Source organism: Paenibacillus sp. WC2504, from assembly GCF_052682475.1.
Genome location: NZ_JBQZFH010000001.1, coordinates 2,518,600 through 2,576,270 on the forward strand (window position 1 = coordinate 2,518,600; position 57,671 = coordinate 2,576,270).

55 protein-coding genes (2 of these 55 only partly in view) are annotated in these 57,671 nt (G+C 47.4%); 44 read left to right on the forward strand and 11 right to left on the reverse strand.

Translation table 11 applies throughout. The features are described 5' to 3' along the window. The 9 genes from ACUN27_RS11015 to ACUN27_RS11055 form a co-directional block, all read left to right on the forward strand. Nucleotides 1-494, forward strand: partial view of a branched-chain amino acid ABC transporter substrate-binding protein gene (locus ACUN27_RS11015; RefSeq protein WP_315955388.1) — the 3' portion only. It extends 721 nt beyond the left edge of the window; the window shows 494 of its 1,215 coding nt (coding positions 722-1,215); its start codon lies beyond the left edge, outside the window; it ends in the stop codon at nt 492-494. A gap of 75 nt (nt 495-569) precedes the next feature. After that, nucleotides 570-1,556 (forward strand): branched-chain amino acid ABC transporter permease, encoded by a 987-nt coding sequence (locus tag ACUN27_RS11020; RefSeq protein ID WP_315955387.1) that lies wholly within the window; start codon nt 570-572, stop codon nt 1,554-1,556. Nucleotides 1,557-1,613: 57 nt separating this feature from the next. Then, on the forward strand, nt 1,614-2,876 hold the full coding sequence (locus ACUN27_RS11025; RefSeq protein ID WP_379174942.1) for a branched-chain amino acid ABC transporter permease: 1,263 nt from the start codon (nt 1,614-1,616) through the stop codon (nt 2,874-2,876). After that, a complete protein-coding gene (locus tag ACUN27_RS11030) occupies nt 2,873-3,658 on the forward strand; it encodes an ABC transporter ATP-binding protein (protein WP_445558889.1) in 786 nt (261 codons plus the stop codon). The genes ACUN27_RS11025 and ACUN27_RS11030 overlap by 4 nt, the downstream gene beginning before the upstream one ends. Next, entirely contained in the window at nt 3,655-4,362 is a 708-nt protein-coding gene (locus ACUN27_RS11035) for an ABC transporter ATP-binding protein (RefSeq protein WP_315955385.1), read from the forward strand. Before ACUN27_RS11030 ends, ACUN27_RS11035 begins: the two co-directional genes overlap by 4 nt. Before the next feature lie 86 nt (nt 4,363-4,448). Then, a complete protein-coding gene (locus ACUN27_RS11040; protein WP_315955384.1) occupies nt 4,449-4,607 on the forward strand; it encodes a DUF3934 domain-containing protein in 159 nt (52 codons plus the stop codon). A gap of 122 nt (nt 4,608-4,729) precedes the next feature. Next, the gene (locus ACUN27_RS11045) at nt 4,730-5,266 is read left to right on the forward strand and encodes an RsfA family transcriptional regulator (protein ID WP_315955383.1); all 537 of its coding nucleotides are present in this window, start codon (nt 4,730-4,732) and stop codon (nt 5,264-5,266) included. Between the two features lie 55 nt (nt 5,267-5,321). Then, nucleotides 5,322-5,531, forward strand: coding sequence for an alpha/beta-type small acid-soluble spore protein (locus ACUN27_RS11050; RefSeq protein ID WP_161411024.1), 210 nt, complete (start codon nt 5,322-5,324; stop codon nt 5,529-5,531). A 185-nt stretch (nt 5,532-5,716) separates the two neighbouring features. Beyond that, nucleotides 5,717-6,016 (forward strand): iron-sulfur cluster assembly accessory protein, encoded by a 300-nt coding sequence (locus ACUN27_RS11055; RefSeq protein ID WP_315955382.1) that lies wholly within the window; start codon nt 5,717-5,719, stop codon nt 6,014-6,016. Between the two features lie 58 nt (nt 6,017-6,074). Here ACUN27_RS11055 and ACUN27_RS11060 read toward each other — a convergent pair whose 3' ends face one another. Next, nucleotides 6,075-6,788 (reverse strand): GntR family transcriptional regulator, encoded by a 714-nt coding sequence (locus ACUN27_RS11060; RefSeq protein WP_445558890.1) that lies wholly within the window; start codon nt 6,786-6,788, stop codon nt 6,075-6,077. Nucleotides 6,789-7,104: 316 nt separating this feature from the next. Here ACUN27_RS11060 and ACUN27_RS11065 point away from each other — a divergent pair, with 316 nt between their 5' ends. The 8 genes from ACUN27_RS11065 to ACUN27_RS11100 all read left to right on the forward strand — a co-directional run bounded on the left by ACUN27_RS11065 (nt 7,105) and on the right by ACUN27_RS11100 (nt 15,603). Then, the gene (locus tag ACUN27_RS11065; protein WP_445558891.1) at nt 7,105-8,439 is read left to right on the forward strand and encodes a hypothetical protein; all 1,335 of its coding nucleotides are present in this window, start codon (nt 7,105-7,107) and stop codon (nt 8,437-8,439) included. 74 nt (nt 8,440-8,513) lie between these two features. Further along, entirely contained in the window at nt 8,514-9,626 is a 1,113-nt protein-coding gene (locus ACUN27_RS11070; protein WP_445558892.1) for an ABC transporter substrate-binding protein, read from the forward strand. Between the two features lie 76 nt (nt 9,627-9,702). Continuing rightward, complete coding sequence (locus ACUN27_RS11075) at nt 9,703-11,361, forward strand: ABC transporter permease (RefSeq protein WP_445558893.1); 1,659 nt, start codon at nt 9,703-9,705, stop codon at nt 11,359-11,361. 12 nt (nt 11,362-11,373) lie between these two features. Then, a complete protein-coding gene (locus ACUN27_RS11080; protein ID WP_315955377.1) occupies nt 11,374-12,471 on the forward strand; it encodes an ABC transporter ATP-binding protein in 1,098 nt (365 codons plus the stop codon). 19 nt (nt 12,472-12,490) lie between these two features. Next, nucleotides 12,491-13,432, forward strand: a complete 942-nt coding sequence (locus ACUN27_RS11085) for a ComEC/Rec2 family competence protein (RefSeq protein WP_445558894.1) — start codon at nt 12,491-12,493, stop codon at nt 13,430-13,432. Between the two features lie 18 nt (nt 13,433-13,450). Continuing rightward, nucleotides 13,451-13,894: a DMT family transporter gene (locus ACUN27_RS11090; protein WP_445558895.1), complete on the forward strand. Its 444-nt coding sequence runs from the start codon at nt 13,451-13,453 to the stop codon at nt 13,892-13,894. 35 nt (nt 13,895-13,929) lie between these two features. Next, on the forward strand, nt 13,930-14,748 hold the full coding sequence (locus ACUN27_RS11095; RefSeq protein WP_315955374.1) for an inositol monophosphatase family protein: 819 nt from the start codon (nt 13,930-13,932) through the stop codon (nt 14,746-14,748). Between the two features lie 93 nt (nt 14,749-14,841). Beyond that, on the forward strand, nt 14,842-15,603 hold the full coding sequence (locus tag ACUN27_RS11100) for an arylamine N-acetyltransferase family protein (RefSeq protein WP_445558896.1): 762 nt from the start codon (nt 14,842-14,844) through the stop codon (nt 15,601-15,603). Nucleotides 15,604-15,657: 54 nt separating this feature from the next. On the opposite strand, the gene ACUN27_RS11105 is transcribed toward ACUN27_RS11100, so the two are convergent. The 3 genes from ACUN27_RS11105 to ACUN27_RS11115 all read right to left on the reverse strand — a co-directional run bounded on the left by ACUN27_RS11105 (nt 15,658) and on the right by ACUN27_RS11115 (nt 18,690). Then, on the reverse strand, nt 15,658-16,773 hold the full coding sequence (locus ACUN27_RS11105) for an NADH:flavin oxidoreductase (RefSeq protein WP_315955372.1): 1,116 nt from the start codon (nt 16,771-16,773) through the stop codon (nt 15,658-15,660). Between the two features lie 103 nt (nt 16,774-16,876). Further along, nucleotides 16,877-17,194, reverse strand: coding sequence for an ArsR/SmtB family transcription factor (locus ACUN27_RS11110; RefSeq protein WP_315955498.1), 318 nt, complete (start codon nt 17,192-17,194; stop codon nt 16,877-16,879). Between the two features lie 431 nt (nt 17,195-17,625). Beyond that, on the reverse strand, nt 17,626-18,690 hold the full coding sequence (locus ACUN27_RS11115) for an LLM class flavin-dependent oxidoreductase (RefSeq protein WP_445558897.1): 1,065 nt from the start codon (nt 18,688-18,690) through the stop codon (nt 17,626-17,628). Nucleotides 18,691-18,862: 172 nt separating this feature from the next. Here ACUN27_RS11115 and ACUN27_RS11120 point away from each other — a divergent pair, with 172 nt between their 5' ends. Next, nucleotides 18,863-19,036 carry a hypothetical protein gene (locus ACUN27_RS11120; protein ID WP_315955370.1) on the forward strand — a complete coding sequence of 58 codons (174 nt, stop codon included), beginning with the start codon at nt 18,863-18,865 and terminating at the stop codon, nt 19,034-19,036. Between the two features lie 164 nt (nt 19,037-19,200). Here ACUN27_RS11120 and ACUN27_RS11125 read toward each other — a convergent pair whose 3' ends face one another. Both ACUN27_RS11125 and ACUN27_RS11130 read right to left on the reverse strand, forming a co-directional pair. Continuing rightward, nucleotides 19,201-19,821 (reverse strand): isochorismatase family cysteine hydrolase, encoded by a 621-nt coding sequence (locus ACUN27_RS11125; protein WP_315955369.1) that lies wholly within the window; start codon nt 19,819-19,821, stop codon nt 19,201-19,203. 183 nt (nt 19,822-20,004) lie between these two features. After that, a complete protein-coding gene (locus ACUN27_RS11130) occupies nt 20,005-20,790 on the reverse strand; it encodes a class I SAM-dependent methyltransferase (protein ID WP_315955368.1) in 786 nt (261 codons plus the stop codon). Nucleotides 20,791-20,892: 102 nt separating this feature from the next. On the opposite strand from ACUN27_RS11130, the gene ACUN27_RS11135 reads away from it, so the two are divergent. The 4 genes from ACUN27_RS11135 (at nt 20,893) to ACUN27_RS11150 (ending at nt 23,583) form a co-directional block, all read left to right on the forward strand. Then, the gene (locus ACUN27_RS11135) at nt 20,893-21,462 is read left to right on the forward strand and encodes a DJ-1/PfpI family protein (RefSeq protein WP_445558898.1); all 570 of its coding nucleotides are present in this window, start codon (nt 20,893-20,895) and stop codon (nt 21,460-21,462) included. A 305-nt stretch (nt 21,463-21,767) separates the two neighbouring features. After that, entirely contained in the window at nt 21,768-22,571 is an 804-nt protein-coding gene (locus tag ACUN27_RS11140) for a uroporphyrinogen-III synthase (protein ID WP_445558899.1), read from the forward strand. Between the two features lie 121 nt (nt 22,572-22,692). Further along, nucleotides 22,693-23,019, forward strand: a complete 327-nt coding sequence (locus ACUN27_RS11145; protein WP_315955497.1) for an ArsR/SmtB family transcription factor — start codon at nt 22,693-22,695, stop codon at nt 23,017-23,019. Nucleotides 23,020-23,070: 51 nt separating this feature from the next. Further along, nucleotides 23,071-23,583 carry an SRPBCC family protein gene (locus ACUN27_RS11150; protein ID WP_445558900.1) on the forward strand — a complete coding sequence of 171 codons (513 nt, stop codon included), beginning with the start codon at nt 23,071-23,073 and terminating at the stop codon, nt 23,581-23,583. A gap of 85 nt (nt 23,584-23,668) precedes the next feature. Here the strand turns inward: ACUN27_RS11150 and ACUN27_RS11155 are convergent, their stop codons facing one another. Beyond that, complete coding sequence (locus tag ACUN27_RS11155) at nt 23,669-24,439, reverse strand: SDR family NAD(P)-dependent oxidoreductase (RefSeq protein WP_315955364.1); 771 nt, start codon at nt 24,437-24,439, stop codon at nt 23,669-23,671. A 146-nt stretch (nt 24,440-24,585) separates the two neighbouring features. On the opposite strand from ACUN27_RS11155, the gene ACUN27_RS11160 reads away from it, so the two are divergent. From ACUN27_RS11160 to ACUN27_RS11250, 19 genes are all read left to right on the forward strand, one after another. After that, on the forward strand, nt 24,586-25,158 hold the full coding sequence (locus tag ACUN27_RS11160; protein ID WP_326062203.1) for a TetR family transcriptional regulator: 573 nt from the start codon (nt 24,586-24,588) through the stop codon (nt 25,156-25,158). A 391-nt stretch (nt 25,159-25,549) separates the two neighbouring features. Continuing rightward, nucleotides 25,550-26,179: a LysE family translocator gene (locus ACUN27_RS11165; protein WP_315955362.1), complete on the forward strand. Its 630-nt coding sequence runs from the start codon at nt 25,550-25,552 to the stop codon at nt 26,177-26,179. Between the two features lie 78 nt (nt 26,180-26,257). Next, on the forward strand, nt 26,258-27,517 hold the full coding sequence (locus tag ACUN27_RS11170) for an FAD-binding protein (RefSeq protein ID WP_326062205.1): 1,260 nt from the start codon (nt 26,258-26,260) through the stop codon (nt 27,515-27,517). Nucleotides 27,518-27,592: 75 nt separating this feature from the next. Then, the gene (locus tag ACUN27_RS11175) at nt 27,593-28,354 is read left to right on the forward strand and encodes an IclR family transcriptional regulator (RefSeq protein WP_315955360.1); all 762 of its coding nucleotides are present in this window, start codon (nt 27,593-27,595) and stop codon (nt 28,352-28,354) included. Nucleotides 28,355-28,442: 88 nt separating this feature from the next. Then, nucleotides 28,443-29,324, forward strand: a complete 882-nt coding sequence (locus ACUN27_RS11180; protein WP_315955359.1) for a fumarylacetoacetate hydrolase family protein — start codon at nt 28,443-28,445, stop codon at nt 29,322-29,324. A gap of 41 nt (nt 29,325-29,365) precedes the next feature. Further along, nucleotides 29,366-30,835, forward strand: a complete 1,470-nt coding sequence (gene gucD, locus ACUN27_RS11185; RefSeq protein ID WP_445558901.1) for an alpha-ketoglutaric semialdehyde dehydrogenase GucD — start codon at nt 29,366-29,368, stop codon at nt 30,833-30,835. 27 nt (nt 30,836-30,862) lie between these two features. Continuing rightward, nucleotides 30,863-32,851, forward strand: a complete 1,989-nt coding sequence (locus tag ACUN27_RS11190; protein WP_445558902.1) for a YjhG/YagF family D-xylonate dehydratase — start codon at nt 30,863-30,865, stop codon at nt 32,849-32,851. Nucleotides 32,852-33,145: 294 nt separating this feature from the next. Next, a complete protein-coding gene (locus ACUN27_RS11195) occupies nt 33,146-34,120 on the forward strand; it encodes an ABC transporter permease (RefSeq protein WP_315955356.1) in 975 nt (324 codons plus the stop codon). Nucleotides 34,121-34,139: 19 nt separating this feature from the next. Beyond that, entirely contained in the window at nt 34,140-35,024 is an 885-nt protein-coding gene (locus ACUN27_RS11200; RefSeq protein WP_315955355.1) for a carbohydrate ABC transporter permease, read from the forward strand. A 97-nt stretch (nt 35,025-35,121) separates the two neighbouring features. After that, the gene (locus ACUN27_RS11205; RefSeq protein ID WP_315955354.1) at nt 35,122-36,705 is read left to right on the forward strand and encodes an extracellular solute-binding protein; all 1,584 of its coding nucleotides are present in this window, start codon (nt 35,122-35,124) and stop codon (nt 36,703-36,705) included. Nucleotides 36,706-37,168: 463 nt separating this feature from the next. Next, nucleotides 37,169-39,511: a helix-turn-helix domain-containing protein gene (locus ACUN27_RS11210; RefSeq protein ID WP_445558903.1), complete on the forward strand. Its 2,343-nt coding sequence runs from the start codon at nt 37,169-37,171 to the stop codon at nt 39,509-39,511. 180 nt (nt 39,512-39,691) lie between these two features. Then, a complete protein-coding gene (locus ACUN27_RS11215) occupies nt 39,692-40,960 on the forward strand; it encodes an FG-GAP-like repeat-containing protein (protein WP_315955351.1) in 1,269 nt (422 codons plus the stop codon). Nucleotides 40,961-40,971: 11 nt separating this feature from the next. Next, the gene (locus ACUN27_RS11220; RefSeq protein WP_445558904.1) at nt 40,972-41,652 is read left to right on the forward strand and encodes a hypothetical protein; all 681 of its coding nucleotides are present in this window, start codon (nt 40,972-40,974) and stop codon (nt 41,650-41,652) included. Nucleotides 41,653-41,673: 21 nt separating this feature from the next. Then, nucleotides 41,674-43,170 carry a glycoside hydrolase family 88/105 protein gene (locus ACUN27_RS11225; RefSeq protein ID WP_445558905.1) on the forward strand — a complete coding sequence of 499 codons (1,497 nt, stop codon included), beginning with the start codon at nt 41,674-41,676 and terminating at the stop codon, nt 43,168-43,170. A 306-nt stretch (nt 43,171-43,476) separates the two neighbouring features. Continuing rightward, the gene (locus ACUN27_RS11230) at nt 43,477-44,334 is read left to right on the forward strand and encodes a carbohydrate ABC transporter permease (RefSeq protein WP_326062212.1); all 858 of its coding nucleotides are present in this window, start codon (nt 43,477-43,479) and stop codon (nt 44,332-44,334) included. Between the two features lie 67 nt (nt 44,335-44,401). Beyond that, nucleotides 44,402-45,982, forward strand: a complete 1,581-nt coding sequence (locus ACUN27_RS11235) for a hypothetical protein (RefSeq protein WP_445558906.1) — start codon at nt 44,402-44,404, stop codon at nt 45,980-45,982. A gap of 60 nt (nt 45,983-46,042) precedes the next feature. Further along, nucleotides 46,043-48,322 carry a helix-turn-helix domain-containing protein gene (locus tag ACUN27_RS11240; protein ID WP_445558907.1) on the forward strand — a complete coding sequence of 760 codons (2,280 nt, stop codon included), beginning with the start codon at nt 46,043-46,045 and terminating at the stop codon, nt 48,320-48,322. Next, nucleotides 48,319-49,266, forward strand: coding sequence for an ABC transporter permease (locus ACUN27_RS11245; protein WP_315955346.1), 948 nt, complete (start codon nt 48,319-48,321; stop codon nt 49,264-49,266). The genes ACUN27_RS11240 and ACUN27_RS11245 overlap by 4 nt, the downstream gene beginning before the upstream one ends. A gap of 48 nt (nt 49,267-49,314) precedes the next feature. After that, on the forward strand, nt 49,315-50,700 hold the full coding sequence (locus ACUN27_RS11250) for a sulfatase-like hydrolase/transferase (protein ID WP_445558908.1): 1,386 nt from the start codon (nt 49,315-49,317) through the stop codon (nt 50,698-50,700). Between the two features lie 235 nt (nt 50,701-50,935). Here the strand turns inward: ACUN27_RS11250 and ACUN27_RS11255 are convergent, their stop codons facing one another. The 4 genes from ACUN27_RS11255 to ACUN27_RS11270 form a co-directional block, all read right to left on the reverse strand. Next, nucleotides 50,936-51,958 carry an ABC transporter substrate-binding protein gene (locus ACUN27_RS11255; protein ID WP_445558909.1) on the reverse strand — a complete coding sequence of 341 codons (1,023 nt, stop codon included), beginning with the start codon at nt 51,956-51,958 and terminating at the stop codon, nt 50,936-50,938. Nucleotides 51,959-52,452: 494 nt separating this feature from the next. Then, complete coding sequence (locus ACUN27_RS11260) at nt 52,453-53,460, reverse strand: TIGR03943 family putative permease subunit (RefSeq protein ID WP_445558910.1); 1,008 nt, start codon at nt 53,458-53,460, stop codon at nt 52,453-52,455. Between the two features lie 25 nt (nt 53,461-53,485). Beyond that, entirely contained in the window at nt 53,486-54,499 is a 1,014-nt protein-coding gene (locus tag ACUN27_RS11265) for a permease (RefSeq protein ID WP_445558911.1), read from the reverse strand. Nucleotides 54,500-54,518: 19 nt separating this feature from the next. Continuing rightward, nucleotides 54,519-55,538 (reverse strand): CobW family GTP-binding protein, encoded by a 1,020-nt coding sequence (locus ACUN27_RS11270; protein ID WP_445558912.1) that lies wholly within the window; start codon nt 55,536-55,538, stop codon nt 54,519-54,521. Between the two features lie 288 nt (nt 55,539-55,826). On the opposite strand from ACUN27_RS11270, the gene ACUN27_RS11275 reads away from it, so the two are divergent. The 3 genes in view from ACUN27_RS11275 to ACUN27_RS11285 are tightly spaced (at most 39 nt apart) and all read left to right on the forward strand, a layout consistent with a single transcriptional unit that may run on beyond the window. Continuing rightward, nucleotides 55,827-56,534, forward strand: a complete 708-nt coding sequence (locus ACUN27_RS11275) for a metal ABC transporter ATP-binding protein (RefSeq protein WP_445558913.1) — start codon at nt 55,827-55,829, stop codon at nt 56,532-56,534. Continuing rightward, on the forward strand, nt 56,480-57,367 hold the full coding sequence (locus tag ACUN27_RS11280; RefSeq protein ID WP_315955340.1) for a metal ABC transporter permease: 888 nt from the start codon (nt 56,480-56,482) through the stop codon (nt 57,365-57,367). Before ACUN27_RS11275 ends, ACUN27_RS11280 begins: the two co-directional genes overlap by 55 nt. A gap of 39 nt (nt 57,368-57,406) precedes the next feature. Further along, a protein-coding gene (locus tag ACUN27_RS11285; protein WP_445558914.1) for a metal ABC transporter substrate-binding protein crosses the window boundary here: on the forward strand, nt 57,407-57,671 show its 5' portion. The gene runs 680 nt beyond the window's last position; the window shows 265 of its 945 coding nt (coding positions 1-265); the start codon lies at nt 57,407-57,409; its stop codon lies beyond the right edge, outside the window.

Consider the following 57,671-nt stretch of genomic DNA (forward strand, 5'->3'; position numbering starts at 1 on the left):
TCGTATTTTTCGGAGGCTTATATGCCGAGGGCGGTTTGTTGATCAAGCAAGCTCGGGACAAAGGAATTACAGCGCCTTTCATGGGGGCTGACGGTTGGGATACACAAGGTCTGGTTGATGTAGCCGGCGATAAAGTCAAAGATGCCTTGTACGCCTCCATCTCAACGGATATTACGAAATCATCAGAAGGTATGAAATGGGCGGATCAATACAAAGCCAAGTTCGGCAAAGCGCCAGACGGATACTCGGCATACGCTTATGACTGTATGACGATTATTCTTAACAGCATTAAAGCCGCGAGCAGTGCGGACGGCGGGAAAGTGCCTGCCCGTGATAAAGTTCGCGATGCGGTGCGCGCCACCAAAGATTTCCAAGGCGTGGCTACGAAGGTTTCCTTTGACGGCAAAGGTGACAATACATATGCAAAAGTGTTTATTTACAAATTTGATGGCCCGAAATATCCAGGCACGATGATTTCTGAAGTAGGGAAGTAACGTTAAGTAAAGAGGTATGTGCTTAGTAGATATACCTCTCTTTACGTTTTATTTATCTGCGAAAGGAGAAGCTCAATGATCCTTAACATCCTGCACGCACTCCCCCAAGTATTGATCGACGGGCTTGCTTTAGGAGCTATCTATGCGGTCGTTGCCTTAGGTTATACCATGGTTTACGGCATTCTTGAACTGATCAATTTTGCGCATGGTGAAATTTTTATGACAGGGGCATTCGTTGGAACGGGAGTCTTATTCCTTTTCCAATCGACAGGATGGCTTGGCGGGATGCCGGGATGGGTCGCCTACGTTCTGATTCTCGCTATCGCCATGCTGGTTACGGGATTGCTCGGGGTTGGGATTGAACGAATTGCTTACAAGCCTCTGCGAAAAGCACCAAAGCTCATTTCGCTGATCTCCGCGATTGGTGTATCCTTCGTGGTTCAAGATATCGTTCGATTTATCTCTGAATTGCGAACAGGAAACTACATCATTAGCAGTATTACGTTATTCGATAAAAGCATGACCATCGGCACGTCATCGCTCAGCTCTTGGCTCGGTGACGCGTCTTTGAAAACCAATACGGTCATTATCATCGCAGTGGCTGTTTTTTTAATGATCGGCCTTGATTTTTTTATTAACCGTACCAAATGGGGAGTCGCCATGCGAGCGGTTGCGCAAGATCGGGAAACAGCTTCGTTAATGTCGATAAACGTGAATAAAATCATTATCCTGACTTTTTTCATCGGATCCGCTTTGGGTGGAGCAACTGGGGTTTTATTTGCGCAGCAATATGGAACGATCGATCCGTTTATCGGCTATATATTAGGGTTGAAAGCGTTCACGGCAGCTGTGCTTGGAGGTATAGGAAACATTCGGGGAGCCATGTTCGGCGGACTGGTCATTGGCATTCTCGAGATGTTTGCTTCTTCAAATCTAGGTTTACTGACGGGCGGCAGCTTTGGTTCAGAATATAAAGATGTGTTTGCTTTTATGATACTTATCATTGTATTGATTTTTAAGCCGGAAGGTCTGTTTGGTAAAGCCGTCAAGGAGAAAGTGTAGGTGACTCAGGTGACTCATATGGATAAAATCAAACAAGCATTAGCGCAGAATTCGAAAATGCAAGCTCTGATCCTTGTTCTTCTTGTCTTGGTTTCAGCGCTAAGTGTATATATGATGGCTAAATCGGTCATCGCCTTTTTATTATTGCTGGCATCCTTGTTGCTGCTGCACTACACCTCCTTCACGGATAAGGTCAAATGGATCATTGGCGGTATCCTGGTCATTCTCATTATTCCGTTTGCTACATCGGGAGGCCCTGCATACGAGTCTTATATGGAAGTTGCAACGCAAAGCGGAATTTATATCGCAATGGCGCTCGGACTAAATATTGTCGTAGGATTTGCAGGTCTGTTAGACTTGGGTTTTGTCGCTTTTTTCGCAATTGGAGCTTACACATACGGCATCTTCTCTACCGCACAAGCGAACAAGTTCCTAACGGGAGATTTCTTTCCACTTTCAGGCTCAACGTTTTGGCTGTTCATTTTTATTGGCGGATTTATGGCTGCACTGTTCGGCATGCTCCTAGGTTTGCCCGTTCTCAGGGTGAAAGGCGATTATCTGGCAATCGTGACTTTGGGCTTCGGTGAGATTGTTCGGATCATCTTCAATAACTTAGAGAAGCCGATTAATATTACGAACGGCGCAAAGGGCATCTCGTCGATTAAGCCGCCCGATCTGTTCGGACTTGAATTCACGCATCCTCATGAATTTTATTTCATTGTGATTGCGATATTGGCGTTCGTGATTTTCGGGGTAAAACGATTCGAGCATTCCCGCATAGGACGTTCCTGGAAGGCCGTTCGAGAGAATGAAATTGCCGCCCAATCTATGGGCGTTCCGCTAATTCGCACGAAGTTGACAGCATTTGCTGTTGGAGCATCGTTCTCCGGTATGATGGGGGTCGTTTTTGCGGCCAAACAGACGTTTATTGATCCGTCCAGCTTCACCCTGCTTGAATCCATTACGATATTAGTCATGGTGGTGTTAGGCGGAATGGGAAGTGTTCCCGGCGTTATACTTGGAGCTGCGCTTATTACGATTCTTAACTTGCAGGTGCTTACGGAATTTGCGAATTGGCTGAATCAATTAACGCTGCAAGGCGTCGTCCACATTCCTTTTGCTTTATCCCCGGCCAAGATGCAGCGTTTCATATTTGGGGCTATTCTGATTCTCTTTGCTGTCTTTAGGCCCAATGGCTTGATTTCCGTGAAAAATCGCAAAGTGAACGAAAGGCTGATTCAGGAGCGGGTTTCATCTAAATCAACATCAACAACGTCGGTGAAGCCAATATCCCCACCAAGCGGAGGGATCGTCCAATGACCGTTTTGAGAGTTAAAGATGTGGTCAAACGTTTTGGCGGTCTAGTTGCCGTTAATGGTGTTCAATTTGATTTTCAAAAAGGGAAAATCTCCGCAGTTATCGGTCCGAATGGCGCCGGGAAGACGACATTTTTTAATATGATTACCGGAATTTATACGCCTGATGAAGGTGAAATCGAATTGGAAGGCAAGTCGATTGTGAACGTCAAGCCTGATCGCATTACGGAAAGAGGCATTGCCCGTACTTTTCAGAATATACGATTGTTTGGCAATATGACGGTGATTGAAAATGTGATGGTCGGTATGCATATCCATTTGAAAGGTGGAATCGTCAGCACTTTACTAGGATTCACGAAAACTCGGCTTGAGGAACAACAGGCGATGGACCAAGCCTATCGGTTATTGCAGTATGTAGGTCTTGCTTCCTCTCTCAATGAAAATGCAAACAGCCTTTCTTACGGAGCGCAAAGACGGCTTGAGATCGCGAGAGCGCTCGCGGCAAAACCTAAAGTACTGCTGCTCGATGAACCCGCAGCGGGAATGAATCCGAGTGAAACCAAAGATTTGACAGTGCTTATTCGAAGGATTCAACGGGAAATGGGCATTTCAATTATATTGATTGAGCATGATATGAAACTCGTCATGGAATTGTCCGATCACATCCTAGTATTGGATCACGGTGAGAAGATTGCGGAAGGTTTTCCGCATGAGGTTCGTTCGAACCCGCGTGTCATTGAAGCCTATTTAGGTAAAAGTGCCTTAGTGGAAGGGGTGAAAGGATGAGCTTATTACAGCTTCAAGGGGTCCATGCTTATTATGGAGGTATTCAAGCATTGAAAGGGATCTCACTTCATGTCCATGAGGGAGAAATTGTTACCTTGATCGGTTGTAACGGAGCGGGGAAGTCCACGACATTGAAATCTATTTGCGGTCAAGTGAAAACGAAAGGCTCCATCCTGTTTCAAAATCTAGACATTTCGAGTTGGCAGCCTCACCAAACGGCAATGGAAGGAATCGCACATGTTCCGGAAGGCAGGCGCATATTCCCCAAGCTAACCGTCAAAGAGAATTTGGAGATGGGCGCATTTTCCGTGAAAGATAAAAAAGTGATGAAAGAGCGTATGGAGCAATCTTTTGATTACTTTCCACGTTTGCGAGAACGCTTAAACCAAACGGGAGGCACCATGAGTGGCGGCGAACAACAAATGTTAGCAATCGCCCGCGCACTTATGATGAAGCCCAAGTTGCTGCTGCTTGACGAACCGTCGATGGGGTTGGCTCCGGTTATCGTGGATCAAATCTTTGACATTATCCGGGAATTGAACCGAACCGGGATGACGATTCTACTTGTGGAGCAGAATGCTTATCAAGCTCTGCAAATTGCGAATCGCGGTTATGTCATACAGACCGGAGAAATTATTTTGGAGGATGACGCCAAGATATTGCTAGTCAACGATCAAGTTAAAGAAGCTTATCTAGCGGGATGAATTCATTTCTGCACGAATAAATTAAGATTAATTCCATTTTCATGATACAATAGCTTTCTATCAGATGAATGGAACGGAGTGATTACATGAGTAAAGGCAAAGGAACCGGCAGAGGAACGGACAAAAAAGGCTGGAATAGGTGGCAAGCTAGTGCCAATCGAGCAAAAAGCGCACCGAAACCGTACAAAAGCAAAGGGGTTAAAAAAGAAAGTGACAATCAAGTAAGCGCCAGCAGTAAAGAATAGATTGCAAACTAGTTAAAAGAGACCTACATATACGATATGTGGGTCTTTTATGCATGTCCATTGAATAAAATTAATATTACAGGTAACAATTTCTAATAACATAGTAAAGAAGGTGAACTAGAATGAAAGATAAAAGACGAGAAGATGCTTGGACAGATAATCATGATGTAACGTTAGCTCAAACGGTAATTAGTCACATTAAAAATGGGAGTACGCAGCTTGCCGCATTCGAAGACTCAGCGAGCAAACTGAATCGCACGGCGGCCGCCTGTGGGTTTCGGTGGAATAAAGAACTGAGGCATCAATACGAAACTGAAATCAATGACGCTAAATTTTTCAGGATGAAACGCAAACAACAAAAAAGAGACATCCATGCAGCGATTCCTGTCATGCCAACATTGGATGATGAACCCATCATGCCGAAATATGAGGATGCATTTAGGCAAATCATTAAGATCGCGAAGGATCAAGCGCAAAAATTTGAGCAGTTGCTTCACGAGAATTCAAAGCTCAAACTTGAAATAGATGAATTGAGAAGCCAGAAGGAAAACGTAAACATCGTAAGAAGCAATGAAGATGTGGCCACAGAAGATCTTCAAACCTTCCTCAAAATTATGAACAGAGCAAGAAATTTAACTTCTTTGAATTTGAATGTATAAGTCTTCCTTTCACTCCACATGATAAGATTACACCACGAGAAGGAGTGATTTATTTATGGCAAACAGTAACACATTAGTTGTTCCAGAAGCAAAAGCGGCTTTGAATCAATTGAAATTTGAAGTTGCTCAAGAGTTAGGGATTGCGTTGCAACCCAATGGCTACAATGGCAATCTGGCGACACGCGATGCCGGCTCAATCGGTGGCACCATCACCAAACGGTTGGTGCAAATAGCGGAGCAGCAATTGCAAGGTTTTAGACGCTAATTAATTACGAATAGCAAGAGGTAAAAAGACTACAATCACTCTTCCTCCTTGGGTGAATGCAGTCTTTTTTATGTTGGGAAGTTGGGAGCAACTCCACCTCTTTTTCAGTATGTTTGGAATATTTTATAGGCGATTGGGTGAAGTTAGGAAGGCTAAACTAATCTTGATTCAAGGAGAAAACCACGATGAAATGCAAAATAAACCGGAACGCAGCTAAAGTTTTAAAGGATATGTTGAGTCAAGAAGGTGCGGAGGGTAAGATGGTCCGAGTCATTCTTACACAGAATCATGGGGACCATGGCCATTATGACGTTATCCTGGATCATGCAACTGAAAATGATGAAATTGTAGAAACCGATAAAGGGATAAATGTGCTGCTAGACAAAAGAGAGAGCCTGTTAGACGGCGTTTGGATTCAATATTTTCATGTTCCAGAAGAAGGTTTTTTTATTACGAATCCTTCTACAGGATTTCTTGAGAAGTAATGGAATGACGTATATTCTTGTCGCGAAAGATGGACAGGAACATACGTCGTTTTCATTTCTATTCACGTTTAATAAAAAATTTAAAAACACTATTTTTCAAATAGTCCAGCGAATAGAAGACAGGTCGATCATCTTCATCGAAATGAAGTTGTTTTAATAATAAAATTTCATTGCCGAGCACGTTCACCGCATTCTGATCCATCTCTTCGGAGCTGCTTAATGCGCAAATTTCGGTGATGGCGTAGGCGATGTTGATGCCCATCTTGCTCTTTAAGAAATCAAAGATAGCTCCTGAAAATTCCCCCTCAAAATGACCTGCCACCAAACTCTGCGGGAAAATATTATAATAAAATGCCACTTTCTTGCCGTTTGCTGTTCGCGAACGCTCCAAAATGACAACCTTTTCCTCATCATCGATTTGTAATTGTTTTTTCCAATCCTCCTCGGGCTCTCGTGTGTAGATCTTGATGTCTAATTCGCTTTCGATATACCCCTCATTTTTAATCATTTGCCCCACGCTTTGCAGCTTGCTCAGCGGATTGATAATGAAATCCGGACGATTGTTAACGTAGGTCCCGACGCCGTTTCTGCTTATGAGCACTTTCTCCCGCTGAAGCATCTTAAGCGCTTCCCGGAGTGTAGGGCGGCTTACCTCGTATTTCTTGGCGAGTTCCGGCTCAGACGGAAGCTTGTCCCCCGGCTTAAGTTCGCCTTCGTTGATGCTTCGTTCAATCTCTTCTTTGACTCTGAGATAAAGCAGCTTTTTCTCCAAATTTCAGCGATTCCTCTCTATAGGTTAATGATGGTATGTTCAACGTTTACATAAAATTTAAAGCTGTCTGACAACAATAGTGTACCACATTTTTTGAAATTTAAAAGACTAGTTAAGCCATATTATTAGCAAAAAACATGCAGTTTATCTACACAATTATTTAACATTGGATTGATTGACACAAGCGAGATATCTTACCTATAATTTTAGATGTCAGACAGCATGATACGCATCGAGGAAGGAAGGAGGACTTGCTGAAAAAAGGGTGACAGGATGTTGAGTGAAAATAATTTGAATTCACGGAGGGGCATTTTAAATGAGGAAAAAAATGTTAGGACTCATGTCGATTTTAACTTTGGCGGTTCCTTTCTTCACTAGTGCGAGCACCACTCATGCTGCAAGTTATTCAGAGCTGGCTGCCTACTGGGCGCCTCAGATTTACCAGGATGTCAATGCTGATCTTGATGTAAGGGCGGATTTTATTACCAATTTCAACTATGACGGCGATTATTTGGCTCGGAATAACTGGGATAATCTCTCCAATTACAATGAGAATGGGTATGTCTACTATAAAGTGTCCGAAACGACAACACATTACTTTATCGAGTACGACTTGTTCCATGCAAGAGATGATGCTTACACTAGACCGCTTGATGCCCATGAAAATGACCTTGAAGGCCTATTCCTTGTCATCAAGAAGGATGGATCCAACTATGGGTCGTTCCAGTTGATGGAAACCATGGCGCATAATCAATGGTACGATTACACGAATGATCCCAACATTACCTCTGGTTCTGACAACGTTGACGGTGGCGTTCTCTTCAACGGAAGCCATCCCATGGTGTTTTGCCAGGCTAACGGACAGAGTCCTAGCGGAGGGCATGGTGTCAAAGCCTACGACGGATCAAGCGCGCCAGGCGGAGATGGTATTGTCTACGATTACACGGGTGTAGCGCAGTTTCCGACGAATACCTCTGGCAGCAATACGAACCATTACGGCTATGCATTAATCGAGTGGGGAGATCTTTGGAACCGCCGGAATGACCCTAACATTTTCTCTTCTTGGGGGACCATTGCAGGAGACAACAATACGGCTAATTCAGCGAATGCACCATGGGGATGGGACGATAGCGATGATGGCCCATCTTTACAGGGAATGAACTGGTCTGATCCAGCTCATCAAGTCGATGTGCACCTGAATGGTCTCGGTAATTTCTCACATACCTATGTGTTTAATCCTTACTACTCTCATAAAATAGTTCTCCAGAACGCGCAAAGTCTTGAAGATCGCGATCCGTTCGGCGGTAAAAGCGATATGTTCATTAAAGCTTTTGTCAACGGCCAAGGACAGACGGATGCCAGGTTCTGGAAGAAAAATGATGCGCCTAAAAATCAAGTTTACAATATAGCTTTTGGTGCCAATGACGCTGAATTCGGACCTAACTTCTCAGAAAACTACAACACCGTCTATGTCGCGAAACCATCAAATAGCAATGTTGAAATCCATGTCTACGATTCAGACGGAACTTCCGGTGATGACGATATGGGATATGTATCAGCGGTTGTAGCGCCTGGAACGACCAAATCTTGGACAGATGCACTGACAAGTAATGGACAAGCCAAGGTTTCAGTTACGGTAACTGCGCAATAGGATTATTGCAGGAGAGTAAGTCGAAGTCGATTCAAACCAAATTTGCTAAAGAGAACACATCTAGGAGGATGGAAATGTTTCTGAAACCGAAAGCACGTACTGTAAGTTTGTTATTAGCAGCTTCCTTCATGTTAACCACTGTTTTATCAGGGTGTGGAGCCGGTGGCAGCAAGACAGCCAGTTCACCGACATTAACACCAGCCAGCACGGCGAGCAGTGAGCCAGCGAAAGCGACGAAAGCACCGGAGTCTAAGAAATTGGTTGTTTACGCAGCATTAAATGAAGATGATATCGTACAAATTCAAAAGAAGTTCAAAGAAGATACGGGCATCGAGATTGAATACTTGCGTTTAAGCGGTGCTGGCGAAGCGAGTACGCGCATTCAAGCTGAAAAGGCTGCGCCTAAAGCGGATATCTTTGTAGGAGGTTCGGTCGAATTCTACGAGCCGCTTGCTCAGCAGGGGTTGCTTGAAAAGTACACGTCTCCTAATGCCAAGGATATCGAAGCTCGTTTTAATGATCCGAAGGGCTACTGGCAAGGTTGGTACATGGGCGTTCTCGGTATCGTTCTGAACAAAGACAGATTCCAAAAGGAGCTTGCTCCAAAAGGTGTCAAAGAGCCGGCGACATGGGACGATCTTCTTGATCCTAACTATAAAGGCCTATTCCTCACATCCAATCCGGCAACAGCGGGCGGCGGTTATATCTTCGTGGCTGACCAATTGTTCCGTTTGGGAGAAGAAAAAGGTTGGGACTATTTGAAAAAGCTTAGCGCAAACGTACATCACTTTACACCGGCTGCAGGAGACGGGATTACGCTTACGGCGACAGGCGAATTCGTAGCGGCCATGTCCTGGGCGCATGATATTGTTAAATCTGCTCAAAAGGGTTACCCGATTAAGGTAATCGTTCCTGAGCAAACGGCTTTTGAAATTGGCGGTGTTGGTGTTGTGAAAGGCGGAGCGAATACAGAGAATGCGAAGAAATTCGTGGACTGGTTGTTAACGAAACCGGTTGGAGAAATGAATACGAAGCTGTCTAACCGTTACTCCGTAAGGAAAGATGTTGCGCCTCCGGAAGGCATGATCAAGATTGAGGATGTTAAACTGGTCAACTATGACAGAGATAAAGCTGCTCAGATGAAAGCAGATGTTGTGAAGAAATTTACAGAAATGACAAGCAAATAATTGATGTAAAGGTACAGCTTGTATACCTCCTCCTGCGGCCAATCGGCGGGAGGAGGTGCATGCTTATAACCGAAAGGTGTGGAAAGATTTGATTTCATCTACTGTCAAAGATACCTGGTCGGAAATAAAGAGGTTGCGGAATGAACCTGCCTTAGCGTTGGGGGTGGCAGCGATCATTCTGATCACATGTTTTTTTGTCATTTGGCCAATCCTGAAGGTGCTAAGCTTCACTCGCCCGGAGGACTATTTTAAACTTTTTACCTTTTCGAGATGGTATCACGCTGCTCTAAACAGTTTATTCATGACAGCTATCTCAACCGTTTCATGTACGGTCATTGCGTTTATTTTTGCCTACACGATTACAAGGCTGAAAGTTCCATTCAAAGGACTCTTTAAATTTATAACGATTTTGCCGATTGTTTCGCCTCCTTTTATTGTTGCGCTATCCTACATCCTGCTCTTCGGCAGGCAGGGAATCATTTCAAAATATGTGCTGCACGTTAATATAGATATCTACGGCTGGCATGGGCTTTGGCTAGTTCAAACGATGACTTTTTTCCCTTATGCTTATACGGTTATTCACGGTGTGCTGAAATCTACTTCCACCAATCTGGAGTATGCGGCTTATAATCTTGGAGCCTCTCATTGGCAAGTGTTCAAACAAGTTTTTCTTCCCCTGTGCAGACCGGGTATTGCGGGCGGAGCCTTAATTACAGCCATGAACGTTCTGGCTGACTTTGGGAATCCCATGATCATAGCCGGGAATTTTACGGTTCTTCCAACAGAGGCGTATATGCAAATGTCGGGGATGTTCGATCTAAATTCGGCTGCTGTGCTCTCAACCGCGCTGCTGGTTCCCGCAGTTGGTCTCTTTATTTGGAACAGGGCATGGGTAGGAAAGCGTTCTTACATCACCGTTACCGGAAAAGAAAGTTCGCTGGAACATTTTCCACTACCCTTTGCAGTGAAATGGGGGCTATTCGCTTTCTGCATGCTCGTCACGCTCATCGTTCTTTCGGTCTATGGGGTTCTGTTTTACGGAGCTTTCACCAAGACATGGGGATTTGACTGGTCCTTCACGCTGCAAAATCTCCTTTATGTGGAGGCCAAAGGAAGGGAAATTTTCAACAGCTTGAAATTCGCTTTGTTTGCATCGTTAGCGGCCGGATTCTTTGCCTTGCCATTAGCTTATATCGTGCAAAGGAAGCGCATAGGCATCAACCGACTGCTTGATTTCTTGGCAATATTGCCGGGAGCTGTACCGGGCGTATTCTTAGGACTTGGTTTTGCAATGGCCTTTAATGAGAAACCGCTGATGATTTCAGGAACTTCTCTCATTATGGTTCTTGCCCTCATGTTCTGGAATTTACCGACCTGCTTTAGCGCTAGTCTGGCTGGTCTTCAGCAGATCAGCGGAGCGCTGGAAGAAGCTTCACTCAATCTAGGCGCAAGCAACTTCGCTACCTTCAGGAAAATTGTGCTTCCCTTGTTGAAAGGACCGTTTATCTCGGGGATTGTCGTGTCTTTTCTGCGATCCGTTACTTGTTTGAGCGTAATTATATTCATTTATTCGGCGAAAACTTCCGTAGGGACGGTGTCCATTCTTGGATTGGTGCAGAACGGGGCTTGGGGAAGTGCATCGGCCTTTACTGTTGTGCTGATTTCCATCGCCTTCGTGGTGCTGTTGGCAGCACAGTTTTTCTTGAAGAAGCAGGGCAGATCGATAGAACTATAAGTGGAGGAAACCATGAACACGGAGAAACCGATGATCCAAATAGCCAATGTTTCAAAAAGATTCGGAGACTTCGACGCCATCAGTCAAGTGTCTCTCGATATTCCCGCAGGCAGTTTCACAACACTCCTAGGGCCAAGCGGTTGCGGCAAAACGACATTAATGCGGCTGATTGCCGGATTCTATGAACCGGATGCCGGAGACATTTTTATAGAAGGTAAAAATATGAATGAGCTGCCTGTATATAAACGGAATACACCGCTTGTATTTCAAGAGTATGCCTTATTCCCTCATATGACCGTATTCGAGAATATTGCTTACGGTTTAAAGCTGCAGAAGCCAACTCGGCAAGAAGTGAAGGACAAAGTCGATGCGATGTTGAACATGTTCGGGCTTCAAGGACTTCAAGACAGGCTCCCTAGAGCGCTAAGCGGAGGACAACAGCAGCGTGTTGCTTTTGCGAGGGCACTGGTTATGGGGCAGAAGGTGCTATTAATGGACGAACCTCTCAGCAATTTGGATGCCAAAATGAGAGTGGAAGTAAGAGATGAACTCAGAGAGCTGCAGCAACGATTGGGCATTACCGCTATTTTTGTTACGCATGATCAAGATGAAGCGTTATCGATTTCGGATCGAATCGCAGTGTTTAACAAGGGGCGTATCGGGCAGGTGGGGACACCTTGGGATATCTACTTTAAACCGGAAAGCAAGTTTGTTGCCGATTTTGTCGGTACGGCTAATTTTATAGAGGGCGGAGTAGTGGCTGAAGAGGGGGAAGATTTGATTGTAAAATGCGGAACCGCCGTATTTCGTGTTTATCGAAGCGATTCCCCCTTCCGGACAGGTGACCGGGTGACGGTTGTCATCAGACCGGAATGCATCTCCTTCGTCGATAAGACGACGGAAGGTCACAATGTTTGGAGCGGCGTCATTCAGAGAAGCAGCTTCCTGGGGCGTATGATCCGTTACTGGATCAATGATGCTCCGCAGCAGTGGATTGTCGATGACTCAAGTCCTAGTATGCGAGGATACCTGCAGGGCACGGTTCATCTGGCTTTGGACAAGCATAACATTCATTTGCTGCCATTCGAGAAGGGTACAATGACAAACTAATGATAGAGGGGGAATTCTTATGTTGAATACGAAAGTTCAATTCCTGAATGTCGGGTGGGGGGATGCTCATCTGATCAGGCTGCCTTCCGGCGGTGTGTGCTTAATTGACGGAGGGGACGGTACGTTCTCCGAAGAGCAAGATCATCCCTTGTCTTGGATGAACCGCAATGACGTTGATCAGCTGGAGTGGATGCTGCTCACTCATATTCATGAAGATCATGTCAACGGGCTTCTGGATGTAGCAAGAGCGAAGTCGGTCGTCCAAGCCGTTTTGCCGTACGAGCCCTTTGAGCTGCCTCCAGAAGAGCTGGTCGAAGAGCTAAAGGACGATTTCACATATAGAGTATACCGCATGCTGGCCACGTATCTGGAATTGGTTCAGGTCCTAATTGACCAGGGAACAGAGATTAAATGGCGCAGTACGTATGGATCACGCGAGCAATCCGCAATTTGGTCCGAGGAAGGTGTCACCTTAACCCAACTATATCCTTGGGAAGGAGATCCGCTTCCGGCCTACGAGATGCTCATGCAAGCTCTCTCAGAAGAAGCTGAGCATAATGGCTTTAGAGAGAATTTACCGCGTTTCTTTGATTTATCTAATCATGATAGCTCCGTATATCGACTCAGCAGTGAGGGAGAGCCGCAGTCGAGCGTTTTATTCGGAGGGGATCAATTAGAACTGGGATGGGAACGTCTCGCACAGCGGACAGATCTTACGTGCAGCATATGGAAAGTTTCCCATCATGGGATGGATGATGGCTTTAATTCCCGTATTCTCGGATGGATTCAGCCTAAACACTGCATCATTCCCGTCAGCATTGGACGCTCACATGCGCTGAAGGGAGAATGGGAAGAGCTCCGTTCTGAAACGGATGCCACCTTTTATTTAACAGGGAGTTATGGCAGAGGGAAGACTTGCCGGATTGGCAATGGATCCATGCCAATTGAAATTGGCTTTTAATTTAAAGGAGATAAGCGAATGTTAGACAACAAGATCAGCTTCATACTTGCTTTTTCTGCTGGATTATTAGGTGTTACCCAGGGAATGATGAATGCGCACATCGGGAAAGTGCAGGGACAATACGGGATGATTATCGGTGTTTCCGCCATCCAAATCGTGGTTGCTTCCTTTTTATTATGGCGTATGAAATCCCCTTCTCCGCTGCAGCTTCATGTTCTTCCGTGGATCGTGATTGCCGGGGTTTTGGGTGTGGGTATCATGTTTAGCACTTCCTATGCCACAGGGAAAATCGGCACCCTCCCCGTCTTTATTCTGATCATTGCCGGGCAAATGGTTGCTTCATCGATTATTGATCATTTCGGGCTTATGGATTTGCCAAAAAATCCAGTTACTTTAGCGAAATTCGGAAGTATTTTACTTATTATGACAGGTATCCTATGCTTCATTAAATCATCCAGATAAATCAAACACAGAAAGCTTTAGGAGAAGGAGCGCATATGAACGAGCAACAAGCGTATGAGAATGCAATTATGCAAGATGCAATCAGTTATGTGAAAGAAGCGGGCACTTTGATTATGGAACTTATGAAAATGCCGCTGCACATTCAGGAAAAGAAGAATCAAGCGGATCTTGTGACGGAAGTTGATGTGCAAAGTGAGCAATTGCTGCGCAGTAGAATTAACCATGATTATCCGGATCATTGGATCTTATCGGAGGAAACAGATGGCGGCAGAGAGGATTCCCATCATACATTAAAGCAGTCGCCAGCAGGCTACGGATGGATTATCGACCCTGTTGACGGCACGATTAACTTTATTCACAACATCGCGCATTTTGCGATCTCAGTGGGGATTGTGAAAGATGGCATTCCGATCGGCGGAGTCGTTTATAATCCGGTAACCAATGAACTCTACTCGGGTCAAAAGCAGGGAGGGGCTTTTCTGAATGGCCGCAGGCTTCAGGTTGGGCAAGAACAGGACATCAGCCAAGCTTTGTTGGCAACGGGTTTCCGCGCTTTGGACTGGAAGCCGAATTCTGTGGTCGTGGAACAAATCGGAAGAATGACAGGTAAAGCTCGGAGTGTGCGAATCATGGGGGCGGCCAGTCTTGATTTATGCCTAGTAGCGTCAGGGCGATTGACGGGATTTTGGCATGATGGCCTGTACCCTTGGGATGTCGCCGCCGGAATGGTTATTCTGCAGGAAGCGGGTGGCTTGCTAACCGATGCGGCAGGAAAAACATTTGTCTTAAGCGACGATAGCTTGGTTGCCACCAATGCGGCCGTCCATGAGGAATTAATGTCTCTATTAAAATGATATTTTGTCATCCTCTTGTGCCCCATGGTATGATTCAATCATATGACTGTTTTCTTACCAGCAAGTAATTCTTGTAAGGACGGTGTCTTAGGATTGAATAACCAAATTCAAAGCTATTTAGATCGCATCGGCTTTAAAGGCTCGCTTGATGGCAGTACCAAGACGCTGGCTGCTCTGCAAGAGCGACATTTGTACTCCGTTCCCTATGAGAATTTGGATATTCTGGAACGCAAAGCGTTATCTTTGGATCCGCAGGAGTTGTTTCAAAAGATTGTTGTGCGCCAGCGGGGCGGCTACTGTTTTGAGCTAAATGCCTTATTCGGCTGGCTGCTGCGGGAACTAGGGTACAAGGTGACAGACCTTGTTGCCAGGTTTTGGCGCGATGAGACGGAGCTCCCGCCCAAAAGGCGGCACCACGTCCTGAAGGTAGAGGCCGAGGGCGCCGAGTATTTGTGCGATGTCGGAGTGGGTGGGGTCGTACCGATCAGGCCGATTGCCCTCATAGAGGGGCTTGTCCAGCAGCAAGGCGAGGAGTACTATCGCCTCGAGAGAGATCCTGATCATGGCTGGGTGCTTTGTGAACAGAAACACGGCGGTTGGCCCCGCATTTACTCGTTCACGGAGGAGCCTCAGCTGCCGAAAGACTATCTGTTTGCGAGTTACTGGTGTGAAAATGCGCCCGATTCGATTTTCACCAAGTGCCCGATTGTTGCGATCCGGACGCTGGAGGGACGGCATACCGTCTTTGATCGTGAGTTCCGTGTTTTCAATTCTGAGGGTGTACGAACCTTCACTCCCGAGACAGATGAAGCGTATAAAGAAGCGTTGTTAGCTTATTTTGGTATTGTTATATAAAAAAAGGTGCCCTCCAGCCATGGACATGGTTGGTGGGCACCTTTTTTTATGAAATCAGCTCAGCGTAGCAAGAGACTCCCGCGTGAACGGCTGTAATTCATCCGTGCGGTTATCGCGGATTTTGGCTGCCCAAGCAGGGTCAGTCAGCAGCGCGCGACCGACGGCAACGAGGTCAAACTCTCCGCGTTCGAGACGCTCGATCAGGCTTTCGATGCCGGCAGCCTCGCCGCCTTTGCCTTCTTCAAATAGGCTGGTGAAAACGGAGTCCAGTCCAACGGAACCGACGGTAATAGCCGGCTTCCCGGTGATTTTGCGCGTCCAGCCCGCCAGGTTGAGATCAGAACCTTCGAACTCAGGCTCCCAGAAGCGGCGTGTGGATGCGTGGAAGATATCAACGCCAGCTGCGGACAATGGTGCAAGGAAACGTTCCAGCTCCTCTGGATTTGCTGCGAGCTTGGCATCGTAATTCACCGGCTTCCATTGGGAGAAGCGGAAGATAATCGGGAAGTCGGGGCCAACCGCGGCACGTACCGCTTCAATAACCTCCACCGCAAATCGGGTGCGGTCAACAAGGTCGCTGCCGCCATACGCATCTGTGCGTTTATTGGTAACGTCCCAGAAGAACTGATCAATGAGATAACCATGCGCGCCGTGAATTTCTACGGCATCGAAGCCTAGACGTTTCGCGTCGGCTGCGGCTTGGGCATAAGCCTGAACGAGACCTTGAATCTCTTCAACCGAAAGGGGCTCGGATACTTGCTCGCCTTTCAAGTTGAGGCCGGATGGGCCGACGGAATCGATATTCGAATCGGGGAATTTATTCTTATCTCGGGCAGTTCCGGTGTGCCAGATCTGCGGAGCGATTTTACCTCCAGCTTCATGTACTTCACGGACGACACGCGCCCATCCTTCCAGAGCTTCCTCGCCGTAGAAATGCGGCACACCGTGATCTGCCGACGCAGCCGGATGGTTAATGACGGTTCCTTCGGTAATGATTAAGCCAACGGCGTTCTCCGCTCTGCGGCGGTAATAGCCTGCTACGTTAGGGCCCGGGATGCCTCCTGGCGAAAAAGTACGGGTCATCGGTGCCATGACAATACGATTATCAAGCTTTAGGTTACCAACTTCAAAAGGTTGGAACAAAGCTGTTGTTGTTTTGGATGTAGTCATCTTATTCTCTCCTCCTGCATGAAAAAAGTTATAATTAATCTATAAATACAAATATATAGATTAATCGATAAAGATGCAAGTTCTACGGAGAAAACTTTTGATACTACTTCTTCATGGCTTGCAGCCCCGAGGCAAAGTTCGCCAAAAAGTCGGCGATAGCTTCTTCATTTCGTCTGTAATAGGTCCATTGGCCAAATCGGCGAGATTCCAGCAGTCCCGCTTTCTGCATGGAAGACAGGTAAGAGGAGATGACAGACTGCGCAAGCCCGGATTTCTCCTGGATACTTCCCACGCAAACCCCTCCCGGGAATTCTTCTTTGATGACGCTCGGCAGATTTTCGTTCAACTTATCCGGCTCCCGGAGCCAGCAAAGAATGTTGAGACGGGTCTCATTGGAGAGAGCCTTCAGCACCGCAAGCATTTCTTCATGTTTCACTACTCGACACCCATTTCTGGTTGATTTGTTCCCAGTATACCAAAAGTACGGCGCTTGAGAAATAGAGGGATCTCTAAAGTGGGCAGCTTTTGAGGAACTACAGGCCGTTATTCCAGCAAATTTAGCCCGTTTCTGCGTTCAAGCGGAACTACAGGGCGTTATTTGACCGTCTAACCCTGTTTCTTTTAAGAAAACGGAGAAATAGCGGACCACAGTTCCCCTCCTAAGCCAAAAGAGGCCTACTGCGACAAAATAGTGCCCTGTAGTTCCCCTCCCGAAGAGGAACCGCTCAAGCGATAGCAGCAAGATTCAAGGGGGGAGTGCTCTATAGGAACGCTTATATATTAAAAAATCCGAGCCAAGGATAGTACACCTTGGTTCGGACCCTTTGCTTATGACGGATGGTATTACCGAAATCACCCTTGAGCGGTCTCGCGGGCAAGCTCTTTGCGAACGATTGGCGCGACTTTCGTGCCGAGCAGTTCGATGGTGCGCAGTACTTCGCTATGCGGCACCGAACTGACGTCAACGTGCAAGAGGAAGCGCGTTAGACCCAGGTTTTTGCGCAGCAGCACGATTTTCTCGGCTACATATTCGGGATCGCCTACGTAGAGTGCTCCGCGAAGACTGCGGGCGTCGTCGAACGATTCGCGGGTATACGGACCCCAGCCGCGCTCGCGCCCAATGGTGTTCATTTGAGCAGCCGTTGGCGGGTAAAACAAGTCGGCGGCTTTCTCTGTTGTATCGGAGATGAACCCGTGTGAATGCGTTGCGATCTGCAGCTTGCTTACGTCGTGCCCGGCTTTCGCAGCGGCTTCTTTGTATAACTTGACGAGAGGAGCGAATCTCTCCGGCATACCGCCGATGATCGCAAAGACGACCGGCAACCCAAGCAGGCCGGCGCGAATCGCGGACTCCGGATTGCCGCCGGTTCCGATCCATACGGGCAACGGCTCCTGAACGGAACGCGGGTAGACGCCAAGGTTGTTGATGGCAGGGCGATGGCCGCCGCGCCAGTTCACTTTCTCTGTTTCACGAATCGCGAGTAAAAGCTCCAGCTTTTCCTCGAATAGTTCGTCGTAGTGGTTCAAGTCATATCCGAACAATGGGAAAGATTCGATAAACGAGCCGCGGCCCGCCATAATTTCCGCCCGCCCATTGGATAGGCCGTCCAACGTGGAAAAAGCTTGGTACACGCGTACAGGGTCGTCCGATGACAACACCGTCACGGCACTTGAGAGCCGAATTCGCTTGGTTGTAGAAGCCGCAGCTGCTAAAATAACGGCCGGCGCCGAACTCGCGTAATCCGCGCGGTGATGTTCGCCGATCGCATAGACGTCCAGGCCGACTTGCTCGGCAAGATTAATTTCCTCAACGGCTTGTCGGAGCCGCTGCGCATGCGTGATCCCGCCTGTTCTCGGGGCAGCCTCGAGAAAAGTGCTTATTCCTATTTCGAGTGAAGTAGTTGTATGAGTAGACATGGTTTTTCTCTCCCTTCTGTATAGGAATATTATACTTTATATTTTAGTGTAACTCAACAAAAGTAAGTAAATATCAGAACGCTCTGTGGCGCTCAAATAGACCGGGAATATTTATGAATACCCTAAGCATCTGTTTTAGAGTAAAATAGAGCTTGTCGAAAGGTGGAATGTTATGCAAAAGAGAATGCGTAAAGCCGTATTGTTGGGTTTGGCAGGCGGGATTAGTTGGGCAGCCGTAAACTACTTTTTAGATAAACATATCAGTGTCAGCTTCGTCGGAGGAGCATCTTGGTTTCTTGTCACTATTGTAGTATCTTGGTTTTCCCAAAAAATTAACCAAAGCTAAATTTAAATAAATGTAACAGAAATGAAATCTTATATTCATCTGGTTTTAATGAAACAAGCCTATAATAAAAGTCGACCCCCCTTTAAAATATAAACCTTTAGACCCGCAGCCCGTTGCTGTGGGTCTCTTTTTTGCCTAATTTAAGGTTAACTTTTTAGGCTCCTCTATAATTGAGAGATTGTCTGTTGTGTTGACCACGTGGCACTGCTGAATGCCTGAAAGTTTGTCAACGCGGCTTGAAAAGCCTGTTCACTTATCGTAGTTGTGGCATCATAAACGACAGCGGTTTGGAAACCGTTTTCGATCAAATCACGCATATGCGACTCAACGCAAATATTTGATAGGGCTCCTGCCAGGATGATCTTTTCTTTCCGGTGTTGACGCAATTGGTAGACTAGATCATTGCTCTGCGGGCTGGCTATCTTATGGGCTGTTGCTATGACTGTTCGACTGGACAATATGTAGGGTTTAAGAGAGGGAACCCAGTCGGCGCCGACTGAAGTGTAATCCTGTTGTTTTTGAAATACACCGAGTTTTAATAACATTTCTTGTTCTGCTCCCGTGAATTGCCAACTGTAATCATGCGGATAGATATAATGGGGCGAGATAAAAAGTTGGTATCCTTTGCTCATCGCAGTATGCATGAGAATTTCCAAGTTTCCCAGTGTATTGTATTGCTCAATCAAGCTTTTGGTTAAATGGTAGCCCTTGCCTCCAGGGGAAAGAAAGTCGTTTTGCGGGTCCGTAATGACAATTGCTGTATTAGCGGGATGAGGTTTAAACATGTTTTTTCCTCCAAATCGTATCGAACTATGAGGATTCGTCTCGTCGATTATCCCCATGAATATATGAAGGGGAGCCTGGACATATTCCGCTAGAAAAGTGTGGTAAAATATGGAGCGAGGAAGGGGCCATATGGTTAAAAAAGAATAAGCAGCCAAAGTGGATTGGCTCCTGTCTATTGTTATTTACAAAGGTTTGCTGAGCACAGCCCGCCACTCGTCAATTTCGAGGTATTGCAGCTTGCCGTTTTCGATGTGAACGGAAAAATAATCTTGAACCGCCTGATCTTCGCCGGTAATAAAATGCTCAACCGACTTCGCTTGCTCTTCGTTCTCGGCGGTACGCATGACCCATGCAGGGAACTTATGTGGTTTGCGATTCATAAGGGAAAGATCCACTTGCAAACCTGCTTTCTCCACAAGGGCTTGCCACTCGGGGACAGTTAAACACCGTACATGGCTAGTGTCACGCATAGCTTCAAATGTATTCATAAATTGATCAAGAACTTCGTCAGAGGGAGCGACGTTATCGATGAGAACCAGTTTGCCGCCCGGTTTGAGTACACGTGCCGCTTCATGAAGGAATAAGTGCGGATTAGGAAAGTGATGAGCAGCTATGCGGCAGGTGACGGCATCAAATGAACAATCGAGAAAAGGCAGCTGTTCGGCATCGGCTACAACAAAAAGGACATTATGGCACTGCGCCTGCTTCAAGTGATCAGCGGCAGCAGAGAGCATGGGACGTGTTAGGTCTGTAGCGACGACCTGCTGTACATGAGCGGACAGCTGTTTGGCTACGTGGCCGCCGCCTGTTGCAATATCCAGCACATTCCAAGTGCTTTCTAAAGGCAACCAAGTAAGAAGGAGTTCGAGATCATCACCTTTTGCATGATTCTCGCTTGTCACGTACTTGCTGGCATGTTTGCCGAACTGCTGCTGTACATGCTGTTTGATGGTACTTTCATTTTCCATAAGAAACACCTCCGAAATTGTTGTTTCAATAGATGAAACTCGGTATCACATAACGGAACTCATATTTATTTTATCATAATTATGGCTAAGGTGGTATCCACGATGGGGAAAATAATTTGTTTTATCTCTGATGAATTTGCGGATTTTGAGATTACCCTGGCACTCCATAAAATTAGAAACGTGGGCAAGAAGGATGTTCTGACAGTGGGCTATAGCGAGGAAGCTATCGTTAGCGAATCCGGTTTAACCTATAAGCCTGATTTGGTTTTCCATGAAGCGATGGCGCTGAACGATATTGAAGGACTTCTTATCCCCGGTGGCCCGATTCGAAACCAGAAGCAAGAGCTGACCGATTTTATCATCAAACTTGATGAAGAAAGCAAGATGCTTGCCGCTATTTGTAACGGGCCACAATATTTAGGGAGAGCCGGTCTGCTGCAAAATCGCAGGTTCACGACGTCATGTTCCGTAGAGCGTATAACTCAATTGCATGTAGAAGATCCGTTCCCGCGGGACAATTATGTAGATAAACGAGTGGTTCGAGATGGGCATGTCCTTACAGCCAAAGGTCGCGCTTTCGTCGACTTCTCTTTTGAAATATTTGATTATCTTGGCATCTATGCCGACGAGAATGAAAAGAGAGAGCTGTTTAGAGACATCATGGACAGATAACTTGGCCTGCGCCGTCTGTCTTATTTTTTCATGCGTCTCAAGCCATAATCGTTTAATAATGCCCAAATGAGCGTTTTACAACCAGGAAGAGCTTCCACTATCGTGTGCCACATCGACAACACCCCCGCATTTATTATGTTTTATTTAACAGAATTTTCATGTATGGATGAGAGGCGAACTAAGCGGCACTCTGGGAAATCAGAAGCGCGGCATGTGGATGGTTCATCAAATCTCGAATTGGTTGATGAATTTAGCGGCTAATTTCTATATACTTTTCATAGTAAGATAGGGGGAATCGGAAAGAGATGGATAAATTATTGGGCAAGAAGATCGTTATTGCGGGTTCTAGAAAAACAGAGGAAATGAGTCTGCTCATTCAGAAGCAGGGAGGAATCCCTGTAGTTCGTCCTTTGCAAGGCTTCATTTATTTGGATGAGTCGGCTGTAGAGAAAGAATTACTATATTGCGCAAATAACCAAGTGGACTGGTTTGTATTCACGACGGGAGTTGGCACAGAAACGCTGTTGAACGCGGCTGAAAAGTTAGGTGTTGATTCCATGCTGCTGCAAAAAATGAAAGATGCGAATGTTGCCGCGCGCGGATACAAGACAATCAATTTGCTTAAGAAGTTAGAGATAAAACCAACCGTCATTGATGAAGATGGGACGATCCAAGGATTAATTAACCGTCTGGGTGATTCCGATTTTGCGAATCAAACCGTCCTCGTGCAACTGCACGGAGAACCGCAACCCGCGTTGATTCAATTCTTGGAGGAACGGGGAGCCGCTGTCGTTCAGCTTTTGCCTTATCGGCATATTGAACCGGAAACCGCCGTGCTTGAAACATTGTGCCATGAACTTACAACAAGTTCGATTGATGCGGTATGTTTCACCACGGCCGTGCAAGTAAGATACTTATTCGTGTATGCGAGACGCCAAGGGATTAGTGATGCCGTGAGACAAGCTTTTACCACCCGTGTAAAAGCAGTTGCAGTCGGCAAAGTAACGGCCGAGGCTTTGAGAGATGAAGGGTTGAATCAGGTCATTGTGCCTGAAACGGAACGAATGGGAGCTATGATTATTGAATTAGTGAAGGATTACAGCAAATAATTTTAATATTCCTTTACAGGAATATTCCTTATGTGGTATATTCGGTTTAGTAAGTGAAACACCCATGACTCACATGAACCGAAGGCCCCGTACACTTACAGCAAGAGAACGGATGATGACAATGGATATTAACGTCATGAGTGCCTTAGCAGAACCAACCCGCATGCAAATGGTTGAACTTTTGCGCGAATGCCCGCTGACCGTTGGGGAAATCGCCGAACGGCTGCAGCTGCGGCAGCCACAAGCTTCCAAGCATTTGCGTGTTCTCAGTGAGGCCGGCATTGTGGAAGCCGAGGTGGATGCGAATCGCCGGATCTACAGGCTGCGGCCGGATCCTTTTCGAGAACTCGACAAATGGCTGGAGAGCTACCGCGTCATCTGGGAGCAGCGCTTCGACCGCCTGGATGACTATTTGCAGAAGCTGCAGGGTAAGGACACCAAGAATTGAACGGCAACAGAACGATTGTGACCCATCAAAGATATCAAGGAGGAAGTTAAAATGGCGAATCAAATGGTATCCAAGGTAGAGGATAAAGTATTAATTTTGGAACGCGAATTCAATGCCCCGCGCGAGCTGGTATTTCAGGTTTTCACACAAGCGGAACATCTGAAACATTGGTGGGGACCTAAAGGATGGACGGTTCCGGTATGCCATGTTGACTTTCGTGTAGGCGGTGTATGGCATTATTGCATGAAGTGCGAAGATAAGAACCAGGGCGACTTCTATGGCATGGAATCATGGGGTAAAGCTGTGTACAGTGAAATCGTCGAGCCTGAGAAGATCGTGTACGTGGATTTCTTCTCCGATGCAGAAGGCAATGAAGCGCCAAATATGCCGTCAACGATTGTAACGCTTGAATTCATCGAGACGGAGAACGGGACGAAGGTTATTAACCGCGGAGAGTATGCGTCAGCTGAAGGATTGCAGCAAGTGATGGACATGGGCATGATGCAAGGTATTACAGAAACTTGGGACAGACTGAGCGAACATTTGGCGTCGATTCAAGCGTAATTGAAAATAGCTTCGTTCAGATAAAAAAGAGGGTATCCTTCAGTCATTGTAATGACCGAGGGATACCCTTTTTACGTATTATGGATTAGATAGACATGCCTCCCGAGACCTCGATGCGCTGGGCGTTAACCCAACGGTTTTCCTCGGAAAGCAGCGAAGCGATCATCGGGCCAATGTCGTCAGGTTCGCCGGCGCGGCCAAGAGCTGTCATTTCCGCGATCCGTTTGTTCAATTCGGGATTGTCTCGCACCATGCCGCCGGAGAAATCAGTTGCGATGGCTCCTGGTGCAACGGTATTGACCGCTATGCCACGTGCTCCCAGCTCTTTTGCCTGGTAACGGGTTAGAGTTTCAATCGCACCTTTCATGGATGCATAAGCGGAACTCCCTGGAGATATGATACGAGTAAGACCTGTGGAGATGTTCACGATCCGGCCGCCATCGCTGATGAGTGGCAAGAGCTTTTGAGTCAGGAAAAATACCCCTTTAAAGTGGACGTTATAGAGTTTATCCAGCTCCTCTTCCGTCGTTTGTTCGAAGCTTTTGTGATGCGATGTCCCCGCGTTGTTGACAAGAAAGTTAAAGCTCTCGGATCCAAGTTCATTAAGCGCCTGACGCACGCTCTGCACGAACGGCTCAAAGGAGCTCACATCGCTGGTGTCGAGCTGCAGCGCAATAGCCTTACGTCCCACCTCACGCACGAGGCTTGTAACGATTTCAGCTTCAGCTTGATTCGTATGGTAAGTGAAGATCACGTCGACGCCTCGCTTGGCAAGGTTCAGTACAGTGTTACGGCCAAGACCGCGGCTTCCTCCTGTGACGATGGCGATCTTTGTAGTGGTTGTTGATGTATGCATTCTCTATTCCTTCTTTCGCGGATTTTTTAGTTGGCAAACAGTTAACTAACTGTTTAGTTATATATTAAGAGCTATCGAATCGTTTGTCAACAGAATCATGCCCATGATATATTGGAGCTAAAATGAGGGTACAAGGAGGAACCGCCATGCGAAACGCCGAAGCAACGCGGGAACGGATATTGGAGGCGGCATTGGCGGAGTTCTCCGCCTATGGCATCGCAGGCGCGCGTGTTGATCGTATCGCCAAAACTGCCGGATGCAACAAAAACTTGATCTACATCTATTTCGAGAGCAAAGAAAAGCTGTTCACAACCACGCTGCAAAAACACCTCATGCGGGTCTATGAGGAATTGGTTTTCACGCCTGAAGACCTGCCCGGTTATGCTGAGCGTGTATTCGACTTTACTATGGCGAACCCCGATTTGATGCGGCTCATGACATGGTCAAGCTTGGAGCAAAGAGCGGAAAGTCCAGCTGAGCGCAATGAGGTGCACGGCAAGAAGGTCGAGGCGCTGCAGAAAGCCCAAAGCGATGGCAAAGTAGGAGCGAGCTTCTCGCCGGGTTTTCTTTTGACCGCGATCATGACGCTAGCCACCGCTTGGACGGCGACGAATCCCTTTGGGCCATCGCTCCATCCAGAGGCTGCGAACAATCCCGATGAGCTTAAGGCCTCTATCGCAAGGGCCGTTCGGTTGATAGCCGCCGTTCATGGCGACTAAACCCATATCCACCGCTTCTATCCCACGGTGGGAGGGAACTACAGGGCGCTATTTCTTCGAATAGCGCCCTTTTCCAGGTCGTAGGGGAACTAGGGGGCGCTATTTCCTCGAAATTGGCTGTCGCACAGCCAATTTCAGAGAAATAAGCGCCTGTAGTTCCCCTCGGGCAGCCCGACCCCGCTATTCGCCGAAATAGCGGACTGTCGTTCCGCTAAGTTGGCTGGGCATCCGACTTAATAGAACCCCTAGTCCCCCCCTTTGTGGACGCGAGTACAAATTATGCAAATGGACCGTCAGGAGGAGCCTCCTGGCGGTTTTGTTTTACTGATATACATAAAAACTTAATTGTGATACTATATTCTGAATTTATCTATCCATAGGAGGGATGCGCTTGATTAGTCTTACTACATTAGTTGCGTTTGGAATTGTATCGCTAGGGATGGTATGCTCCCCCGGACCCAATATGATTTACTTGATCTCGCGTTCGATATCGCAAGGTCGCAAAGCCGGTATTATCTCATTAATGGGCGTTGTGCTCGGATTCCTCGTTTATCTGATTGCCTCTATGGTGGGATTGATCGCTATATTCAATACGGTGCCGATCATTTACACGGCCATGAAGTGGGCGGGAGCGGCTTACTTGCTTTGGCTGGCATGGAAAGCAATTAAACCCGGCTCCGCCTCATTGCTTGAACCCATAGCGCTCCCGATTGAGAAGCCAAGCAAATTGTTCCTGATGGGTTTCATCACCAATTTGCTTAACCCCAAAATCGCCGTGTTGTACATCTCGCTTCTACCACAATTTCAAGATCCGAATCAAGGCTCCTTGCTGGCACAAAGCGCGACGCTAGGAGTGACGCAAATCGTAATCAGCTTTGCAGTGAATTTGTTAATTGTGCTTACAGCAAGCAAAATCGCCAGCTGGTTCGGTAAGCGCCCGACATGGCTTAAAGCACAGCGATGGATTATGTCCGGAGTGCTGGCGGGGCTTGCCGTTAAGCTGGCGATCCAGCGCCGGTAATCTCCCTCCCAAGCAAGGATTTATGATTCCTGTAGCGAATGTTTAATGCGAACGTTTAATTCGAAGGAGCGTGAACCTATGAAAAACAATATGAATTGGGCTGGAAACTACCGATATAGCGCGACAGAACTACATACTCCTGTAAAAGTAGAAGACGTCCAAGAATTAGTGGCCAGAAGTAAACAAATCAAGGTGCTTGGCACACGGCATTCGTTTAATAGCATTGCCGATTGCACTGATAGCTTGCTTTCGCTTCAAAACCTGAATCGCGTAGTGACGTTAGATACTGTCCACAATAAGGTAACGATTGAAGCGGGCGTCCGGTATGGTGAGTTAGGTGAGTACCTACATAAACATGGTTACGCGATTCACAATTTAGCGTCCCTGCCGCACATCACCGTTGCGGGTGCCTGTGCAACCGCATCGCACGGTTCTGGCGATAGGAACGGCAATCTTGCTAGTATTGTTGACTCGATTGAGGTGGTTCAGGCGAACGGAGAACTGGCCGTATTCTCTCGCGAACAACAAAATATCGAAGGTGCTGTTGTTGGACTAGGAGGGCTGGGCGTCGTCACGCAAATGACGCTGGATGTGATTCCAGCTTTTGAAATTAGCCAGCATGTCTATGACAATCTTCCATTCGAGCAACTAGAAGCGCACTTTGATGATATTTTTTCCCATGCCTATAGTGTAAGTCTATTTACCGATTGGAAGAGTACGAATATTAATCAAGTTTGGCTAAAGAAGAAAGTGACCGATTCTGCTTCAACTCAGGTAGAGGCTGAATTCTATGGCGCAACATTGGCAGATTCGCCACGGCATCCGGTACCAGGACATACGGGGGAGAATTGCAGTGAGCAAATGGGGATTCCGGGACCATCGCACGAAAGATTGCCTCACTTCCGCATGGATTTCACTCCGAGCGCCGGAGAAGAGCTGCAAAGTGAATATTTCGTGCCACGTGAAGCCGCTTACGAGGCCTTGTGCGCGATTAATGCAATACGGGAGCAAATTGCGCCACTTTTGTATATTTCTGAAGTTCGTTCAGTCGCAAAAGATCTTTTTTGGATGAGTCCTAATTATAAACAGGATTCGGTTGGTATTCATTTCACTTGGAAGCCGAATTGGGAAGCCGTGAAGCAAGTCCTGCCGGTTATTGAAAAGCAGCTTGCGCCTTTTCAGGCTCGTCCGCATTGGGCGAAATTGTTCACGATGCAACCTGCGGTGTTGAAATCCTTGTATGAGAAACTGCCGGATTTTCAAGAGCTGCTCCTACGTTATGATCCGCAAGGGAAGTTTAGAAATGACTTTTTAAACACGTATGTATTAGGCGAATAAAATTTTCGATAAGAAGTTCATCTTGCTTGAATGGGCGATTAGGATTATTATGGATGTGTAGATAGAGGTGAGACCATGCCTATAATTCAAGCGCTGGACAGAGCATTGAAGATTTTGGATTTATTCGACGAGTATACGACAGAGTTAAAAATTACAGAAATCAGCGCAAGAATGGAGCTTCACAAGAGCACGGTTCACTCCTTGTTGAAAACGCTTCAGATGCACGGTTACATCAATCAGGATGTGGAAACCGGGAAGTATAAGCTGGGACTTAAGCTTTTGGAAAAAGGACAACTGATGCTGCAAAGCTTGGACATCCGTACTGCAGCCCGTAAGCACTTGGTTGCTTTGTCGGAACAGACCGGGCAAACAACTCATCTTGTTATTCTTGATGGGAAAGAAGGCGTGTATTTGGATAAAGTTGAAGGGGAAAAAGCTGCGATTCGTTATTCCCGAATTGGGCGCAGAATCTCACTTCACAGCAGTGCGGTAGGCAAGGTCCTGACAGCTTTTAGAACGAAGGATGAGATCGATGCGCTCCTGCGAAATTACCAATTCTCCAAGATTACAGACGAGACGATTATAGGGAAAGACGCTTTCGTTAACGAGCTGAATGAGGTAAGAAATCAGGGCTATTCCATTGACAACCAGGAGAACGAACCTGGCGTCCGGTGTGCAGCGGCACCTATTTTCGAGCATAATGGCTCGATTGTAGCAGCAATCAGCATTTCAACTTTAGTTTCAGCGGTGGATGATTCATTGTTTAAGGCTTATATTGCTCTTCTTAAAAAGGAGGCAGAAGCCATTTCGCTAACCCTGGGATTTCGGCACGTTTGATCAAGCATGTCGAGTCCAGGCATTTTTTTCATCAGTATTATAGAACATGGTTTTATAATATAAAACAAATTAGAGGAGTGAGCTACACATGAGAATTATTCGTTATGTAAAAGAAGGATCTACACAGCTAGCTGCCGTCAATGATCAAAATCAAATCTATCAACTTCCGCAAAGCGATTTTTTGGCACTGATTCATGAAGCTGACGCTTTGGGAACAACACCTCTGGCACTGGTTCTTAAAACGATTGAAAGCAATGAAGCGTTAGATCAACAAGTTGAGCAGCTAGAGCTTCTCGTTCCCATTGAAGCACCGGAAGTGTGGGCTGCCGGGGTTACCTATGAGCGTAGCCGTGATGCGCGCAATTATGAAGCAACGGAAGGCAGACTGGATGCTTCAACTTTTTACGATAAAGTGTATGATGCTGTGCGTCCGGAAATCTTTTTTAAGTCAACCGCAGCGCGTACTGTAGGTCCTGGCGGCGAAGTGCAGCTTCGCAGCGATTCCGTGTGGCAGGTGCCAGAACCGGAGTTAGGGCTTGTTCTTAACGCGAAGGGGAACATCGTCGGGTACACCATTGGCAACGATATGAGCTGCCGGGATATCGAAGGCGAGAATCCGCTTTATTTGCCGCAAGCCAAAGTATGGAAGCGTTCCTGCTCGTTAGGACCTGCGATTCGCTTAGCTGAAACCGTAGAAAACCCGTACAACTTGCAGATTACAAGCCTAATTTATCGGGATGGGGAAAAAGCAGTCGAGGGAACGGCGAATACCGGTCAACTCAAACGCAAACTTGAGGAACTGACGGAATATTTGATACGGGATAATGAACTGTTTGAAGGTACCGTATTGCTGACGGGAACGTGTATTGTCCCTCCTAACGAATTTACGCTCGCTCATGGTGACAGAATCGAGATTGAGATCTCAGGTATCGGGACACTTGTTAATCATGTCGTAAGTGCTGGCCGCTAATTTTACCTTATAAAAAAACATATCTTGTAGGAGGATTAATCATGACAACCAAATTCGTCGGCGGACAAACGTATTTGAATTACATCAACGGGGAATGGCAGGCAGCTGGTACTGGGCAAACCGTTCCGAGCATCAATCCGGCTAAAAAAAGCGAAGTCGTGGGCTACGTGCAATCGTCGTCATTGGAGGATTTAAACCAAGCGGTGGCGTCCGCCAAATCGGCGCAGCAAGGTTGGAGAAAGCTGTCAGGAGCAGCAAGAGGCGACTATCTGTTTAAAGCAGCCAATGTGCTTGAGAGCCGCATCAATGAAATTGCGGAAAGCATGACGCGTGAAATGGGCAAAACGCTGCCCGAAGCCAAGGGGGAAACGGCAAGAGGCGTAGCTATCCTGCGCTATTATGCCGGTGAAGGCATGCGGAAAATCGGCGACGTAATTCCCTCGTCAGATAGCGAGGCGCTGATGTTTACGACTCGTGCTCCGCTTGGTGTTGTCGGCGTTATTTCGCCTTGGAATTTTCCCGTGGCTATCCCGATCTGGAAAATGGCTCCAGCCTTAATCTACGGCAATGCCGTTGTGCTGAAGCCTGCTCAGGAGACGGCCGTGACGGCTGCCAAAATCGTGGAATGCTTCGCAGAAGCGGGACTTCCAGCGGGTGTGTTAAATCTGGTAACCGGCAGCGGAGCCATTATTGGGCAAGGCCTTGCGGAACATCCGGATGTGAACGGAATTACGTTTACGGGTTCCAATCAAGTTGGCAAACGAGTGGGTCAAGCGGCACTTGCCAGAGGAGCGAAATATCAGCTCGAGATGGGCGGGAAAAATCCGATCCTTATCGCTTCAGATGCGGATCTCGATTTAGCGGTTGACGCGACGATCAGCGGAGGCATCCGTTCGACAGGTCAGAAATGTACGGCGACAAGCCGTGTCATTGTGATGAGCGAGGTCTATGAATCTTTTAAAGAGAAGCTGCTGAGCAAATTAAAAGGATTAACCGTAGGTCACGGTCTGGATGCTGGAACATGGCTAGGACCTTGCGCAAACGAAAATCAGCTGAAAACGGTGCAATCCTACATTCAAAAAGGGATTGAAGAAGGCGCTGAGCTGTTGTTCGGCGGTTCATCCCCGGATCATCCGGATCTCGCCGAAGGCTTCTATATACAGCCAACTGTTTTCGATAAAGTAACGCCAGAAATGGCGATTGCCCGGGAAGAAATCTTCGGACCCGTTCTTGCGCTTATTCAGGTCGAGTCCATGGAACAAGCCATTCAGGTGGCGAATGATTCGGATTTTGGCTTGAGCGCTTCCATTTATACGCAAAACATCGGCAATATTCTTTCGTTTATACAAGATATGGATGCCGGTTTGGTAAGAATTAACTCCGAAACAGCCGGCGTAGAGCTGCAAGCACCGTTCGGCGGTATGAAGCAGTCCAGCTCTCACTCACGTGAGCAAGGGCAGGCGGCTATTGAATTTTTCACCTCGATAAAAACCGTATTTCTCAAAGCGTAGAAGCCTGATTCGGAAGGGTGAAGGTTGATGACTGAGCAGTTAGACTCGATTATGGCCAAAGAAAATAACGATTTATATACCATCCATACGCATGCACAAGGCCCAAAAGGTTCATTGCCATTAACGAAAGAGATGTTATTGCATGCTCCTAGCGGAGAGTTATTCGGTCTGACCCAAAATGTGGGGATGGGGTGGAAACCGTCTCGCCTGAAGGGAAAGCAGTACCTTTTGCTGAGCACGCAAGGCGGTATTCGTAAGGAGGACGGCAGTCCGGTTGCACTTGGCTATCATACCGGCCACTGGGAAGTTGGCCTTTTGACGCAGGCTGCTGCTGAAGTGATTACAGAAAGCGGTGGGGTTCCTTTCGCCGGTTATGTGAGCGATCCTTGCGACGGCAGGTCCCAGGGAACGGAAGGGATGTTTGATTCTCTTCCTTACCGGAATGATGCAGCAATCGTTTTCCGGCGTCTTATCCGCTCATTGCCGACACGCAAAGGCGTCCTTGGTGTGGCAACCTGCGATAAAGGAATGCCGGCAATGATGATTGCGCTAGCCGGGATGCATGAGCTTCCATGCGTAATCGTGCCTGGGGGCGTAACTTTACCTCCAACGGAGGGGGAAGATGCCGGGAAAATCCAAACCATTGGAGCAAGGTACGCGAATGGGGAAATCAGCCTGGAAGACGCTGCGGACCTCGGCTGCCGGGCATGCGCCACACCGGGCGGGGGCTGCCAATTTCTTGGAACGGCCGCTACTTCGCAGGTCATTGCAGAGGCAATGGGCATGACGGTGCCGCATGCTGCGCTTGCTCCATCCGGACAGCCTGTATGGGAAGAGATGGCTAGACAGTCGGCACGAGCTATGATGACGCTGGAGGAGAAAGGCATTCGGATGAAGGATATTTTGACGGAAGCGTCCATCCATAATGCCATGGTCGTTCATGCGGCTTTCGGAGGATCGACAAACTTGCTGCTGCATATTCCAGCTGTCGCCCATGCGGCAGGACTGCCGGTTCCGACGGTTCAGGATTGGATACGTGTGAATAAGCAAGTGCCAAGACTAGTCAGCGTTTTGCCGAACGGTCCGGAATATCATCCGACTGTGAGAGTGTTTCTGGCTGGCGGGGTGCCCGAAGTGATGCTGCATCTTCGCCGACTTGGGGTACTGAAAGAAGATGCATTGACCGTAACGGGGGAAACGCTGGGGACTGTCCTGGATTGGTGGGAGTCGAGCGAACGTCGCCGCAAAATGCGGAGCCTTCTCATGGAAATGGACGGCATTGATCCCGATCAGGTCATCATGAGTCCGGAACGTGCCAAAGAAAGAGGATTAACCTCAACGGTCACGTTCCCTATGGGCAACTTGGCGCCGGAAGGATCAGTCATTAAATCAACAGCGATTGACCCGACAACCGTTGGGGAAGATGGTGTTTATCGGCATCGGGGCAAAGCGAAAGTATTTACCTCGGAGAAAGCAGCTATCCTGGCCATCAAAAATGGCGGAATTCAAGCCGGCGATATTATGGCGTTAATCGGACGAGGACCATCGGGTACGGGGATGGAGGAGACTTATCAATTAACCTCGGCGCTAAAACATCTGCCGTTTGGCAAATACGTGTCGCTAATTACCGATGCGCGTTTTTCGGGCGTGTCCACGGGTGCTTGCATTGGCCATGTGGGACCTGAGGCGCTGGCCGGCGGCCCGATTGGGAAGCTGCGGGATGGAGATACCATCGATATCGTAGTGGATCGCAACAGCTTGGAAGGCACGATTCATTTTCTAGGGGCCGGTGACGAAGTGCTTACCCCTGATGAAGGAGCGCTTGTGCTTGCAGCCCGCGAGCCTCATCCCGAGCTCGCCGCCGATCCCAAACTTCCTGCTGATACGCGATTATGGGCAGCTTTGCAGGCTGTAAGCGGTGGGACATGGGCAGGAAGCGTTTATGACGTTGAGCGGATTATCACTGTTTTGGAAGCAGGCAAAAAAGCTTTGGCTGTTGCTGAGCGGAATGTGTAGGCAATTCTGTGTGTTAAAACAGTTCTGTTGAAGATTTCAACAGGGCTGTTTTTTTCGTTTTGGCTGACCCCCGTCAAAACTCCTTTGGCGCGCTCAATCGGACATTATTGAGCCGTTTGCACCAGGAAGTAAAAGGGATTTCCACTGTTTTACCGGATTTGCATTTTCTTGATTTTGATTATTATCGCACCTTGGAAGGGCTTACAAAAATGTCCGATAGGCGGAAAACGGTTAAAGCTGCATACTGAATCTACACCGCTCGCGAGGCGATCAACTTTCTTGGAGGTGAAGAGGATGAAACGGGTGACTGCACCTAATTCAATAGAAATTGCGAAACCGGGTACCCGTGAGCATGCGAAACGCCGTGCAAGCATAACGGGACGATTGCTGAAAGACAAATGGTTGTACGTGCTATTAGCTCCGGGATTGCTATATTTTATCATTTTCAAATATGTTCCGATGTGGGGCGTGCTGCTTGCTTTTAAGAACTATCAGCCATTTCTAGGCTTTTGGAAAAGCGATTGGGTTGGCTTAGATCATTTCCGCGTGTTTTTCACAAATCCTGAATTTTTCATGCTGCTTCGCAACACGCTTTTGCTTTCATTTTATAATCTGCTGTTTTTCTTTCCGGCACCGATTGTTCTGGCGCTTCTGTTAAATGAAGTTCGCCTGGCATTTTTCAAAAGAACGATTCAAACGCTGATTTATGTACCTCATTTTATTTCATTAGTTATCGTGGCCAGCTTGACGTATGTGTTCCTGACAACACAAGGCGGGATTGTGAATGAGATGCTGGAGCAGTACACCGGCGCCAAAATCGATTTTCTGGCTAGTCCGCAGTGGTTCCGTCCGATGATTATCATTCAAACCATTTGGAAGGAATGCGGATTTGGCACCATCATCTTCCTTGCAGCTCTGGCCGGCGTGGATGTTGAGCAATATGAAGCTGCCATTATGGACGGAGCCAATCGCTTCAGACAGGTATGGCACATTACACTGCCTTCGATTCGAAGTACGATCATCATTCTACTCATTTTGCGGATGGGGGATGTCTTGGACAACGGTTTCGAGCAAATTTTCTTGATGCTGAACCCTTTGAACAGGGAATCCGCGGAAGTTTTCGATACTTACGTATATATGATGGGGATTACACAAGGCGCTTTCAGTTACAGTACAGCGGTTGGGTTGTTCAAAGCCATCGTCGGCGTCACGCTTGTTCTTGGCGCGAATTGGCTGGCGAAGCGTTTCGGCCAATCTGGCATTTACTAGGTGAAGGAGGAGAGGCACATTGAATAAAAAATACAGAAGCTTATCAGGGACGCTGTTCGACGTAAGCAATTATATCCTGCTCAGTATTATCGGAATCGTGGCCGTTCTGCCCTTCATCTATGTGGTGGCCGGTTCCTTCGCTTCGGATACGGAGCTGACGCAAAGAGCGGTTTTCCTGATTCCCAAAACGTTCACCTTATCGGCTTACGCATTTATTTTTTCAACGGATACGATTTTGAAAAGCATTTGGGTTTCGCTTTACGTAACCATTCTGGGTACGCTGGTCAATCTGTTTTTTACCGTAACAATGGCGTATGCCCTATCCAAAAAAGGGCTTATGGGACGAAATACCGTATTAAACATGATCGTTTTCTCTATGCTCTTTGGTGGCGGTTTGATTCCGACTTATATCGTTATTCGCGAGCTTCATATGCTAGATACTTATTGGGCTCTAATGATTCCTGGAGCTATTAGCGCCTTCAACCTGATTATCGTCAAAAACTTTTTCCAAGAGCTCCCGCAAGAACTGGAGGAAGCGGCCAAAATTGATGGCTGCACCGAACTGGGGCTTCTCTGGCGCATTGTGCTTCCTTTATCCATGCCGGTTCTGGCTACATTCACTTTGTTTTATGCGGTTGGCCACTGGAACAACTTTTTCTCCGCCTTGTTGTATCTCAATGATCCTGCCAAATGGCCGCTTCAGGTCATGCTGAGACAGATTGTCTTACTCTCGCAAATGGCGGCAGGCGATATGAGCACAGTCGATCCGCAGTTTGTGAAACAGCAGGAGCAGTCCATCAAAATGGCGGTTATCGTCGTCGGCACCATCCCTATTTTGCTCGTCTATCCGTTCCTGCAAAAGCATTTTGCCAAGGGGGTCCTGATTGGATCGGTCAAAGGGTAAACGGATTACGATAGTTCATCTTTACAGTTTCTTGGCAATTCAGCCTAGGCCATGCCAGGTGTCACGAGACTGCCCATTTTAAAGGAGGAGCGATCATATGAAAAAGAGTTCAAAAAAATGGATTTCCGTCGCAGCCGTCAGTACAGTAGCTATGACAACAATAGTTGGCTGCAGCAGCGGAGGTAAGGAAGCCGCAACCACTCCTTCATCCTCAGGATCTTCTGCACCGGCTGCAGCTACGCCTGCCCAGCAGCAAACTCCGCTGGATCTCAACATCATGCTTCCGATCTTCAAAACGAACTTTCCGAAGGACGACGGTCCGGTTGTGACGGAAATCGAGAAAAAAACAAATACGAATATCCATTTGGAATGGGTACCTAACGCATCCTATACAGATAAATTCAACATCACACTCGCTTCCGGTAAGCTTCCTAGCATCATCTACGTACCCGACGTGAAAAATCCGAGCTTTGTGAATGCAGCGAAGTCCGGCGCCTTCTGGGAAGTAGGCAAGTATTTGAAGGATTTCCCGTCCCTGAGCCAGGCGAATTCAATCATCATGAACAACTCTTCGATTGATGGTAAAAATTACGGTGTTTACCGTGGACGTGCACTTGGCCGAAACGGTATTAATTACCGGAAAGACTGGTTGGAAGCGGTCGGTATGCAGCCGCCAAAAACGATTGATGATTTCTACAATATGTTGAAAGCGTTTAAGGAGAAAGATCCGGACAAAAACGGTAAAAATGACACTTACGGCATGGTCATGGTGAAATGGACCGGCCAATGGGCCAGCAGCTTCGACATTATGAAGCTATGGTTTGGCGCTCCGAACAAATGGGGGGTCGTTAATGGCAAGTTGGTGCCAGAGCATCAAACTCCGGAGTATTTGGAAGCATTGAAATTTATGAAAAAGCTGTATGATGAAAAGCTGGTCAACCAGGACTTTGCTGTATTTGATTCGGCAAAATGGAATGACCCTGTCGTCAATAACCAAGCCGGTGTGATCATTGACGTTACGGATAATGCGGCTCGTTTGGACGATAAAATTCACCAAACGCTTACGAAAGATGGCAAAGATAAGCCGGACATTCATTACATTGATAACATGATTGGCGTTACTGGCAAAGATGGCCTTAAGGCGCTGCCAACCTCCGGTTTCGCAGGATTGCTTGCCATTCCGAAGTCGTCTGTGAAAACGGAAGACGATATGAAACGCGTGTTGAAGTTCCTGGATCAAATGAACTCGCCGGAGCTTACCACGATGGCTGGCTATGGCTTGGAAGGCAAGCACTACACCAAAGAGGGCGACGCTGTAGTGCCTAGCAAGGATTCCGCGCTTCTGGAGTCCGAAGTGGAAGGCTTGAACCAAATGCTGCCGTTCATTCCAGAGGATCGTGGCTTGAAAGTGAAACAAACACCGCTTCGTCTGCAAACGGCAAAAATTCAAAAAGAAGCGGAGCAATTCATCGTAGCTAACCCTGCTGAGCCGTTTATCTCCCAAGTCTACTCGCAGAAAGGTCAGCAGCTCGACAATATTATCAATGATGCGCGCATTAAATTCATTGTTGGTCAAACCGACGAAGCCGGTTTGAAAAATGCATTCGAGACTTGGAAAAAATCAGGTGGAGACGATTTGGTGAAGGAAATGAATGACCTTTATTCGGCTGTGAAGAAGTAAAGGTAAATCAGCTTAGGACGATTGCAAAATAGTGCTCAGGCACTCAGGATCCGCTATTGAATTAGCGGAACTTGGGTGCCTTTTTGCTAGATGGCTCACATTACGGCAGGTTAGGGGAACAGCAGGGCGCTATTTTGCCCAAAGCAGCGATTTACCGTAGTAGAGGGAACCAGGGGCGCTATTTCGGCATTGGAGGCGGTTATTTGGCCAATTGAGGAGAAATAAGCCCCTGTAGTTCCCCTCGGCCCTCGAAAGTTAATCTTTTCACCAAAATAGGGGAATAGAGTTCCCTTACTTGTAGCGGTTGGAATATAGGTGCTAAGCGCCCCTTTAAAATGTAAAAAGTCGGAAAAGTAGGGAAAATACACTGAAAATTAACTTCTCCTCGCCAACTTTTCGTAATATGCTCAAGGTTATAGTGTCCTTCGCTTGAAGCTAAACTTAAGAATGGGTTGGTGAAAACATGCTCTTAAGCACCGTTAAAGCAAGATTCGGCAACATGCAGGGCCGGACGGACGGCGGCAAAGGCCGCTTTTTTAGAAAAAGCCTGATCATGATTTTTATCGTCTCCGGCATCCCGGGACTCATTATGGGTGCGCTGGTGTACGGGATAGCCGGCGGGCGAGTAGAGAGCGAGCTGCTGCAGCTGCATTACGGGCAAATCGAACAGCGATCCCAGAACATTGACGATCAATTGAGCAATCTTGAGCTGCTCCTCTCCCATTGGGCATTTGATAATAAATTCGATTACAGCTTGAACGGCTTTGATTTTGTGAGAAACTTCGAAAGAACGCAGGATATTACGAGAACGCTCATCGCGATGCAGGGCTCCAATGCGCTGGTTAAAAAGGCGGAACTGTATGTCGGCGGTTCGAGCTCCGTGCTTTTCAACCCTGAATATACCGTGCTTGATAACAAGACGACATCCGGCATGTACGATAAGCTGATTCACGGCAAAAATGTGACCTATTGGACGCAGTGGTCCTTTGATACGACTCATCCGGATACGAAGGATCTAACGCTCATTCACCATATTCCCGGGGGGAGCTTACATCCTTTTGGCGTGTTAGTGTTTCGATTTGATAACGAGAAAATCGCGAACTTGTTAAAAACAATGACGCCGTACGATGAAGGTGAAACCTTCGTTTTGCAAAATTCAGGTGAGCTTTATGTCTCATCTACCGGAAGCGCTTCCAATTCACCGTTTGTCACGGCTTTGCGGGAAAAAATCGCATCCTTAGGCGCACCGAAAGGCTCTTTCTTTTTAGATTACAAAGGGAAGACCTATACGGTTTCCTATGGCAGCTTATCCCGGATTGCCGACGATTGGACTTACGTATCCGCCTCTCCGATAACTAACATTATTTCACCGGTAGTGTTTATTTCCAAGCTGATCATCACCGTAAGTTTAATCGCTTTGCTGCTCGCGGCACTGCTTTCATGGCTGGCTTCGCGGAGCATTTATTTGCCGGTCAAACGTCTCGTCACACTGCTGGGCAGTCATGCGAATTGGGCCGGTCGGGAAGACGAATTCACCGTGATCGAAAAGCAGTGGCGAGACTTGCATACGGAAAGTCTTGAGCTGAATACCAAGCTTAAGGAGCAGCTGCCGCATGTGAAAGACAGCTTTTTACACCAGCTGCTGCAGGGCTATCTGAATGAATACTCCGAGGAAGACTTGCTTCGCCGCATGGAGCGGTTTAAGTGGGATGTGAGGCATCGTCATTTTACTGTGCTGTATGTCCAGTTAGTCGGCATGACGAATCTGGATGGGACGTTCCGCCATGGCGATGAGGGGCTTGTGACGTTTGCGGCTGTCAATATGATCAAGGAGCTGGCCGCGCAACATTTTGAACAAAGCGATACGATCAATTTCCATGACCTTACGGCGGGAGTGCTGCTTATTACACCGGAACATCAGTCCGTCGCGAATGCCTTTGAGACATTCAGTGAAGAGTTGACACAGTATATTAATCGCATTCTGAAAATGCATGTCACCATCGCGATCAGTCGTCCGGTGTCACATATTTCGGATGTGCCGCTTGCTTTTGACAGAACGAAACAAGCGGTCAGCTATCGTAATTTTGAAAATGTGAATCAAATTATCGACTTGGAGAGGAATCATCTCGATGGAGATGAGGTATCGGAGCCTCAATACCCGTTTGCGCTGGAGCGGGAGCTCATTCAGGCGCTTCGTACCGGGCGGGAAGAGGAGGCGCATGACATGCTGGCCTCGTTCCTAGATGCGCTATCCGGCAAAGGAGCAAAGGAAATCGACGTGCAGCAAGGCATGCTGCATCTGCTCGGCAGCGTACAACACGCAATTATGGTTTCCGGCATTAATCCGAACCGGCTGTTCAAAGGGGCGAATTTGTATGAGCAGCTGTCCCAAATCAGAGAGCCGCGGAGAATTCTGGCGTGGTTCCAGGACAAGGTTCTTGACCCGTTCCAGAAGGAGCTGACGGAACGCTCTGATGCCCAGGTCAAGCGCATGATCGAGCAAGTGATGATTTATTTGCAGCAAAATTACATGAATGACATCTCGCTCGACAATTGTGCGGATTATACCGGCGTCAATCCGTTTTTCCTCAGCAAAACGTTTAAACAGGTGACCGGGAAAAATTTTATCGATTATTTAACAGAACTGCGTATGGAGAAAGCCAAAGAACTGCTGCGCGAGTCGGAAATTAAGATCTGCGATGTGGCTGATCAGGTCGGGTATCAGCACAGTTATTTTAACCGTATTTTTAAAAAGCTGGAAGGCATGACGCCGACCCGTTATCGGGAGCTCAGCAGGAGTACATAACCTCTTGAACAAGAATGTTTCAATGGCACAAAAAAGTGCAAACTGTCTGGGCATCCCCGACAAGAATGTCTCATTGTAGGCAAGAATTCTCATTTTTATAATGAAGGAATAAGGGGGGCGGTCAAATGGCTCCTCTTATTACGGAATATGGGGATTTTTACGCTTACGGAGGGATATCGAATGCAACAAACATTGAAAGAACCGCATCTCATTGGAAAAATAGATATTCAAGCAGCGGGTCCCCGCTGTAAAATGCTGCTCGGCGATCTGAACGGGGACGGCAGGATGGAGGTCCTTATGGTGCATCCTGATAACCGTCAGGATGTGAGGTACATTCCCCATCAGGTGCAATGCCTGACCGCGTTCGATTTGGAGGGGAACTTGCTTTGGCAAACCGGCAAGCCGGATGCCGGTGCGGGAAGCCAAGGTTCGGATTATCCCGCACAAATTGCCGATATCGATGGGGACGGACGTTTAGAGGTTTTGTGTGTTATGGACGATCGATTCGTGATCTTGGACGGTCACAATGGGCAGGTAAAGGCAACGCATGAATTGCCGGGCGAGCATGCTCATGATTGCATTATCGTAGCCAATTTGACAGGTGGCGATTTTGCAGGAGATATCATCCTGAAAGACCGCTACCATACCCTGTGGGCGCTCGATCGCGAGTTTAATCTCTTGTGGAAACACGAAGGCAACCCGGGGCATTTCCCTTGGGTTTACGATTTCGACGACGACGGGCTTGATGAGGTTATGGCCGGTTATGACCTGCTTGACCACGATGGCCAGCTATTGTGGAGCTGCCGGGATTTGGACGATCACGCCGACTGTATTTGGGTTGGCGATGTGAACGGAGACGGAGAACCGGAGCTTGTAATCGGCGGCAGCGTCACGGTCATGTATGATCGCCATGGCCAAGAGCTGTGGCGTTACGAAGGCTCGATTGAGTCGCAGCATATTGCGCTCGGACGGTTCCGCAGCGATATGCCGGGACTGCAGATCGCAGGCCTCGATCGTCTCGTGCGCGAGGATGACGGCAAGGGCTTGAAAGGAAAAGATGCGCTATTTCTTTTGGATAGCGAGGGGCGAGAGATTTGGAAGGAAGATCGCCAAACAGACGGTTGGCTGACCATTATTGAACCTCTCCGCGGTTGGGAGAAGGGCGCAGCGGATTACATTTTGGCTTATCGACGCGGTGGAGGCGTTTTTCCAACCTTATATGACGGGGACATGAATGCGGTCGTTGCGTTTCCGCTCGAAGGTTATGCGGTACATGCCGATTTGTTCGGCAGTGGGAGCGAGCAGGTTATTATCTTTAATAATGAGACGATGGCTATTTATGCGAGTGAGCCTTATGATGTGACGCAAAAGCCTTCAGGTGTTCCGCTGCCGCAACCGAAACGGTTATCCAGCTCTACGCTGTACCCTGGCGGCGAAATCCCGATCTAATGGAGGCAGACATGAAAATGAATCCCTATTTTCAAGCAAACGAATCGATCGCTGGTAAAGCGAAGTCGGACGAACATATACTGGCGGCTGTCGCTGGAAGATTCATCGGGGCTAACCCTAAGCATCCGCCGGTTTATCGGATATATTCGACGGAAGGCTTCCGACGTGGAGCGGATTACCGCTATGAGATGGATCTTGAACAGCGATGGCCAGAACTGGAGCATGGGCAATTCGTCTATGTATGGGGGAAGCTGTGGAGCGATGGGGAAATCGACCATCCGTTCAGTATCAGCTGCTATTGTCCTGTACGGATTATAGTGAACGGGATATTGCAATTCGCTTCGAACTTGAATGAGGATGTATTTCCAGATCGAAGCAGCTTTTTCCGTGCCAAACTTGGCCGGGGCTGGAATCATATCGTGCTGGAATTCGTGGCAACCGCAACCGGTTGTGGCGGCAAATTCGGAACAGGAAGTATCAAGGGTTTTCCTATGCACATTCTTGCTCCACTGGCGAACAGGGATGGTCAAGAAGGTTGGGTGTACAGCCGTCTTCAATCAGCGGCATGGGATGTCATGCCTGGTGCCGAGGAGGAGCAAGGCCAAGATGAGTGGTTTCCGCGAATGGCATGGACACCACAGGAACGGAGCAGCGGATGCTTCAGCCGCATTTACGGCGAAAAGCCAGGGTAGATCGCCTATGCATGGACGAAGTTGGAGAACAAAAGCCCGGGCGTGCAACAAGTCAGGTTTGCAGGTGAGTATCAAGGTCCCTTGACGGTTTATTTGAATGGTACTCCCGTTTTTGAGAGAAATGAGCGCCCAACGTCTGGCCTGTTCGAGATAGCACTTTCGATCCCGTTTGGTGTTCATGATCTTGTTGCCTGCTCTGTTTGCGAAGGTACGATTTGGAGCGTAAGCCTGGAACTTGTTAGCGTGAGCGCGGAAGAGTCCGCTCCTGTGAAGCGAATCCCGCCGTATCCGGTGGAAGGGCTGACGGATGGTTGGCTGTACGCAGGACCTTTCTCAGCTGGAAATGCTCCGGAGTGGGCTGCAATGACTCGCATGCATGCACCGATTGGTTCAGAAGGAGAGCGCACATTCTGGCGTGCCGACTTGCCTGGAGCTTGGGTACGGCCTTATCTGGAAAATGCCATTTACGGCAAATGGAACTATCCGCTTGGAGTGACGCTTTATGGCATTTTGCGAACAGGTCAGGAGTTAGGCGACCCGCATTACACGAACTATGCGGTCGATCATATAGAACAGTGCACCTCCATGTTCGCTTACAGCAGTTGGGATCAGGCGCAATACGGTTCGCCGGGCGTGAATCACCAACTGACGTTGATCGACAGCTTGGATGATTGCGGTTCCTTCGGCGCAGCGATGCTGGAGGCAAACAAACAGCGAGCGCTGGATGGCGCCGAGGCGGCAGCCGAACGCATTGCGTTTTACATCACGCGGGAACAAAGCCGGCTGGAGGACGGGACGTTGTATCGAAAGCGGGGAACGACCGATTTCATGAAAGATACGGTTTGGTGTGATGATTTGTATATGAGCACGCCGTTTCTCTGCAAGTATTACGAGCTTACAGGTGATACAGCTTATCTGGATGATGCGGCGAAACAGTTTTTACGGTATAAAAAGCTGATGTTCATTCCTGAGCAAGGCATCATGCATCATGTGTTCGATTTTAAATTCGGCAAAGGAAATAGCGTGCCATGGGGACGGGGCAACGGCTGGGTGCTGTTTTCGTTAACGGAGCTGCTGGCCGTCATGCCTGGCGATCACCCGGAACGCCCGGAGTTAGTGGCCTTTTTCCGTGAGCTGTGCCAAGGTTACAGCCGCTTGCAGGGTCAGCTTGGCTTATGGCACCAAGTACTGACGGATCCTGAATCGTATGCGGAGGCTTCCTGCACTTCGATGTTCATCTACGCATTCGCCAGAGGGGTGCGTTTCGGCTGGTTGGAAGAGGCGGCTCCTTATGTGGAGGCTGTGCTGCGAGGTTGGGAAGGCTTGACGCGTTATGCCATCGACAAAAACGGAAATGTTTACGGCGTATGCCGAGGTTCGGGGTATTCGTTTAATAAGCTGTACTATAAAGACCAGCTGTCGTGGCAGTTGAACGATACGCATGGCATCGGCATTGTGCTTTTGGCGGGGATAGAAACGATCAAGCTGCGAAAGCATCTATCGGCTTGCAGCCGCTAAAATAACCGGCATGACCCTTTGGGTTGTGCCGGTTTATTGTTTTTTTTATTGAATTATTCCGAGTTAAATAGTAAGATTAATTTTAATTTCTCGCTTGCCCACTTCATTTATTTTACAATTCTAAACGGAATACTGATTTTTTGATTTTCAATAAAACCTTTATAGTACAAGCTTTTTGGGCAACGAATTCAAATTTTAATCATTAGTACAAAAACTAATTATATATTCCCACACGCATTTTATACATAATTAAATTAGTCGGAATTAGCCGAATGACAATAGCGTTTGACGGAGGAGAGCTAGCAGATGAGTTCAAAAGGAGGTAACCTATTTTCAATTCTCAACACTATTTTTTTAATCGCGTTAACCCTGGCCACTCTCTATCCGATGTGGCGGGAAGCGGCCGTGTCCTTCAGCGGTATGGAGGAAGCAATGAAAGGCGGCCTATTTTTGTGGCCAAGGGATTTTACTACGGATGCTTACGTCAACATCTTGCATTCCCGGTATTTATGGCTTGCGTATGGCAACAGTTTATTTATTACAGTGGTGGGCACATTCATCGGCGTATTTCTCACGGCGGCAACCGCATTTCCCCTCATTAAACAAGACTTGCCCGGTAAAAAATGGTTCGTTCTACTTATTTTATTCACGATGTTGTTTAGCGGTGGGATTATCCCAACCTATTTACTGGTAAAAAGCGTCGGACTTATCAACTCTTTATGGTCGTTGATTCTGCCGACGGCGATCTCGGCGTATAACGTAATCGTTATGATGAGCTTTTTTCGGACGCTCCCCCGGGAGTTGGATGAATCGGCGACCATGGATGGGGCTCACGCCATTCGTATATTTGGCAGTGTTATTCTTCCACTCTCCAAACCGGTGCTCGCTACAATTGCCTTGTGGGAAGCGGTTGGGTATTGGAACAATTATTTGCAGGCACTTTTTTATCTGAATGACAAAAGCAAGTACGTACTCCCCGTTCTCCTCCGGGATATTATTAACGGGCAGACCATCGCCCAAATGACGGGGGAAAGCACGGGTTCTTCGACGGAATCGGTCATTGCGGCAACGACGATTATGGCGGTGCTTCCGATCCTTATTGTTTATCCGTTTTTACAAAAGTATTTCGTACAGGGGACCTTGATCGGTTCGGTTAAAGCTTAACTTGAGCTTCGGATTTAATATTATTGTTGCGCAAGATGGAATAGATTGTACAGGAGGGGACAAAACCATGTCATTTCATACATATAAGACAGTTCTTATCTTAACTATAGCAGCTAGCCTTACGGCCGCGTGCAGCAGTAACCCAACGTCCGAGAACAGCGGGTCGACAAGCGCACCTAACGTATCAGCTCAGCCAAACAGCGCATCCGGCGGCGACTCCGCCAAGGTCACATTCAAGATTTTCCGCAACTTTCAAGCACCTGAATACCCGGCAGATGGCGGTCCAGCGAAGCAAAAGGTGCTGGCAGCGCTGGATCAAGCGGGGATCAAAGGGATTGATTACAACATTTCAATGGCTTCCGGGGATGAGTACAAGACCAAGCTGAACTTGCTTGCTTCTTCCGGGGACCTGCCGGATTACTTTAGTGTGCCGGATCTCCTGACACTGAACCGGTTGACGGATGAAGGCTTGATTCTGCCCTTGGACGATTTGTTAAAGAATGCGCCAAATGTTACGAAGTTTCTGAAGCCTGAGGATTTGGATATTCTCAAATACAAGGGGAAGTTGTACGGCTTGCCGCCTGGCTACCGCCCGGAGACCTTCAATGGACCTAACGTGAATGGGCTGCTCATACGTCAGGATTGGCTCGATGCACTCAAGCTGAAAACGCCGACCACGTTGGATGAGCTTCATGATGTGCTCAAGGCGTTCACGTTTAATGATCCAGACGGGAATGGGAAAAAGGATACATTTGGAATAACGACTAACAAGCTTCTCGGAGCAGGAGCAAATGGGAATTATTTCAGCACGGTGTTTGGCGCTTTCGGTGTTGTTCCGACGTTCTGGCAGCAGCGTGACGGGCAATTGAAGCAGGGATTGGTATTGCCGGAAACGAAGCAAGCGCTTGCTTTATTGCAAAGCTGGTATAAAGAAGGCATTATCGATCCGGAGTTCCCGATTATGGAAGCGAAGCAAATGAATGAAAAGATCATTAACTCCAAAGCGGGCATTTTCGAGGGTACGGCGTTTGATGCTGATCCTACAGGAGCCAACTATAGCGCTCTGAAGAAGACCGTTGCTACAGCGAAACTTTCCTTCCTTACACCTCCTGCCGGCGCGGGCGGGAAAAAAGGAGCTGCCGAGAATTCGCCAGCCTATAGCGATATTCGGGCGATTTCGGCCAAAGCCAAGAATCCGGAAAAGCTGATGGAGTTGATCAACTGGTCGGCGGGCCCAGGTTTTGATCTGGTCACTTACGGGATCGAGAACGAGGATTATCAATTCGATAAAGACAAAAACAAAATTAAGCTGCTTGTACCGAATTATTCCGAGCTTTATAAGAAAGGTTATTCGAATCCGATTCGCTTCCTGCAAGTCGTAGACCGCCGTTGGTTAACGGAAGAAGCGACAGCGGCGATGACCGTTTCCAATGACCCTCAGAATCTGGTGCACAACGAGTTCTGGAAGAGCGTGCAGGCCATGAACGACTATCCGGATATCAAAAAGCTATGGGATGAATACTTCGCCAAAATTGTCACCGGTGCATGGTCCGTCGATAAATGGGATGAACTAGTCAAACGGTATTACCAAGAAGGCGGGCAAGAAATTGAGAAGCAGGTTAACGCGGAATGGAAGAAAGTTAAATAATCGGCAAGTAAACTCAGGTCGACGAATCGAATCATGCTTGAAAAAGAGAGGGGACAGTCTATGTTTAATAAAATATTCGTATCCTATATGACTATCATAGTGATCCTCATTTTGGCGGTCGGTTCGTCGTACCTAATGATTGTATCCCACGATATCAAATCCGAGCTTGCGCGTTCGTCTCAGAACGAAATCTCGGGGATGATGAAGCGTGCCGAATCATTGATTGCGAATATCGAGCAGCTGTCCCTGCAAGTTTCTCTTAAGCCAGGAGTCAATGAGGCGTTAACGAATCCATATCCTTATTCCATTTTGCAATATGGAGCATTAAAGAATCAGTTAAAAGAGGAAGTAAATTCCAACAATTTATTGTATTCCATCTATTTGTATTTTCGTCTGAACAACCGGATTTTGACGACGAATGAGGGCATCTATGCGCTGGATCAATTTTTTGATAAGCAAATCATTACGACAAACTTTGAAGCCGGCAGCAGCAAAGGCTATCAGATGCGCAGTCTGAAGGATACATCACCCTCGGAGCCGGTTGAACTGCTTACTTTTCATAGGCTAGTACCTCTGACCGCCAAAGAACCTCTTGGGGAACTCATTCTGAATGTGAAGCGTCAAGCGTTCTTCGATGCCTTGTTTCGTTATGCGAGTGTGGATAGCAGCAAAATGATGATCATGGATAGCGAAAGTTATGACATTCTTTCAGAAAATAGTGCCAGAAGCAAAGCACTTACGAGGTCTTTACAATCTTTGAATGCGGGACATTCACTGTCCGATTCCTCAGGGATGGTGCAAGTACAGGGGGAAGACGAGACTTATTTCCTCAGCTATGCAAGGTCGGACACGACCCCTTGGATGGTTGCAGAACGCATTCCCTACTCGGATTACCAACTAGCTTGGAAAAGTAAGGTGCATACTGCAACTCAGGTTGCGGTCGTCATTATTTTAATCAGTATAGCGCTTGCATGCCTCTATAGCATTCGCTTCACCAGACCATGGAAAAACATGGTGAGGGACTATGTCGAACAGCAGGTGGGGCACCCGGGGAACATGGTGAAAAAGGATGAAAGCCAACTGGTCGCCGAGGCGATCCGGGAGCTCGTCTCAGAAAACCGCTACATCAAACAAACCTTGGAGCAGAGTAAACCGATCATCCGGTTCCGGTTGATCTATGACATTTTAACCAATCGTGTGTTCGAAACCTCGGTGATGGCGAATCGACTTCAGCATCTTGGCATTGTATTCCCTCATTCTTATTACGCTGCCATCATTGTGAGAGCAGACATGCAGCTATTGGAGGATCAGGAAGACTACAACGAAATCCGCTTGCTGCTGTTCAGCACCATTGAGAAAGAACTGAGGAGGCGCCTATTTGTTGTCGGCACAATACTTGAAAACCATCAGTTCGGGTTTATTTTGAATGCACCTGTTTCTACTTACATGACCCAGCTAAAACTGGAATTGGATGCCTGCTGTCAGGCGGCGAACCGGATCGGGCAGGAGGAATTCGGCATTACTCTGCAGATTGCCCTAGGGGGCATTTATTCGTCGATGAACAGTTTGAACAAGTCCTACCACGAGGCCAAACGTGCGCTGCACAATACGGCTTGGACTTACCAAACCGATTGTGTCTTTTTCGAAGATACGGCGGATTCTAGAAAATGGAGTTATCCGCTGGCTATACAGAAGGAGCTGCTGCGTCGTCTTAAGTCGGTAGATAGAGAGTCAGCCAAGTTGTCTCTCGACGAATTGTTCGACCGTTATATGTTAGGCAAATCCTATACCCGAGATGAAGTACAAGACACCATCACCTTGATGATGGGCGCGATCGTTCAAGAGCTGTATGAGGATGGTTATTCGCTGGATAAGGTCCATTTGCGGTTCCAATCCGTCAGTGAATGCGAACATATTGGTCAAGTGAAGGAGCTGTTCTATGGATACATCTCCGATATCATGAACCTGCTTGAACAGTTCCAGGATAATAAGATGAGCAATGCCTACATCAGCAAGGCAATTGACTATATGCAGACTTATTACGATCGGATCGAATCCATTGCGGATATTGCCGATCATGTCGGTGTCAGCTCCAGCTATTTAAGCCGAATGTTCCGTGCGGAGACAGGGAAAGCACCGCTTGATTACTTGACCCGGCTGCGCATTGATAAAAGCAAGGAGCTGCTCTTCGTAGGCAATTGCCAATATTCCTTGCAGGAAATTTGTGGTCAGATCGGTTACCACGATGTGCAGAGCTTCATCCGATTTTTCAAAAAATGGGAAAAAATCACCCCGGGTGAATACCGCAAACTTCAGTTAGAAAAAGGAGGTGCCTTATGAGCAGTCAAGCGAGCCATCCGAAGCCTTCTGTTTTAGGTACAAAAGCAGCGCCATCCAGCTCTTTTATTCGCAAGCTGCTGAAGTATAGATATTATTACGCGTTGCTGCTGCCGGGTCTAATTTATTTTATTGTATTCAAATATATTCCGATGGGCGGCGTTATCATTGCCTTTAAGGACTATAAATTAACGCAAGGGGTCATAGGCAGCCCTTGGGTGGGGCTAAAATGGTTCCGAATTCTGTGGTCAACAGGGGATTTCTGGAATGCGCTCTACAATACGTTGCTCATAAGTTTTTATAAGCTGATCTTCGGTTTTCCTGCGCCGATTGCCCTTGCTATCTTGTTGAATGAGGTCATCCATCGCAGATTCAAAAGGATCATTCAGAGCATTTTGTATTTCCCGCATTTTTTATCCTGGATTGTGCTGGGAGGCATTTTGTTTGCTGTACTGTCGCCGGGAACGGGCTTGCTGTCGTGGTTAGGGTTCAGCAGCTCCCCGCTTATGCAGCCGGAATCTTTCCGTTCCTTACTCGTCGTCTCGCATATTTGGAAGGAAGTGGGCTGGGGGACGGTCATTTATTTGGCGGCGATTGCTGGCATTAATCCGGAAATGTACGAAGCTGCACGCATGGATGGCGCCAATCGATTCCGGTTAATCAGCCACGTGACGCTTCCGGCGATATCGGGGACGATCGTGATAATGCTAATACTTCGAACAGGGCAAATTTTATCCGCAGGCTTCGATCAGGTCTTTATTTTATCTAACGATGTTGTGCTTCATGTTGCAGATATTTTGGATACGTATGTCTATCGTGTTGGGCTCAGTTTGGGACGGTTTTCGATTGCGACTGCCGCAGGATTGTTTCAGTCCTTGGCGGGTTTGCTGCTGCTGCTGTTTACCAATTGGCTGGCGCGCCGATTCAGCGATCAAGGATTATGGTAGCTTGGAAGAGAATTATAGATAGGGATCAGATGAAGGAGGCGTGATGTTATGGGAGAAAAGGGAGCAGGGCGTCCGAACGTTATCGTATTTTTTACCGATCAACAAAGATGGGATACCACAGGGGTGCATGGCAATCCACTGGGGCTTACCCCCAATTTCGACCGCATGGCGGTCGAAGGTACACATGTATATCATTCGATCACATGCCAACCGGTATGCGGCCCGGCTCGGTCCTGCCTGCAGACTGGCAAGTATGCAACGACTACCGGCTGTTACCGCAACGGGATTCCGCTGCCTGCTGAAAGCAAGACGTTAGCCCATTATTTCCATGACTCAGGATACCATACGGGGTATATTGGTAAATGGCATTTGGCCAGCACTGAACCTGTACCTATGGATCAAAGGGGTGGCTATGAACATTGGCTAGCCTCTAATGTATTGGAATTTTCCTCCGATGCATACAATACGGTCATGTACAATAATGATAATGAACCCGTTAACCTGCCAGGTTACCGAGCGGATGCTTTAACGGATGCAGCGATCCAATTTGTACATAAGGAGCAGAAACGGAACCGGCAGGAGGAAACAGAAGAGCCTTTCTTTCTATTCGTGTCCTATATCGAGCCTCATCACCAAAATCATCTGGACAATTATCCGGCTCCAATCGGGTATGAGGATCAATATAGCGGACGTTGGATACCGCCGGATCTCGCTGCTCTCGGTGGAACCGCCCATCAGCACTTAGGCGGTTACTACGGAATGGTCAAGCGGTTGGATGAAGCGCTTGGCCGTCTGATTGATGCATTGCGAAGCCTGCAGCTGCTAGACAATACAATCGTGTTGTTTACATCCGATCATGGTTGTCATTTCAAGACGCGTAATGCGGAATACAAGCGTTCCTGCCATGATAGCTCGATTCGGGTTCCAACGGCTTTGATAGGGCCAGGCTTTCAGGCAGGAGGTAGAATTCAGGAGTTGGTTAGTTTGCTGGATCTGCCGCCAACTCTGCTAGACGCAGCTGGCATTCCTGTACCGGAAAGCATGCAAGGGCGTTCCATCTTGCCTTTGGCGCAAAAGAAAAGTGTGGATTGGCCGAAGGAAGTGTTTCTGCAAATCAGTGAATCCGAAGTAGGCCGGGCTATCCGGACGAATCGGTGGAAATACAGCGTCCATGCACCGGACAAAAATGCTTGGGATGATGCGGCATCGGATGTGTATGAAGAGCAGTTTCTGTACGATCTTCATGCGGACCCGCATGAGTTGAGCAATCTCATCGGCGTGGAAAGCTATGCAGCCATTACGGCTGAACTGAGAGAGCGACTCATTGCCCGCATCGTTGAAGCAGGTGAAGAGGAGCCGGTGATACGCCCTGCAAAAGCTAGAAAACTGGAGCAGAGAAGGATCTCGGTTGCGGAAGTGAGAGTGCCGCTATAAAAAAAATCCTTCATGTATATTTAATTGATTTCGGGGAATACTATCATTTATTGCGTGAAAAGCGGAAAAGAAAGAGAACCTGTTTACCGGATAATGTTCGCTAGAAAAATGATATCCAAGTTGGATTAGAAAATTGTATGAAGTATTGCCTGCAGCATGGTTAAATTCTCCTTTCACATAAAACGCAACAAAAAAAGAAGCTCGGATCTATGATCCAGCTTCTTTTTTCATTTCATTACTTTTTAAGAAAATACTTTTCCAGGTCATCAAGCAGTAAGTTAGCCGCTTTAATGCCACCGGCTGTATTCCAAATGGCGTCGCTAACATGTTGAACATTACCTTTTTTAACTACATCTAAATTTTTCCATAGAGGGTCATTGAGCCACTCCTGCTCAATTTTGCTGCCTTCGCCTTTATCATTCTCATAGGTGAAATAGAAAAGCACGTCGCCGTTCATATCTGGAATTCGTTCTTTTTGCACATCATCTGCGAACTTTTCTTGATCTTGCGGTGCTGGACGCTGGAAGCCAAGCTTTTTCAATACAACGCCAGAGAATGTATCTTTCATATAAATCCGAACTTTACCCGGCATGAAGCGAACGATGGATACTTTGGTGTTGAGTTTGTCTCCAGCTTTTTGTTTGAAAGCCGTAATGCGATTCTCGAAATCACCGATGATTTTATCGCCTTCGGCCTTCTTATTCAAAGCTTCCGCGTACACACGATAGTTAATTTGCCAATCGCCCATAAGCTTTTCGGAAAATACTGTTGGCGCGATAGCAGACAGTTGCTGATAGACCTTCTCTTGACGCAATTTATTGCCGATGATGAGATCTGGTTTCAGGGAAGCAATCAATTCCAAATTGGGCTGATTCTCGTCTCCTACGACTGTAACACCTTGCATGTCAGCCTTAATATGCTCATACCAGTCACCCGTGCTAGTAAAAGATTTCACAGCGCCGACAGGTTTGATACCCAGGCTTAGAACGGCCTCTGTTCCTTCGTTCGTCAGAACCACGACCTTCTTAGGTGTTCCTGTTATTTTCGTTTCACCCATGGCATGTTTTACGGTGTATGCTGTAGAGCTGCTCGGTTGTGCTGATGGTGAAGGTGCAGGCGAATTGCTTGCTGCTGCCTTATCAGTGGTTTGGGATGTTGTTGATTGACCACAACCTGCCACAATGAGCACACATGCTGTGATAAGAATTAGCGCCATACTCCTGAAACTGCGGAACATCTGGACATTTCTTCGTAACATTAATCTCTATACCCCCTGATGATGAATAAAATGAGAATGATTATCATTTTCGTGTTTAATTCTATTCATATAGGGTCAGTTTGTCAAGGTACAATTGGTGAAATCGGCCTGACGGATCAAGCCTGCGCGTGGGGGTGACCGCCGCCATACGCCGAAGAAGTCATGCACGCCTAGGATTCGCGCGCGTTGGGAAAAAGGCGATGGTCATGCATCGCTTGCCAGAGCAGAGTTGTGCCTGATAACCAGCAGGGGAAGGGAACTTGAGGGCGCTATTTTGCTTAAAACTGTCCATTTGGTTCTGCTAAGGGAACTGTGGTTCACTATTTCGCCGTTGCGGGCGGAAATTCGGGGGATTGGGGCGAAATAAGACCCTGTAGTTCTCCACCAATTCGCCGAATCGTGATTTCGCCTTAATAAGTGACTGGAGTTCCCCTAAAAACCGGGCAGGGCAAGATCGCTCATTGAAGTTCCTTGAGCGGGCAGAGCAGGATCAATCATTGGAGCTCCTTCAAAGGTTCAAAATTAGGATACACATACGGTGAGCTAGGTGCTTCGATTTTATCAATTTGCGTGGCCTTGATGATGAAAATATCATTGCCATTGTAGCTGCCATTTTGAACAGTTCCCGTGACCTTGACCCACATGTCTTTGGGGTAAGTCGCCGCAGTGGGGAAGTCAATCATAACGCCGTAAGGAGTCGCATCCGCGGAACAACAGCTAACCGCAAAGCGGCCAACGACAAACTGGTTGCTGGCCATATTGTCTTCCCGATAAACGAAGCCGGTGAGCTCAATTTTTTTACCGATAAAATTGTTTTTGAATAAGTCGATCGAGGAGAGGATCTCCATATAAATTTCCGGTTTCACGACGATGGTATCCTTTTTATAAAGGATCATGCCGATTTTGGAAAAGTCTTCGTCCCACTCCTTATCGGCTTGAAATAATTTCTGTAAGTCCGCATCCGTGTTTGCGGGAGCCGGCATTTCCGTGCTCGAAATGGAGGGAGCCGCTGCAGGGGCTGGATCCGTCGCTATTGTCGCTGTCTCTGTCGTTGCTTTCGATGTTGTTGTCCCTGTAGTCGTAGTCCCTGTCGTCGGTGCCGCCGTTGTCGTCGTAAGACTCGATTTGGAAGCGGAGAGATTCATCCCTTTGGCAGCGACCATCGTACTGCTCAAGGCCGTATCCGGCAGCGCAAAACCGATGAACAGCGGCAAAATCAAAAGTCCGTACGCCAGCGTATTCCGTAATACGGAGCGGGAAACGGGCTGTTCGCATTCACAGGTGACAGGCTTTCCCCAGTAGGCGCGTAAGGCCATGTAGCCTTGAAAACAGGCAATGATATACAAAACAACGGAAGCTATTTTCACGTAGATCATCATGCGCGGCGCAATGTAATACGTAAGGGCACCTGATTTGAAAAGGATCACAATATAGCTTGAGAATCCCAGTAAAATTGCTGTGCGTAAGAAATAATGAAAACTGATGATGCGAGCTTGACTCAATTTTATTCCTCCTCGGAAGCCAATTTTATAAGAAGTGTTGAGCGAGCAGCGAGCAGCTGAGAACCGTAATGACAATCAAAACCGAAAGCAGGAAGACAAATTTAGATTTGAAAATGGAAAGCAGCATGAGCGTGCTTTTGAAATCCAGCATGGGCCCAAATACCATGAAGGTTAGCAGAGATCCAGACGTAAACGAAGTCTGAAAAGAGGAAGCGACGAAGGCGTCCGAGGTTGAGCATAGCGAAAGAATGTAGGCAAAACCCATCATAAACACATGGGAACTGATCGGACTTTGACCAATGGCAAGGAGGCTTTCGCGCTGCATAAAGATTTGAATCAGAGCCGTAAGCAGGGAACCGAAGATCAAATATTTGCCCATTTCGAAAAATTCATCAGAGGCATGTACGAAGAAGGTGTTTACTTTGCTTACGAAGCCGCCCCCTTGATGTGAATGCCCCTCCCAATTAGCTTGATTTGAGAAGTTAGCGCGGCTGTTGCGCAGTGGATTGCTTTTGACTAATCGATAGAGGACGAGTCCGATGATAACAGCGGCGGCAAAAGCTAGTCCTATGCGGGAATAGGCCATAGCAGGGTGATTTCGAAAGGCCATGAAGGTGGCTGCAAAAACAATCGGGTTAATAATGGGGCCGGTCAGGATGAAAACAACGGCTATGTAAACAGGCATTCCTTTGAGAATAAGCCTTCGTACGACAGGGATCATACCGCATTCGCACATGGGGAAAAGGATACCTAGCAAGCAGGCAAACAGGATGCCGAGGATAGGGTTCTTTGGAATAAAGAGACGAATCGTTTGTTCGGATACAAAGGTTTGAAGCAGCGATGAAAGCAATACACCTACCAATATGAAAGGGATGGCCTCTAATAGGATACTAATAAAAAAAGTTTTAAATGCTTGCATGGACGTCGTTTGCAGGATTTCCGGCAGCGATACATTTTTGTTCCAAAAGATAAGGACCAGGAGGAGGAAGATTAGGGCGGTCATAAGGTGCATACTCTTGCGAAATATGGTGTTCGGCATTAGAAAAGGCTCCTTCCTGTTATCTCGTTTGAGAGTCATTCAGCCGTTTTTTCCAGTCATCCTCGAGCAATTGTACGTCCAAATCAAGCCCTATGAGAACCAGATAAGGAGCTTCTTGATACGCAGCAGGTTGCCAAGTCGTACGTTTGCCTGCAAACTGCAGCAGGAAAGCTTCGCGTTTGGTGCCAATTCGTAAATAGCCTTTGGCGCGAAGCAGCGATTTTCCCCATTTTCCCAGGTAATGCTCCACAAGACTTTGAGTGACAACAACATCATGTCCAATTGAAATGGCAAGTGTTTGAACACGTGAGAAAGAAGTAGTGTGCTTGGAAGCTGTCCGCGGTTCTTGTACAGCTTTGACTACGCGCATGTTTATACTTTTACTCAAAGTAGGTGTGGTTGGGGGTTGCGGTTGTCTGGATGGGAGGCTGCCGAAAAGCTTGTCTAAATCCAGTTGACTGAATGTCGTAGGCAGAAACAAGGCTTGACTGTTGAATTTACGAACGGTTTTCTCGATAGATTTTAGCTGCTTGTCTGAGATGAGATCGATTTTGTTCAGAAGAAGAAGGTCGGCAACTTCTATCTGTCTTCTAAGCGTATGGACGAGCTCGCGATCTGAAGCAAAAATACTGTTGTAATCAAGCACATGCTCGGCGTCAAGAACCGTGATGGTCGTGTGAAGTTTTACATGAGGCAGCAGTGCCGGTTCTGCTAATGCATCGACGATTTCTTCGGGGTTAGCGACACCGGTCAACTCAATGAGAATGACATCCGGCTTACGAGCGACTAGTTGTTTGAGCGAATCTTGGATATCGCTTTTTTTGGTGCAGCAGATGCAGCCATCCAGCAGTTTAGCCAGAGGAAGGTGTGGAGAAACATCCAACAGAAGATGCCCATCGACATCCTGTTTCCCTAATTCATTCATTAGAACCGCTGGCATGAGGTGATAGGCGGCAGCTTCTCGGAGCATGCGCAGAAGCAGAGTCGTCTTACCGCTGCCTAGAAATCCACTCAGTATGATCACGGGTACTTTATTCATAAGGAGATTCCCTTCTCTTTTAAATGTAATGTTTACGAATTAGATTGTAGTACAAATAAGGAATAGCCGCAAGATATGCTTTTAAAATGAAAGAAAATGAAAAGGCAAGAAATAAGCATCTGTTCATTTCGGTGTTGACAATGTCATTTTAACAAGCTATATTTGTCGAAGTAATAGTAATAATTACGATTTAATGATTCGGTTGCCATCACTATTACATGTATAAGCAGGTTCATCTTTTTTTATTAACGATTATTCGTAATTTTTACATGTAAGGAGGATTCACATATGTTAGTGGCTTCTTTAAAAGAGGTGGAGTTCGGATATAACGATATTCCCTGCATACAAGATGCGAATGTCGAGATTCAATCCGGCGAGTTTGTTGCGGTTACGGGTCCCAATGGCGCAGCGAAGTCAACCTTGCTTAAGCTCATGTTGGGCTTGCTTGAGCCATGGAAGGGGAGAGTGTTCCTGTCATCAGCAAATGAAGAGGGCAAGAGGCTGAGAGTGGGCTATGTATCGCAGCAAATCTCGGCGTTTAATAGCGGATTCCCAAGCACAATCCTGGAGTTTGTCCGTTCAGGCAGATATGCGAGCGGCTCCTGGTTCAGGAAGCTGTTGAAAGAAGACGACCGCTTGACGGAGATTGCGCTGCGGCAGGTGGGCATGTGGGATTTGCGGAAGCGCAAAATCGGGGAACTTTCTGGCGGACAGAAGCAGCGGATATGCATCGCGAGAGCCCTCGCGCAAGAGCCGGATCTGCTTGTACTAGATGAGCCTACGACAGGCATGGATCAAGATAGCCGGTGCGGATTCTATCAGCTTATGCATCACCAAGTCAAAGTCCACGGACGCACAGTCATTATGGTGACCCATAATCTTGAAGAAGCAGCCCCTTATCTCAATCGAATCATTGAACTTGAAAGAAAGGAGGATGGCGGATGGAAATGCTGCACTACGACTTCATGCAGCGGGCATTTTGTGCCGGTGGGTTAATCGCGATCATGGGTTCCATTCTCGGGGTGTATCTGATGCTTCGAAGACAAGCGCTCATGGCAGATATGCTCTCGCATGTCTCCTTGGCGGGTGTAGCGGGAGGGGCTTACTTACATATCAACCCTACTTTATCCGGATTTGTTGTGGCAACTTTGGGGGCAATCGCTGTTGAATATGTGAGAAGGTCCTATAAATCCTATAGTGAAATTTCAGTTGCCATCATCATGGTTGGCGGCTTGTCTTCCGCTGTCATCATCATGAGCCTTAATCCAAGTGTAAATAAGGGCTTTTCCGCCTATTTATTCGGTTCCGTCGTTGCCGTCAATGAAATAGAGCTGCTGCTCATGTTCCTTGTTGCCATCATAGGCGGTCTTTTCTTCTTCGTATTTCGCCGACCGTTGTATCAAATTACGTTCGATGAAGATACAGCGAAAACGAATGGATTGCCGGTGAGGTGGATTTCCCTTGGCTTTAGTGTTTTAACGGGTATGATCGTGGCCGCTGCCATGCCTATTGTTGGCGTGCTCCTCGTATCCGCGCTTATTATACTTCCAGCGGCATTAGCAATCCGGATTGCGCCTAGCTTTGTTTCATCCCTTTTTATCGCCATGGGGATTGGTTTGGTTGGTGTTTTTTCAGGCCTTACAGCTTCCTATGAATTAAGTACACCGCCTGGAGGAACCATTGCGATTCTTTTATTAATCGTGTTAATCACCGGCTTAAGCATCAAAAAGTTGATCATAAAGTTCAGCAAAGTCAGCGGCCGAAACAATCTTCAAGCCGAACAAGCGGCATTCAACGCTATGCTTCCATCTTCACAGGAGTCTGCTTGATGCTCATCATCTCATACCTATTTGGAGGAATAAACGACAATGAAAAAATCATGGATAGCAAAATCACTCGTATTCACAGCTGTATCAACACTCATTTTATCAGGCTGCGCAGCCCAGTCGTCGGGCACTGGCAAACTTAACGTCGTCACTACCTTTTATCCGATGTATGAATTTACCAAGCAAGTAGCCGGGGAGCATGCGGACGTCATCGCTTTGATACCCGCTGGTGCAGAGCCGCATGATTGGGAGCCGAGCGCCAAAGATATGAAGAAAGTGAGCGATGCCGATGTGTTCGTGTTCAATG

Excerpts from the sequence above, each read along its gene's own strand:
- ACUN27_RS11080 (WP_315955377.1), top strand. The coding sequence starts at position 11,374 with ATGAACACGGAGAAACCGATGATCCAAATAGCCAATGTTTCAAAAAGA.
- ACUN27_RS11135 (WP_445558898.1), top strand. The coding sequence starts at position 20,893 with ATGGGGAAAATAATTTGTTTTATCTCTGATGAATTTGCGGATTTTGAG.
- ACUN27_RS11160 (WP_326062203.1), top strand. The coding sequence starts at position 24,586 with ATGCGAAACGCCGAAGCAACGCGGGAACGGATATTGGAGGCGGCATTG.
- ACUN27_RS11045 (WP_315955383.1), top strand. The coding sequence starts at position 4,730 with ATGAAAGATAAAAGACGAGAAGATGCTTGGACAGATAATCATGATGTA.
- ACUN27_RS11025 (WP_379174942.1), top strand. The coding sequence starts at position 1,614 with ATGCAAGCTCTGATCCTTGTTCTTCTTGTCTTGGTTTCAGCGCTAAGT.
- ACUN27_RS11115 (WP_445558897.1), bottom strand. The coding sequence starts at position 18,690 with ATGTCTACTCATACAACTACTTCACTCGAAATAGGAATAAGCACTTTT.
- ACUN27_RS11240 (WP_445558907.1), top strand. The coding sequence starts at position 46,043 with ATGTTTAATAAAATATTCGTATCCTATATGACTATCATAGTGATCCTC.
- ACUN27_RS11190 (WP_445558902.1), top strand. The coding sequence starts at position 30,863 with ATGACTGAGCAGTTAGACTCGATTATGGCCAAAGAAAATAACGATTTA.
- ACUN27_RS11125 (WP_315955369.1), bottom strand. The coding sequence starts at position 19,821 with ATGTTTAAACCTCATCCCGCTAATACAGCAATTGTCATTACGGACCCG.
- ACUN27_RS11145 (WP_315955497.1), top strand. The coding sequence starts at position 22,693 with ATGGATATTAACGTCATGAGTGCCTTAGCAGAACCAACCCGCATGCAA.
- ACUN27_RS11265 (WP_445558911.1), bottom strand. The coding sequence starts at position 54,499 with ATGCCGAACACCATATTTCGCAAGAGTATGCACCTTATGACCGCCCTA.
- ACUN27_RS11245 (WP_315955346.1), top strand. The coding sequence starts at position 48,319 with ATGAGCAGTCAAGCGAGCCATCCGAAGCCTTCTGTTTTAGGTACAAAA.
- ACUN27_RS11070 (WP_445558892.1), top strand. The coding sequence starts at position 8,514 with ATGTTTCTGAAACCGAAAGCACGTACTGTAAGTTTGTTATTAGCAGCT.
- ACUN27_RS11085 (WP_445558894.1), top strand. The coding sequence starts at position 12,491 with ATGTTGAATACGAAAGTTCAATTCCTGAATGTCGGGTGGGGGGATGCT.
- ACUN27_RS11275 (WP_445558913.1), top strand. The coding sequence starts at position 55,827 with ATGTTAGTGGCTTCTTTAAAAGAGGTGGAGTTCGGATATAACGATATT.
- ACUN27_RS11205 (WP_315955354.1), top strand. The coding sequence starts at position 35,122 with ATGAAAAAGAGTTCAAAAAAATGGATTTCCGTCGCAGCCGTCAGTACA.
- ACUN27_RS11250 (WP_445558908.1), top strand. The coding sequence starts at position 49,315 with ATGGGAGAAAAGGGAGCAGGGCGTCCGAACGTTATCGTATTTTTTACC.
- ACUN27_RS11220 (WP_445558904.1), top strand. The coding sequence starts at position 40,972 with ATGAAAATGAATCCCTATTTTCAAGCAAACGAATCGATCGCTGGTAAA.
- ACUN27_RS11195 (WP_315955356.1), top strand. The coding sequence starts at position 33,146 with ATGAAACGGGTGACTGCACCTAATTCAATAGAAATTGCGAAACCGGGT.
- ACUN27_RS11090 (WP_445558895.1), top strand. The coding sequence starts at position 13,451 with ATGTTAGACAACAAGATCAGCTTCATACTTGCTTTTTCTGCTGGATTA.
- ACUN27_RS11030 (WP_445558889.1), top strand. The coding sequence starts at position 2,873 with ATGACCGTTTTGAGAGTTAAAGATGTGGTCAAACGTTTTGGCGGTCTA.
- ACUN27_RS11035 (WP_315955385.1), top strand. The coding sequence starts at position 3,655 with ATGAGCTTATTACAGCTTCAAGGGGTCCATGCTTATTATGGAGGTATT.
- ACUN27_RS11130 (WP_315955368.1), bottom strand. The coding sequence starts at position 20,790 with ATGGAAAATGAAAGTACCATCAAACAGCATGTACAGCAGCAGTTCGGC.
- ACUN27_RS11155 (WP_315955364.1), bottom strand. The coding sequence starts at position 24,439 with ATGCATACATCAACAACCACTACAAAGATCGCCATCGTCACAGGAGGA.
- ACUN27_RS11215 (WP_315955351.1), top strand. The coding sequence starts at position 39,692 with ATGCAACAAACATTGAAAGAACCGCATCTCATTGGAAAAATAGATATT.
- ACUN27_RS11175 (WP_315955360.1), top strand. The coding sequence starts at position 27,593 with ATGCCTATAATTCAAGCGCTGGACAGAGCATTGAAGATTTTGGATTTA.
- ACUN27_RS11230 (WP_326062212.1), top strand. The coding sequence starts at position 43,477 with ATGAGTTCAAAAGGAGGTAACCTATTTTCAATTCTCAACACTATTTTT.
- ACUN27_RS11120 (WP_315955370.1), top strand. The coding sequence starts at position 18,863 with ATGCAAAAGAGAATGCGTAAAGCCGTATTGTTGGGTTTGGCAGGCGGG.
- ACUN27_RS11255 (WP_445558909.1), bottom strand. The coding sequence starts at position 51,958 with ATGTTACGAAGAAATGTCCAGATGTTCCGCAGTTTCAGGAGTATGGCG.
- gucD (WP_445558901.1), top strand. The coding sequence starts at position 29,366 with ATGACAACCAAATTCGTCGGCGGACAAACGTATTTGAATTACATCAAC.
- ACUN27_RS11150 (WP_445558900.1), top strand. The coding sequence starts at position 23,071 with ATGGCGAATCAAATGGTATCCAAGGTAGAGGATAAAGTATTAATTTTG.
- ACUN27_RS11140 (WP_445558899.1), top strand. The coding sequence starts at position 21,768 with ATGGATAAATTATTGGGCAAGAAGATCGTTATTGCGGGTTCTAGAAAA.
- ACUN27_RS11050 (WP_161411024.1), top strand. The coding sequence starts at position 5,322 with ATGGCAAACAGTAACACATTAGTTGTTCCAGAAGCAAAAGCGGCTTTG.
- ACUN27_RS11040 (WP_315955384.1), top strand. The coding sequence starts at position 4,449 with ATGAGTAAAGGCAAAGGAACCGGCAGAGGAACGGACAAAAAAGGCTGG.
- ACUN27_RS11105 (WP_315955372.1), bottom strand. The coding sequence starts at position 16,773 with ATGACTACATCCAAAACAACAACAGCTTTGTTCCAACCTTTTGAAGTT.
- ACUN27_RS11170 (WP_326062205.1), top strand. The coding sequence starts at position 26,258 with ATGAAAAACAATATGAATTGGGCTGGAAACTACCGATATAGCGCGACA.
- ACUN27_RS11055 (WP_315955382.1), top strand. The coding sequence starts at position 5,717 with ATGAAATGCAAAATAAACCGGAACGCAGCTAAAGTTTTAAAGGATATG.
- ACUN27_RS11180 (WP_315955359.1), top strand. The coding sequence starts at position 28,443 with ATGAGAATTATTCGTTATGTAAAAGAAGGATCTACACAGCTAGCTGCC.
- ACUN27_RS11020 (WP_315955387.1), top strand. The coding sequence starts at position 570 with ATGATCCTTAACATCCTGCACGCACTCCCCCAAGTATTGATCGACGGG.
- ACUN27_RS11110 (WP_315955498.1), bottom strand. The coding sequence starts at position 17,194 with ATGCTTGCGGTGCTGAAGGCTCTCTCCAATGAGACCCGTCTCAACATT.
- ACUN27_RS11065 (WP_445558891.1), top strand. The coding sequence starts at position 7,105 with ATGAGGAAAAAAATGTTAGGACTCATGTCGATTTTAACTTTGGCGGTT.
- ACUN27_RS11270 (WP_445558912.1), bottom strand. The coding sequence starts at position 55,538 with ATGAATAAAGTACCCGTGATCATACTGAGTGGATTTCTAGGCAGCGGT.
- ACUN27_RS11235 (WP_445558906.1), top strand. The coding sequence starts at position 44,402 with ATGTCATTTCATACATATAAGACAGTTCTTATCTTAACTATAGCAGCT.
- ACUN27_RS11210 (WP_445558903.1), top strand. The coding sequence starts at position 37,169 with ATGCTCTTAAGCACCGTTAAAGCAAGATTCGGCAACATGCAGGGCCGG.
- ACUN27_RS11095 (WP_315955374.1), top strand. The coding sequence starts at position 13,930 with ATGAACGAGCAACAAGCGTATGAGAATGCAATTATGCAAGATGCAATC.
- ACUN27_RS11280 (WP_315955340.1), top strand. The coding sequence starts at position 56,480 with ATGGAAATGCTGCACTACGACTTCATGCAGCGGGCATTTTGTGCCGGT.